Source organism: Streptomyces sp. NPDC006261, from assembly GCF_040613515.1.
Taxonomy (GTDB): domain Bacteria; phylum Actinomycetota; class Actinomycetes; order Streptomycetales; family Streptomycetaceae; genus Streptomyces.
Genome location: NZ_JBEXSI010000011.1, coordinates 111,433 through 158,557 on the forward strand (window position 1 = coordinate 111,433; position 47,125 = coordinate 158,557).

The following is a 47,125-nucleotide window of genomic DNA, read 5'->3' on the forward strand; positions in this document are numbered from 1 at the left end:
GCGCTTCCCGGCCGTCGCGGCGACCCTCCCGGCCGAGGAGAAGGCCCGGGTCTGGCCGGGCCTGGTGGAGCTGTTCCCGCGCTATGCGCAGTACCAGGCGGGCACCGGGCGCGACATCCCGGTGGTCCGGCTGACGCGGAACTGACCCGGGCCCGGCCGCCCGGGCGGCGTGATACTGATCGCCCCAGCCTTGCCGATTCTCTGTCGATGTTCCGAGAGGAGCCGTTCATGACCACGGCGAAAGACCTGTTCATCATCACCATGCATCCGAGGCCGGAGCGTTCCGTGGGGCAGGGCGACCTGTCGCTCGCCCTCGCGGGAGCCGAGCTGATCGATCTGATCGACGCGGGGACCGTCACCGTGGACGACGACCGCATCGTGCCGGGCGAGCCGTCGGCGGCGGAGGACCGGCTCCTCGGCGAGGCCGCGGCCCTGCTCACCCGGCAGCCGCCCCACGAGCTGATCGAGGACTGGCTGTGGCGGCGGGGCCGGGACCTCTCGGCCGCTTACCAGGCCGCGCTGGAGGAGGACGGTGAACTGACCCGGAAGCGGAGCGGCAGGCTGCCCTTCGGCCCGGAGCGCGTGGAACCGGCCGACACGCCCGCCCGGCGCGGGGCGGCCGAGCGCCGGGAGGCGAGGGAACCCGTCCTGGCCGCACTCGCGTCGGCGGTGGGCGTCGAGGGCGACCGGCCCGAGAGCGCCGAGGACGCCGAGGGCGAGCCGGGCCTCGGCGGCGAGGCGGTGACGGCCGTGGTGACCGCCGTCCACGACGCGGTGATGGAGCTGGAAGCCGTACGTCAGCGGCGGACGATCGAGAACTCGGCCTTCGCCAATCTCTGGCGCGGCCCCTGAGGCGGAGGAGCACACGGCCCCCGGAGCGGAGGAGCACCGCGGCCCCCGGGCCGCATCGGAGGAGAGCACCCCCTGCCGTGAGTGGGGAGTTCTGCCTAGACTCCGCGATCATGACCATGAAAACGGTTCAGGCCGACCCGTCCGCCCTCGGCGGCCCCGCTCTCTTCGACACCATGTCCACCATGCGCGCCATGCGCCGCCTCAAGCCGGACGCCGTGCCGGACGAGACGGTCGACCAGCTCATACAGGCCGCCGTCTGGGGGCCCAGCGGCGGCAACATGCAGTGTTACGAGTACGTCGTGGTGACCGACCGCGAGGTGATGGCCCGGCTCGCGCCGCTGTGGAAGCGGTGCGTGGACTCCTACCTCGCGACGACCGGGAAGTACGCGCCGGAGGGCATGGACGAGGCGGCGTACGGGCGGATGGTGGCGGCGATCGAGTACCAGCGCGACCACTTCGCCGACACTCCCGCGCTGATCGTGCCGTGCTACCGCTTCCCGGCGCCACGGCTGGACGAGGAGGGGCTGACCGCCTCCGCGCAGGCGCTCGGCCCGGAGGCGAGTGAGCGGATGATGGCCTCTCAGACGCGGTTCCAGGCGCTGGCGGAGGGTTCCTGCGTCTACCCCGGCGTCCAGAACCTGCTGCTCGCGGCACGGGGGCTCGGGCTCGCGGCGAACATCACCATCTGGCACCTGTTCCTGGAGCAGGAGTGGAAGCAGGAGCTCGGCATTCCGGAGGACATGGCGACGTTCGCCGCCGTTCCGGTGGGGTGGCCGCAGGGCAACTTCGGACCGGTCCGGCGCCGCCCGGTGGCGGACGTCATCCACCGGAACCGCTGGTAGCGCGGGCGGGGCCGTTCGGCCCATCGCGTCCCCTGTCGGGTGACGCACCCGTCACCCGACAGGCCCTAATTTCCCGTCAACTCCCTTACGTTGCGGGCCGGTTGCATGACACGCCGCAACACGGCCGTCATTGTCATGCCCTTCTCACCTCGCTAGCCTGGGTGCGCTCGCAGCCCCTCGGTCCCTCACTCCGGGCCGGGGGCTTCTCTCTTCTCCTCCCGCGGATTTCCCCACAGATTCCCCACAGAGCAGGAGCACCCATGCCCAGAAGCCCCGTCGCCGCCCGCACCCGGGCCGGCGCGTCCGTCCTGGCGGCCCTCACCGTCACCGCGCTGGTCGCCACCGGCCAGCCGGCGACCGCCGCCCCCGCCCCGCCCGCCGAACCGCTGAACCGCGCCTTCGCCCGGGCGGCGCAGGAGTACGGCGTACCGCGCGATCTGCTGGCCGCCGTCGGCTACGGCGAGAGCCGCCTCGACGGCCACGCGGGCAAGCCCAGCCAGGCGAACGGCTACGGGGTGATGCACCTGGCGAGCAACCCCGACAACCGCTCGCTGGAGAAGGCCGCGGCGCTGACCGGCGAACCGGCCGACCGGCTGCGCCGGGACACCGCGGCGAACATCCTCGGCGGCGCCGCCGTCCTGCGCGACCACGCCGACCGCCTCGGCCTGGACCGTGCGGAGCGGCGCGACGTGAACGCCTGGTACCCGGCGGTCGCCCGGTACAGCGAGGCCGAGGGACCGGCGGCGGCCCTCTACGCGGACACGGTGTTCACGTTCCTCGCCCAGGGCCTGACGGCGACGGCCCCCGGCGGCGAGGAGGTGCGGGTGCCCTCCCGCCCGGTCGCCCCGGACAAGGACGAGGTCCCGGCGGCCGGGGTCTACGCGCAGAGCCCCGACTACCCCTCGGCGCTCTGGGTCCCCGCCTCCTCCCAGAACTACGCCACCGGCCGGACCGCGACCATCGACAAGGTGGTCGTCCACGTCACCCAGGGCTCGTACGCCGGTTCCATCAGCTGGTTCCAGAACCCGGCGTCCCAGGTCAGCGCCCACTACGTGATCCGCTCCTCGGACGGCGAGATCACCCAGACGGTCCGCGACTCCGACACGGCGTGGCACGCCCGCAGCGCCAACTCCTCGTCCATCGGTCTGGAGCACGAGGGATGGGTCGACAACCCGGCCTGGTTCACCGACGCGATGTACCGCTCGTCCGCCGCCCTGGCCTCGCACCTCGCCGCGCGGTACAGCATCCCGAAGAACCGGACGCACATCGTCGGGCACAGCGAGGTCCCCGGCAACGACCACACCGACCCCGGCGTCCACTGGGACTGGAACTACTACATGCAGCTGGTCGGGGGCGGCCCCGGCACCCCCGGTGACAGCCTGACCTTCCCCTCGTACGCGGTCCAGCAGTCGGGCTCCTCGGGCCCGCAGGTGAAGGCCGTCCAGCAACTGCTCAACGCCCAGGGATACGCGGCGGGCACCGCGGACGGCATCTTCGGCCCGACCACCAAGAGCGCCAGCCAGGCGTTCCAGCAGGCCCGCTCCCTCACCGCCGACGGCGCGGTCGGCCCGAAGACCTGGACGGCCCTGCTCTCCGCCGGCACCACCCCCGCCCTCGTCCGTGGCAGCTCCGGCGACGCGGTGAAGCGCCTCCAGCGCTCCCTGACGGCGGCGCTCGGCACCACGGTGGGCGCCGACGGCAGCTTCGGTCCGACGACGGAGACGGCGGTCCGCGACTACCAGTCCAGCCGCGGCCTGAGCGTCGACGGCAAGGTGGGCCCGGCCACGTGGGGAGCGCTGCAGGCGGGGCGCTGAGCGGAGGCGTGCACCCCGGGCCCCGCGCCCGGGGCCGCTGGACGAGGGCAGGTCCCGGTACCGTCATTCCTGTGGGCCAGCACGCGATGGCCCGGGACAAGCTGCGCTTCGCCTGTGTCCCCTGCCGTGCCAGCTGCGAGCGGCACTCCGCAGGGGACCGGGAGCAGCCTGCCCGAACCGCGGCCGCGCCGAAGAAGGCATGCAGCTGATCTACCGGTAGATCCGGGTGATCTACCGGTAGAGGCGGGGCGTCCGCTGTGTTCGGAGCTGGCAGGAAGCCGCCGTGGCGGTTACCGCCCGGTGTGGACCAGGTGTCTCAGGCCACCGAGGTGAGCGGTTGTCCGCTGCTGTCGTGGTGGATGGGGGTGTGGGCCCCGGTGAGCGGTGTGCCGCTGCCGCCGCGCCGGACCGCGACGACCTCGGCGGCGATGGACAGGGCCGTCTCCTCCGGCGTACGGGCGCCGAGGTCGAGGCCGATCGGCGAGTGCAGCCGGGCCAGTTCGCGGTCGGTGAGGCCGACCTCGCGCAGCCGCTCGTTGCGGTCCAGGTGGGTGCGGCGCGAGCCCATCGCGCCGACGTAGGCGACCGGGAGGCGCAGGGCGGCCTCCAGCAGCGGGACGTCGAACTTGGCGTCGTGGGTGAGGACGCAGAGCACCGTACGGGCGTCGGTGGTGGTCCCCGCGAGGTAGCGGTGGGGCCAGTCGACGACGATCTCGTCGGCGTCGGGGAAGCGGGCGGCGGTGGCGAAGACGGGGCGGGCGTCGCAGACGGTGACCCGGTAGCCGAGGAACTTCCCGGCCCTCACCAGCGCGGCGGCGAAGTCGATCGCGCCGAACACGATCATGCGGGGCGGGGGCACGCTGGACTCGACCAGGAGCTGGATCGGCCGGCCGCAGCGGGAGCCCTCCGCGCCGATGGCGAGCGGCCCGGTGCGGCCCGCGTCCAGGAGGGCGCGGGTCTCGGCCGCGGCGGTCCGGTCCAGTGCCGGATGGCCGCCGAGCCCGCCCTCGTAACTCCCGTCGGGCCGGACCAGGAGCGGGAGTCCGAGCAGCTCCTCGGGGCCCTCCGTGACGCGGGCCAGGGCGGCCGCCGCCCCCTCGGCGGCAGCCGCGAGCGCCGCGGCGAACACCGGGCGGGCGGGATCGTCCGCCCGGACCGGTGTGACCAGGATGTCGATGACGCCGCCGCAGGTCAGGCCGACCGCGAAGGCGTCCTCGTCGCTGTAGCCGAAGCGCTCGCGGACGGACTTCCCGTCCTCGATGGCCTGTTGGCACAGTTCGTAGACCGCGCCCTCCACACATCCGCCGGAGACCGATCCGATCGCGGTGCCGTCGGCGTCGACGGCGAGTGCGGCTCCCGGCTGCCGGGGCGCGCTGCCGCCGACCGCCACCACGGTGGCGACGGCGAACTGGCGTCCCTGCGAGACCCACCGGTGCAGCTCTTCGGCGATGTCCAGCATGGCGTGTCTCCTCAAGGGGAAGTGGGGATGGGCGGCGCGCCTCAGTGGACGCCGAGCCAGCTCTCGATCGGGTTGAGGGCGAAGAAGACGATGAAGATCACCGTCAGCCCCCACATGAAGGCCCCGACCTCGCGGGCCCTGCCCTGGGCGAGCTTGATGGCGGAGTACGCGATGACACCCGCGGCGACACCGGTGGTGATGGTGTACGTGAAGGGCATCAGGACCACGGTCAGGAAGACCGGGATGGCGACGGAGCGGTCGCTCCAGTCCACGTGCCGGGCGTTCTGCATCATCATCGCGCCGATGACGACGAGGGCGGCGGAGGCCACCTCGGTCGGCACGATCGCGGTGAGCGGGGTGAAGAAGAGGCAGGCGGCGAAGAAGAGGCCGGTGACGGCGGAGGCCAGCCCGGTCCGGGCTCCCTCGCCGACTCCGGTGGCCGATTCCACGAAGACCGTCTGGCCGGAGCCCGAGGCGACACCGCCGATGACGCCGCCGGCGCCGTCGATGAACAGTGCCTTGGACAGGCCCGGCATGCGGCCCTTGTCGTCGGCGAGCTTGGCCTCGGTGCCGACGCCGATGATGGTGGCCATCGCGTCGAAGAAGCCGGCCAGCACCAGGGTGAAGACGATCATGCTGACGGTCATCACGCCGACGTCGCCCCAGCCGCCGAACTCGACGTTGCCGAAGAGCGAGAAGTCGGGCGTGGCGACCGCGCTGCCCTCCAGGGCGGGCGGGCCGCTGCTCCACGCCTTGGTGTCGATGTCGATGATCGCGTTGAGGACGATGGCGACCAGGGTGCCGACGATGATGCCGATCAGGATCGCGCCGGGGATGTTGCGCGCCTGGAGCATGAAGATGAGGAGCAGGGTCACGCAGAAGATCAGGACGGGCCAGCCGGAGAGTTCACCGGCCGGGCCGAGGGAGACGGGGGTGGCCTGGCCCTGGTGGACGAAGCCGGCCTTGTAGAGGCCGATGAGGGCGATGAAGAGCCCGATGCCCATGGTGATGCCGTGCTTGAGCGCGAGCGGGATCGCGTTCATGATCATCTCGCGGAGGCCGGTGACCACCAGGAGGCAGATCACCACACCGTAGATCACACACATGCCCATGGCCTGCGGCCAGGTCATGTTCGGCGCGACCTGTGAGGCGAGCACACCGGAGACGCTGAGTCCGGCGGCGAGCGCCAGGGGCACCTTGCCGACGAAGCCCATGAGCAGGGTCGTCGCCGCTGCCGCGAAGGCGGTCGCGGTGATCAGTCCCGGCTGGCTGAGGAGGTTCCCGTCGACGTCCTCCCCACCGAGGATCAGCGGGTTGAGCAGGAGGATGTACGCCATGGCCATGAAGGTCGTGACGCCGCCGCGCACCTCACGCGCGACCGTGGAGCCTCGTTCGGATATGTGGAAGTAACGGTCGAGCCATGATCTGCCGGCGGGGACGCGCGAGCCGGGGCCCGCGGCCTCCGCGCTGGTCTTCGGTTCCACTGACTGCTGGGTCATGATGCCTGACTCCCAAGGTTCACAGGGGCACCCGCTTGGAGATTCCTGAATGCGGGATTTGGGATGACTGCGTCGGCTGCACGACCCGGGGACGGCCGGGACGAACTGTTGAAGCAGATACGGATGTGCCGACGGCGCGGATGATCCGTGAGGCGCTGCCGTGCGCTGCTGTGCGCCTGCGTACGGCGAAGAACCGCGAGCGGTGCGGTGCTTGGTGTCTCCGGGCGGTGCGGGGTGCGGAAAAGTGTGACGTTCTCGGCTCAGCACACCGCCCGGAGAGTTCGGGGGGGACCGCTCAGGGGCTGCCGGATGACGACCGGTGGGAGGTCACCCGGCGGGCCTTCAGGTACCGGTTCTCAGGTACCCGTTCTCAGGTACCGGTGAGGTGCTCGGGGCGTACCGGGGTCCTGTTGAGCTCCAGTCCCGTCGCGTTCCGGATCGCCGCGAGGACGGCCGGGGTCGACGACAGGGTGGGTGCCTCGCCGATGCCGCGCAGCCCGTACGGGGCGTGCTCGTCGGCGAGTTCGAGCACGTCGACCGGGATGGTCGGCGTGTCGAGGATCGTGGGGAGCAGGTAGTCCGTGAAGGACGGGTTGCGCACCTTCGCGGTCTTCGGGTCGACGATGATCTCCTCCATCACGGCGACCCCCATGCCCTGGAGGGTGCCGCCCTGGATCTGGCCGAGGACGGAGAGCGGGTTGAGCGCCTTGCCGACGTCCTGGGCGCAGGCCAGTTCGATGACCTTGACCAGGCCGAGCTCGGTGTCGACCTCGACGACCGCGCGGTGCGCGGCGAAGGAGTACTGGACGTGGCCGTTTCCCTGTCCGGTGCGCAGGTCGAACGCCTCGGTGGGCCGGTGGCGCCACTCCAGCTCGATGTCGATCGCCTCGTCCTCCAGGACGTCGGCCACGTCGGCGAGGACTTCGCCGCCGTCGGTGACGACCTTGCCGCCCTCCAGGAGGAGCTCGGCGGTGGCCCAGGCCGGGTGGTACGTGCCGAACTTGGTGCGGCCGAGCTCCAGGACCTTCTCCCGTACGGCTTCGCAGGAGTTCTTGACCGCACCGCCGGTGACGTACGTCTGGCGGGAGGCCGAGGTGGATCCGGCGGAGCCGACGCGGGTGTCGGCGGGGTGGATGGTGACCTGGTTGACGCCGAGTTCGGTACGGGCGATCTGGGCGTGGACCGTGACGCCGCCCTGGCCGACCTCGGCCATCGCGGTGTGCACGGTGGCGACCGCCTCACCGTTGATGACCTCCATCCGCACGCGGGCGGTGGAGTAGTCGTCGAAGCCCTCGGAGAAGCCGACGTTCTTCAGGCCGACCGCGTAGCCGATGCCCCGGACGACGCCTTCGCCGTGGGTGGTGTTGGAGAGCCCGCCGGGCAGTGCCCGCACGTCGATGGAGGTGCCTTCGCTGCCCGCCGCCAGCCACTGCTGCTCGGGCGGCAGCGGCCGGGACTTGACGCGGCGCAGCAGCTCGGCGACCGGGGCCGGCGAGTCGCAGGGCTGTCCGGTGGGCAGCAGGGTGCCCTGTTCCATGGCGTTGAGCTGCCGGAACTCGACCGGGTCCATGCCCAGCTTCGCGGCGAGCTTGTCCATCTGCGCCTCGTAGGCGAAGCACGCCTGGACGGCGCCGAAGCCGCGCATCGCGCCGCAGGGCGGGTTGTTGGTGTAGAGCGCGACCGCCTCGATGTCGACGTCTTCGATGACGTACGGGCCGACCGAGAGCGAGGAGGCGTTGCCGACGACCGCCGGGGAGGCGGAGGCGTAGGCGCCGCCGTCCAGGACGATGCGGCACTTCATGTGCGTGAGCTTGCCGTCCTTGGTGGCGCCGTGCTCGTAGTGGAGCTTCGCCGGGTGCCGGTGGACGTGGCCGAAGAAGGACTCGAACCGGTTGTAGACGATCTTGACCGGCTTGCCGGTACGGAGCGCCAGCAGGCATGCGTGGATCTGCATCGAGATGTCCTCGCGGCCGCCGAAGGCCCCGCCGACGCCGGAGAGCGTCATCCGGACCTTGTCCTCGGGCAGGCCGAGGACGGGGGCGATCTGGCCGAGGTCCGAGTGCAGCCACTGGGTGGCGACGTACAGCTCGACGCCGCCGTCCTCGGACGGCACGGCGAGGCCGGACTCGGGGCCGAGGAAAGCCTGGTCCTGCATGCCGAAGGTGTAGTCGCCCGTGACGATGACGTCGGCGCGCTTGGCGGCCTCGTCGGCGTCGCCGCGGATGATCGGCTGGCGGTGCACGATGTTGGGGTGCGGGACGTGACCGATGTGGTGGTCGTCGCGGCCCTCGTGCACGAGCACGGCGTCGGGAGCGGTCGCGGAGGCCTCGTCGGTGATGACGGGCAGCTCGCGGTACTCGATCTTGATCTTGGCGGCGGCGCGGCGCGCGGTCTCCGGGTGGTCGGCGGCGACGATGGCGACCGGCTCACCGTGGTGGCGGACCTTGCCGTGGGCGAGAACCGGGGTGTCCTGGATCTCCAGGCCGTAGTTCTTCATCTCGGCGGGCAGGTCGTCGTAGGTCAGCACGGCGTAGACGCCGGACGTGGCCAGGGCCTCGGAGGTGTCGATGGAGACGATCTCGGCGTGCGCGACGGTGGAGCGCAGCGTCTGGCCCCACAGCATGTCCTCGTGCCACATGTCGGAGGAGTACGCGAACTCCCCGGTGACCTTCAGGGTGCCGTCGGGGCGGAGCGTGGACTCGCCGATGCCGCCCTTGGTGGGCGAACCCTGGGTGATCTTGGTGGGGGTTCCGGCCGGGACGGCCCGGGCGTTCGGAGGCGTCGGGGCGCTGGGCCGCGTCGTGGCTTCGGGGTGCGTCGTCATGACTGGACCGCCTCTTCCTGGCGGGCGGCCGCGAGGCGGACCGCGTCGAGGATCTTCTCGTAACCCGTGCAGCGGCACAGGTTGCCGGAGAGCGCCTCACGGATGTCCTGGTCGGACGGGGAGGGGGTATTCTCCAGCAGTTCGTCGGCGGCGACCAGCAGGCCGGGTGTGCAGAAGCCGCACTGGACGGCTCCGGCGTCGATGAACGCCTGCTGGATCGGGGAGAGCTCGGCGGCTTCGCCGGCCCGGCCGTCGGTGGGCTTGGACTGCCAGCGCTTGGCGGCGTCCAGGGTGGTGCCGCAGGCGCCGGAGGCGCAGCCGCCGCCGGGGTGGGCGTCCTCGCGGTGCTTGGCGTAGTCGGCCAGGCCCTCGACGGTGACGACCTCGCGGCCTTCGGCCTGGCCGGCGGCGACGAGGCACGAACAGACGGGGACGCCGTCGAGGCGGACCGTGCAGGAACCGCACTCGCCCTGCTCGCAGGCGTTCTTGGAACCGGGCAGCCCCATACGCTCCCGCAGCACGTAAAGAAGGGACTCGCCCTCCCACACGTCGTCGGCTTCCTGCGGACGGCCGTTGACCGTGAAATTGACTCGCATGGTTACGCAGCTCCTTCCAGCGTGCGGCCCGCGCCGCGGTACTGCTCCCAGGTCCAGCCGAGCGTGCGGCGGGCCATGATGCCGACCGCGTGCCTGCGGTACTTCGCCGTGCCCCGTACGTCGTCGATCGGGTTGCAGGCGCCCGAGGCGAGCGCGGCGAACTGCTTGGCGAGCGCGGGGGTGATGATCTTTCCGCTCTCCCAGAACCCGCCCTCTTCGAGTGCGGCGTTCAGGAAGGCCTCGGCCTCCTTGGCCCGGACGGGCGTCGGAGCGGCGGAGCCGATGCCGGTGCGCACGGTGCGGGTCTCGGGGTGCAGGGCGAGGCCGAAGGCGCAGACGGCGATGACCATCGCGTTGCGGGTCCCGACCTTGGAGTACTGCTGGGGCCCGTCGGCCTTCCTGATGTGCACGGCGCGGATCAGCTCGTCCGGCTCCAGGGCGTTGCGCTTGACGCCTGTGTAGAAAGCGTCGATAGGAATCAGCCGCGTTCCGCGTACGGATTCGGCCTCCACCTCGGCCCCTGCGGCGAGCAGCGCCGGGTGGGCGTCACCGGCGGGCGACGCGGTGCCCAGGTTGCCTCCGACACCGCCGCGGTTGCGGATCTGCGGGGAGGCGACGGTGTGCGAGGCCAGTGCCAGGCCCGGCAGTTCGGTACGCAGGTGATCCATGATGGCGCTGTACGGGACTGAGGCGCCGAGCCTTACGCTCTCCTGGCCCACCTCCCACTCGGACAGCTCATCGATGCGGTTCAGGTCCAGGAGGTACTCGGGCCGCCGGTGGTCGAAGTTGATCTCGACCATCACATCCGTGCCGCCCGCGATGGGCACAGCCGTGGGGTGCTCGGCCTTGGCGGCGAGCGCCTCCTCCCAGCTGGCGGGGCGAAGGAAGTCCATGAGTGGCTCTCTTCTTCTCAATCGGGTCGTTCGCTGGGGCTGGGGACGGCCGGCCCTCGACTGGCTCGTGTGGCTCGTTCATGTGGTGTTCATGTGGTGTGTGGCCCAGTACACAAGCCAGGACCCGGTGGGTGCAGTCACCGAAACACTGAAGGAGTTGGCTGGTCTCCGTCCTCGTCTTGTAGATTCGAACGAATGGCGGGCATCAGTAACCTCGCCGCAATTCACAGGTACCCGTTCACCCCTGTGGTCCCCCACCCCTTCCCGGCTTCACCCACCTGCTCCCATCCCTACGGAAAAGATCGGCGGCGACGAGATGCGGCTGCGCGCACTGCTGGAGACCGACGCGCTGGGCCTGCGGCTGCTCGGCGGCGAGGACGAGCTGGACCGCACGGTCCGGGGCGTCATGACGACCGACCTGCGTGACCCCAGCCGCTACCTCTCCGGCGGCGAGCTGGTGCTGACGGGGCTGGCCTGGCGCCGGGACGCGAGCGACTCCGAGCCGTTCGTCCGGATCCTGGCGGGCGCCGGGGTGGCCGGGCTCGCGGCGGGCGAGGCGGAGCTCGGTGACGTCCCCGCCGACCTGGTGGAGGCGTGCCTCCAGCACCGCCTGCCGCTCTTCGCCGTGAACGAGACCGTGGCGTTCGCGACGATCACCGAGCATGTCGTGCGCCAGGTCTCCGGTGAGCGGGCGGGAGACCTGGCGGCCGTGGTGGACCGGCACCGCCGGCTGATGACCTCGGGCCCGGCGGGCGGCGGCCCCGAGGTGGTCCTGGACCTCCTCACCTCCGACCTGGACCTGCGGGCCTGGGTCCTCTCCCCCACCGGCCGCCAGATCGCCGGGGCGGGCGCCCCGCTGCCCGGCCCGCTGGGAGCGGCCCTGGCCGGGCACCACCTGGCGGCGACCCGCACCGGCCGCCGGGGGCCGCACCGGGCGGCCATCGCCGGTACGACGTATTCGCTCTTCCCCATCCGCAGCGCCGGCCGGGGTGCGGTCCCGGCCGCCCGTGACGTCCGGGAGTCGGTGCTCTCCGACTGGCTGCTGGCCGTCGAGGCGGACGCCTCGGACTGGCCCGCCGCCCGGCTGGACCTGCTCCAGGGCGTCACCCAGCTGATCGCCGTCGAGCGCGACCGCCGTGACGCGGCCCGTACGGTACGCCGCCGACTCGCCCAGGAGGTCCTGGAGCTGGTCCAGGCGGGCGCTGCCCCGGCCGAGATCGCCGCCAGGCTCCGGGTCGCCGCCCCGGTCCTGCTGCCGGGCCTGGGGGTGGCCCCGCAGTGGCAGGTCGTGGTGGCCCGGGTCGACTGGACCGCCGCCGGCACGGCGGGACCGGCGGGCGTCCCGGGCGATGTCGCGGGCGGACCGGTCGCCCAGGCCCTGCTGGAGGAGATCCTCGTCGACCCGGCGGTCAGCGGCCCCGACTCCGCCGACCGCATCGCCGTCGCCCACACGGGCGAGGAGGCCATCGCCCTCGTACCGCTGCCGGCCGTGCCCGCACCCCTCCCCGGGACGGTAGGCGGCCCCAGCGACGACGCGGACGACGCGGCCGTGCCCGAGGGCGGTAAGGGACGGGAGACCGGTAAGGGGCCGCACACCGCGGAAGCCACCGCGGCGCAGGACCCCGCGCTGCACGCCGACGCGCTGCTCGCCGCCGTACGCGAACCGCTCTCGGCGGGGCTCGCCGACGACGGGCGGCTGACACTGGGTGTCAGCGCGGCCGTGCACTCGGCCGAAGGGCTGCGCGGCGCGCTGGAGGAGGCCCGGCACGCCCGCCGCGTGGCGGCGGCCCGTCCGGGGCGGGTCTGCGCGGCCGGCCACCACGAGCTGGCCTCGCACGTGCTGCTGCTGCCGTTCGTCCCCGACGACGTCCGCCGCGCCTTCACCGCCCGGCTGCTGGACCCACTGCGCGACTACGACCGGCGCCACCGCGCGGAGCTGATCGAGACGCTGGAGGCCTTCCTGGACTGCGACGGCTCCTGGACCCGCTGCGCGGCCCGGCTGCACCTCCACGTCAACACACTGCGCTACCGCGTCGGGCGGATCGAGCAGTTGACGGGCCGTGACCTTTCGCGTCTTGAGGACAAGCTCGACTTCTTCCTCGCCCTGCGGATGAGCTGACCCCCGGGCCCCGCCGGAGGGCGGGCCGCTCCCCCTGTTTGTGAATTCCTTCACCTGACATCGGTCGGACCCCTTGGCCCGGCGTGCCATTCCGTGCTGAGATTCGGCGGTACTCAACAGCACAATGGCGCGCTCGGGGAGGGCAATGTGGCGGATACCGCCATGTCTGGTTCCGGAACGACAGCAGATGACGATCCGCCGCTCCAGACAGCGGTATGGCGGCTGCGGTCCCGCGCCTGCTGGACGGACGCCGCCGCCCTGCTGGAGCCGCATGCGACGGGCGACCCGGCGGCGGCGCTCCAGCGCACCGCCCTGCTGACCGAGCGATGTCTCTACACCGGCGAGGGCTGGACCGACGCCGAGGACGCGCTGCGGAGCGCGGAGGCGCTGGCCCGCACCGACGACGAGCGCGGCGGGGCCGCATGCGAGCGGGGCCATCTCGCCTACGCCTCGACCCTGCTGGGCGTACGGGACCGGGCGGACGAGGCGAGCGTCGCGCTGAGCCGGGCGGCGGCGCTGCTGGCGCCGGCCGCCCCCGGACGGCCACTGCTGGACTTCCGGCGCGGGCTGATCGCCCAGTACATCGCGGACTCCCCGCAGTCGGCCCGCGCGGCGTACCGCAGGGCACACGCCGGGGCGGCCGCGCGCGGCGACGAGCTGCTGCTCTCCTTCACCTGGCGCCACCTCGCGTCCCTGGCGCTCCAGGAGGGTGAGCTGGCCGAGGCGCGGCACGGTTTCTCCGAGTCGCTCCGGATCCGCGAGGAGCTGGGCTACCTGGTGGGTACGGCCCCGGCGCTGATCTCCCTGGCGGAGGCCGAGCCCGAGGCGGAGGCGGCCCGGCTGCGTGCGGAGGCGGGGCGGCTGTTCCGGCTGCTCGGCGGGGTGCCGACGTGGCTGGCGCCGCACATCGGGGTCCCGGGGCCGCGGCCGGCAGCGGCCACCTGAGCACCGGTCGGCGCACGTGCGCCCGGCCGGCGGGGGCGGGGCGCACGCCCGCGCGGCCCGGTCAGCCGTCCGCGCCCGTGAAGTGCTCCCGTACCAGGGCCTGGACGACGGCCAGGTCCTGGGCGATCAGGGCGTCGAGCAGCGCGGTGTGCTCGGCGGCGTCCGCCAGCAGGTCGGCCCGGCGGCCGGCGGGGCCCGCGACCAGCGGCCACTGCGCGCGGCGGTGCAGCTCGTCGGCGATCGCGACCAGTTGCTCGTTGCCCGCCAGGGTGAGGACCGCGCGGTGGAAGATCCGGTCGCACTCGGCGTAGCTCGCCCGGTCGCCCACAGCGGCCGCCGTGACGGTCGCGTCGGCCAGCGGACGCAGCGCGCTCCACCGGTCCGCCGGAACGGTGCGGGCCAGCCGCAGCATCACCGGCACCTCGATCAGGGCCCGTACCTCGGCCAGCTCCGCCAGCTCGCGGGGCCCGCGTTCGCTGACCCGGAAGCCGCGGTTCGGCACCACCTCGACGGCGCCTTCGGTGGCCAGCTGCTGCATCGCCTCGCGCACCGGGGTCGCGGAGACCCCGAAGCGGGCGCCGAGCGCGGGGGCGGAGTAGACCTGGCCCGGGGTCAGCTCGCCGTCGACGAGGGCGGCGCGCAGGGCCTGAAGGATCTGGCCCCGGACGGAGTGACGGATCACACGCGGGGCGGGTGGCTCGCTGTGGGTGTGCTCGCCCCGGGCCCCGTCCATGTCCTGCGGACGGCCGACGCGCGTCTGTTCGGGCACCCGGCCGGTCGCCGGGGTACCCGCGGACACGCCGGGCGCGTACGGCGGCCGTACGCCCTCGCGCGCGCTGCGCTGCTCCACCCGGACCTCCTCGGCCTGCCGTGCGGGCCGGCTCGCGTGCGCCCGGCCCCCCGGTGCACGATAGAGGGAGGAGGCCGCAGTTCAAACATCGATCGCATCGGGTAAGGTTAGCCTTACCTGCAAACGATCCCGATTCGGTGGTCCCTGCATGACCCTCACTCCGCTGCTCGCCGGCGCCGCGACGTCCCCCGTGACCGCCGCGTACGCCCGCCTGACCGAGGTCTTCCCCGGACTGCGCGCCGATGTGCTCGACGACGGCGTGCCCGCCCCCCTGGGCGCCGGCTGGGTCGGCGCGGCCGAGCTGGCCGCCGGCGGACCGGCCGTGGACACCTTCCTGGCCTGGGACAACGCCCAGGTGCTGCGGGACTACGGGCAGCAGGCCCGCCCCGACGTGGTGGCCAGCTTCGGCCTCCACCGGTACGCCTGGCCCGCCTGCCTGCTGGTGACCGTGCCCTGGTTCCTGCACCGCCGGGTGCCGCGTATCCCCGTCGAGGACGTCGCCTTCCAACGGGCGCTGGGGCACTTCACCGTGCGGGTCCGCGAGTTCGCCTGCCTGCCGGACGACCCGGCCGCGTCCCTGCCCGGCGCCCGGGTGGTCCCGGACGAGGCAGCGCTGCGGGCCGAGGTGCTGGCCGCCCTCACCGAGCACCTGGAACCGGTGCTGACGGGGTTCGGACCGCGCATGCGGCGAGGAAAGCGGGCGCTGTGGGGGATGGCGACGGACGAGATCGTCGAAGGCCTCTGGTACATCGCTCACCTGCTCGGCGAGGAGCGCCGCGCGATGGCCGAGCTGGAGCTGCTGCTCCCCGGCACCACGAAGCCGTACGTCGGCACCGCGGGCTTCCGTGAGCTGACCGGACCCGAGGGGCAGTCACTGCCGACCCGGGACCGGGCGAGCTGCTGCCTCTTCTACACCCTGCGTCCCGAGGACACCTGTGTGACCTGCCCGCGCACCTGTGACGCGGACCGGGTACGGAAGCTCGCCACCGCTTCCTGATCCGCACCTCATCCACACCGCCCGTCCGGATGACGTGGAATCGAACACAACTCGGTGGAACCGAGCGGTGGTTCGGGAAGATTCCACCCATCGATAGCCTCTCCCACCCCCATGGCGTGCTCTTGTCCCGAAACCCGCGGAGCGGGACGGGAATTCCGTCACGATGGCGCACGAAACGCCCTACGTGACGCAAGGGACCGCGCATGAGACTGACCGACATATCGCTTGACTGGCTGCTTCCGGGCGCCGTGCTGCTCGTCGGGGTCATGGCGGCGGTGACGGTGGTCGCACGCGGCAAGCGTGCCGCCGGCAAGGCCGCGGCCGACGACAGCTGGGAACGCAGCGAGGAACGCCGCAGGCGCAAGGAGGCGCTGTACGCCACCGCCAGTTACGTCCTGCTGTTCTGCTGCGCGGCCGTCGCCGCCGCGCTCTCCTTCCACGGGCTCGTCGGCTTCGGCCGGCAGAACCTGAACCTCACCGGGGGCTGGGAGTACCTGGTCCCGTTCGGACTGGACGGCGCCGCGATGTTCTGTTCCGTGCTGGCCGTACGGGAGGCGAGCCACGGAGACGCGGCGCTCGGCTCCCGGCTGCTGGTGTGGACGTTCGCCGGGGCCGCCGCCTGGTTCAACTGGGTCCATGCCCCGCGGGGCGTGGACCACGCGGGTGCCCCGCACTTCTTCGCGGGGATGTCCCTCTCGGCCGCGGTGCTCTTCGACCGCGCCCTGAAGCAGACCCGCCGGGCCGCGCTGCGCGAACAGGGCCTGGTGCCCCGTCCGTTGCCGCAGATCCGCATCGTCCGCTGGCTGCGGGCCCCCCGGGAGACCTTCGGCGCCTGGTCGCTGATGCTCCTGGAGGGCGTCCGCACGCTGGACGAGGCGGTGGACGAGGTGCGGGAGGACCGCAGGGAGCGGGAACAGGACCGGCTGCGCCGGCGCGATCAGGAGAAGCTGGACCGGGCCCGCATCAAAGCCCTGAACCGGCAGAACCGGGCCTGGGGCCGCGGCGGCCGGTTGGGCCACCAGGTGGACGTCCCGGCCCTCGCCCCGGCTTCGGGGGGCGCGGCGCCGCCCGTCGCGGAGCCTGCCATAGCAGAGCCGGGTCAGCTGCCTCTGCGACCCCGGCCATCCCTGCAAGCCGTCGGCCCGAAGCAGCCGGCGGACGGTTCGAGCTCGAAGAGCCTTGGCCCTTCGAACCCGGGAAGTGACGCACGGCCGGTCGACCTCACCACTGAGGACGACACCCAGACACTCCCCCGGCTCGACTCGCTGGAACAGAAACTGAAGGATCTGGAGCAGCAGTTCGGCTGAGCGCGCGGGTTCATGACCCGCACGCACCGCGGTGAGAGACCTCGACAGGCGTCCGAGGGCAGCTGTTCAGACCCTCTCACCGCGCAGCTCGAACCAGACCACCTTGCCCAGGGCCCGCGCCTCGACTCCCCAGGCGTCGGCCAGACTTTGCACCAGGATCAGCCCCCGGCCGTGCGTACCGTCGTCGGCGTTCGGTACGTACGGCGCGGGCAGGTCCGCCTCGAAGTCCTGGACCTCCACCCGCAGCGCCGCGGGCGTCGCCGTCGCGGTGACCACGGCCCCGTGCCGGGTGTGGATCAGCGCGTTGGTCACCAGCTCGCTCAGCAGCAGCTCCGCCGCCTCCACCTGCTCGGGGCCTGAGCGCTGTCGCAGGAACTCCCGCAGCTCGCGCCGGACTTCCCCCACCGCCGACCTTTCCGTATGACCGACCCTGCGGCGCATCCGGGCCGGCTGCTGCGCCGTCACGCCCGGTCTCCGCCCCTGAGGACCGCGCCCCTCGCCGGCCTGAGCCCTCTTCTGACGCTTCACCATTTCCCCCGCCCGCACAGCGATCGGACCTCCCCTGTCCCGGCCATCCGTCGAACGGCCTCACGGGATGCATGCCCCTGTACGCACACGGTCACGCTTGTCGGTCCGGCAAGAAGGGCACAGGCAGAGGCAGCGGGGGGCGCACGGGGAGACTTCTCCCCCTGTACGCCTTCAGAGGCGCTCGGGGCAGCGCCGGGGGCGCACCAGGAGCGGGGAGCCCGTCAAGGACGGGGCACGTTACGGAGGTTGGAGCGGGCCATCTGCAGCATCCGGCCCACGCCGCCGTCCAGCACGACCTTGCTCGCCGAGAGCGCGAAGCCGGTGACCATGTCGGCCTTGATCTTCGGCGGGATGGAGAGCGCGTTGGGGTCGGTCACCACGTCGACGAGCGCGGGTCCCTTGTGCTTGAAGGCGTCCTTCAGCGCGCTCTGCAGCTGCTTGGGCTTCTCGACCCGCACCCCGTACGCCCCGCAGGCGCGGGCCACGGCGGCGAAGTCCGGGTTCTTGTTGGTGGTGCCGTAGGCCGGCATCCCGCCGACCATCATCTCCAGCTCCACCATGCCCAGCGAGGAGTTGTTGAACAGCACCACCTTCACCGGCAGATCGTACTGGACGAGGGTGAGGAAGTCGCCCATCAGCATGGAGAATCCGCCGTCGCCCGACATCGCCACGACCTGCCGGTTCCGGTCGACGAACTGGGCGCCAATCGCCTGCGGGAGCGCGTTGGCCATCGAACCGTGGGAGAAGGAACCGATCACCCGCCGCTTGCCGTTGGGCGTCAGATAGCGAGCGGCCCATACGTTGTTCATCCCGGTGTCGACGGTGAACACCGCGTCTTCGTCCGCCATCTCGTCGAGGACGGAGGCGACGTACTCGGGATGGATCGGGGTGTGCTTCTCGACCTTGCGGGTGTACGCCTTGACGACACCCTCCAGCGCGTCGGCGTGCTTCTTCAGCATCCGGTCGAGGAACTTGCGGTCGCTCTTGGGCTGCACCCGGGGCGTCAGACAGCGCAGCGTCTCGCGCACATCGCCCCACACCGCGAGGTCCAGCTTGGAGCGCCGGCCCAGGTGTTCGGGGCGGACGTCGACCTGGACGATCTTCACATCGTCCGGAAGGAACGCGTTGTACGGGAAGTCCGTGCCGAGCAGGATCAGCAGGTCGCACTCATTGGTCGCCTCGTACGCGGCGCCGTAGCCGAGCAGCCCGCTCATGCCGACGTCATACGGATTGTCGTACTGGATGAACTCCTTGCCGCGCAGTGCGTGCCCGACCGGGGACTTCACCTTCTCGGCGAACTCCATCACCTCGGCGTGCGCGCCCGCGGTGCCGCTGCCGCAGAACAACGTCACCCGTTCGGCCTCGTCCACCATCCGGCAGAACGTGTCGATCTCGTCGTCCCCCGGGCGCACGGTGGGCCGTGAGGTGACCAGGGCGTGCTCGGCGGTCTTCTCGGGGGCGGGCTTGGAGGCGATGTCGCCCGGCATCGTCACGACACTGACGCCGCCCTGGCCGATGGCGTGCTGGATGGCGCTCTGGAGGAGGCGTGGCATCTGCTCCGGGTTGGAGATCATCTCGTTGTAGTGGCTGCACTCCTGGAAGAGCAGCTCCGGATGGGTCTCCTGGAAGTAGCCGAGCCCGATCTCGCTGGAGGGGATGTGCGAGGCGAGGGCGAGGACCGGTGCCATGGAGCGGTGCGCGTCGTACAGGCCGTTGATGAGGTGCAGGTTGCCCGGCCCGCAGGAGCCGGCGCAGGCCGCCAGGTTCCCGGTGGTCTGCGCCTCGGCTCCGGCCGCGAAGGCGGCGCTCTCCTCGTGCCGGACATGGATCCAGTCGATGGCAGAGTTGCGCCGAATGGCGTCCACGACGGGGTTCAGGCTGTCGCCGACGACGCCGTACAGGCGCTTGACGCCCGCCCTGGCGAGGATGTCGACGAACTGCTCCGCTACGTTCTGCTTGGCCATGGGTGCGCGCCCTTCCCTTGCCCCGTGCTCCGTGCACTGTCGGTTGTCCGGACTCCGGAGGCCGAAACATCGGCCGGATGTACGGCCTGCGGAGTCCATCAACCCATGGCGTGCGCGGTTACGCCTCCCAGACGGCCGCGCACGTGCGGTCGTCGGCGTACCCCTTGATCCGGAGCTGCGTGTCGGCGAGGAAGGCGGGCAGTCCGGGCGGCCCCGGCGGACCCCAGCGCTCGGCGAGCTCGTCGGGAAGCTCCGGTTCGCCGCGCATCGGCTCGGCGAACCCGTTGCTGCAGAGCAGCAGCGTGTCGCCCGGGCGGGCCACGGAGGCCCGGAAGCGGAAGAGTTCGGCGGGCGGCGGGGCGGGGCCGTCGCTGTACGGGGACGGGGGCGTGGTGATCTGGAGGTCCATGGTCAGCCGGTCTCCGTCCGGCCCCTCCTCGCTCACGCCTCCACCGGATGAGGAGTGCTCCTGCGCAATCGCGGGTTCCAGGTCCTGCCAGAGCCCGTCGCGGAGCCGGAACAGGCCGCCGCTGCCGACGCCGAAGAAGACCCGGGTACGGCAGTCGGGGTCGGCGGAGAGCAGCAGGCAGCGCAGGCTGGTCGTGTACTCCCCCGGTTCCAGGCCGAGTTCGGCGGCCCGCGCCCGGAGCTTGCCGTATGTCCGGTCGGTGAGCCGGTGCAGCCCCGACTTCAGGTCGGCCCGGCGCCCCGCCCTTATGTCCTGGGAGAGCCGGGCGTGACTGCGGGCCACCGCGCCGCCGATCCAGCGGCAGGCGTCGGCCGCCGCGAGATGCGCCCCCTCGCCGGCCCGTACGCCCCCGGCCACGGCGACGAGCACGAGGGCGCTCTCCGCCGCCCCGAACCGGGCGGTGAGCAGCGCGTCGCGCCGGGGCTCACCGCGGAACCGGGCGGAGTCGCCGCGGACGGAGGCGGCCCGCAGGGTGTACGTGCCGTACCGGGCGCCGTCCAGCACGGTGTCGGGGACCAGGGCCTCCAGGTTCTCCGAGGTGGCGCCGGGCAGGGCGGCGGGCTCGGCGTCGTAGGTGGGCGGTCGGTCTCCCAGGTGGTCGACGAGGGGCCGGGCCCCGCCTCCGCCATCGGCCGGGGCGTCGCTCGCGGCCCAGTCCGGGGGAAGTCCGTGCAGGGCGCTGGGGTCGGGCACGGTGGCGGGTCCGGCTGCGGGCGGGGCGGGCGGCGGCTCGGGCGCGGGCGGCTTCGGCACGGCGAAGGTGCGGGGGCCGGGCGGGCCGGTGGGCGCTTCCCAGGGAGGGGGGAGGGCGTTACGGGGGCCGGGGACGGCGGTGGGAGCGGGGAGCGGGGACTGCGCCCGCGCGGGGCGGGGTGCCTCGTACGACGTCAGCTCCGGCTCCTCGTCCGGCGCCTGCTCCCGGGGCGGGTCCCAGGCCGTGCGGGGGTCCTGTCTCGGCTCCGGCTGCCGCCCCTCCGCCTGTCGTGCCTGCGGCTTCGGCTCCGCCGGCAGCTCCTCCGCGGGCTGGGTGTCCGGCGCGGGTCTCCGCCCGGGATCGGGAGCGCGATCCGGCCAGGCGTGCGCGTCCCCGGCCGTCTCCGGGCCGGCCTCCCGCTGGTGGCCCACCGCCCGGCTCACCGTGTCCGACACGGAGTCGAAGCGGTCGTCGAGGCTGTCGGGCGCACTGCTCGGACCGGTGTCCGGCGCGGTCTCGTCGTACAGCTTCCGCCACCAGTCGTCCTCATGGGCGGCGGGCTTCTCCCCCTGCTGACTCATGCCCTTATTGTCCACCGCGAAGGCCGCGCGAAAACGGGACATCAGGAAAAAGTGGCTCGTACATGAGGTCCGCCGGGCAGCCCCACCCCCCCACGGGAAGGACGCCCGGCGGACCGGTCGGTGTGATCATCGGATGCGCAGGTTGTCGGTGCCGCAGTGGCGCAAGACTGGCAGAGGGGCCAGGGAGACAGGGGATGATGTGCGCGGCGGCTTTATGCCGTGGCCCTTTTCCGCCACGGCCGGCCGGCCGGAACGGGCGCTGCGACGCGCGATCACCACACCCGGGGAGGGTCGGGAGATGCTGGGGGCACTAGGTCTCGACGAGAGGCAGGAAGCCGCGTACCGCGCGCTGGTGGGGGCGGGGGCGGCGGAGCTCTCCGATCTCGCGCACCGGCTGTCCCTCCCGGAGGCGGACGCCGAGCGGGTGCTGCGGCGGCTGGAGCAGCAGGGTCTGGCCGCACAGTCCTCGGCCCGCCCGGGCCGCTGGGTGGCGGCCCCGCCGGGCGTGGCGCTGGGCGCCCTGCTCATCCAGCAGCGCCACGAGCTGGAGCAGGCGGAGCTGGCGTCGGCGCTGCTGGCCGCGGAGTACCGGGCGGAGGCGAGCGAGCCCGAGGTACACGATCTGGTGGAGGTGGTGACCGGGTCGGCGGCGGTCGCCCAGCGCTTCCACCAGTTGCAGCTGGGGGCTGCGTCCGAGGTGTGCGCCCTGGTGACCGGCAAGCCGGTCGCGGTGACCGGCGTGGAGAACGGGTCCGAGGAGCGGGCGGCCTCGCGCGGGGTGGCCTACCGGGTGGTCGTCGAGCGCGAGGTGCTGTCGCTGCCGTCGGGGATCCTGGAGCTGTCGGCCGCGCTGAGCCGGGACGAGCAGTGCCGCGTGGTCGACCGGGTGCCGACGAAGCTGGTGATCGCCGACGGGACCACGGCGATGGTGCCGCTGACCTCGCACGGCGCCGAACCCGCCGCCCTGGTCGTGCACGCCAGCGGGCTGCTGGAGTCGCTGATGGGTCTCTTCGAGGCGGTGTGGCGGGAAGCCATGCCGCTGCGGCTCGGTGAGGGCGGCTGCGGGGTGCGCGAGGACGGCGCAGGGCCCGATCCGACGGATCTGGAGATCCTGTCGCTGCTGCTGGCCGGGCTGACCGACGCCAGCGTGGCCAAGCAGTTGGAGCTGGGCCTGCGGACCGTGCAGCGCCGGGTCAAGGGGCTGATGGAGCTGACCGGGGTCTCCACCCGGCTCCAGCTGGGCTGGCATGCGTACGAGCGGGGCTGGGTCGCCCGTTCCGCTCCGACCGGGCCGCCGTCGGCGCAGGTCGCGGGTGTGCGCTGACGCGCGAAGCCGTGCGCTCTCCGGCAGGCTGGTCGGATGGGTGTGTGGCAGCTCGTCGGCGTGGGCCTGGTCATGCTGCTGGGCCTGGTCGGGGTCCTGGTGCCGGGCGTGCCCGGCCAGGCGATCGTCTGGGCGGCGGTGTCGTGGTGGGCGCTGACGGACATGACCCCGACGGCCTGGGGCGTCCTGATCGGCGCAACGGCCCTCATGCTGGTGAACCAGGCCCTGAAGCCGCTGCTGCCGCCGCGCCGCCCGGGTGAGTCGGGCGCGCCCCGCCGGACGGTCATGATCGCCGGGGTCGCCGGGATCGTGGGGTTCTTCGTGGTGCCCGTGGTCGGCGGCATCGCCGGGTTCGTGGGCGCGATCTACGGGACGGAGCGGCTGCGGCTGGGCAGTCGTGGCGCGGGCTGGACATCGGCGCGCTCGGTGATGCGGGCGACGGGCTACGCGGTGCTGGTGGAGCTGTTCGCCTGCCTGCTGGTGGCCGGGGCCTGGCTGGGCGTGCTGCTCCGGGGCTGACGGACGGCCGCCTCCAGATGCCGTACGGCGTACGAACGCCACGGCCGCCACCGCTCGGCCCCCGGTGTCCCGTACGGGTCCACATCCGGATCCCCGAGCGCCCGCATCCGGATCAGCGCGGCGGATCGCCGGTCCACTCCGGGCAGCGAGCCGAGCGCCCGTGCCGCCTCCTCCCGGTCGGCCCCCGCGTCCAGCCGCAGCTCCCCGCCGGCGAGCGCGGCGGCCAGACCGCGCAGAGCGGGTTCCGGGACGGCCCCGGCCAGGACACCCGGCTCGGGAAACACATGCGTGAGCGCGCCGCACGGCACGTCCAGCACCTTCCCGTACCGCTCGACCAGCTCCGCGGCCCGCTCCCGCCCCACCAGCGCCCGTACGGCCTCCTCCTCCGGGTCCGCCGCTCCCGGCGAGCGCAGTCCGGGACGAGCGGCGACCAGCGGGGCGAGCCGCGGGTCGGCGGCCAGGGCCTCGTCGACGGCGTACGGGTCGGCGTCCAGGTCGAACAGTCGCCGCAGCCGCTGTACGGCGGTGGTCAGGTCGCGCAGGTCGGTGAGGTGGATCCGGGCCTCCAGCCACGGTCCGGGCGAGGCCTCGTCGACGGCAGCGATCCCGGTCCCGTACGGCAGCCGCAGGGTACGCCGGTAGGTGCGGCGCCCCGGCGGTCCGGCCATCTCCTCGGCCCGGGCCACGGCCCGCTCCCCCAGCAGGTCGAACAGGGCGCCGGTGGCGTACGGGCCCCGATGGGCGAGCCGCAACGGGACCCCGGCCCGCAGCCCCGCGCCCCGGCCCCCGCCGAGCCCCGTCCCGGCCTCCGCGCGCAGGGCGCTGGGGGTGCGGGCGTAGATCCGGCGGATGGTGTCGTTGAACTGGCGGACACTGGCGAACCCGGCCGCGAAGGCGATCTCGGTGACCGGCAGGCCGGTGGTCTGGAGGAGCACCCGGGCGGTGTGGGAGCGCTGGGCGCGGGCGAGCGCGACGGGTCCGGCGCCGAGCTCGGCGTTGAGCTGGCGCTGGACCTGCCGGGCGCTGTAGCCCAGCCGCCCGGCGAGGCCGGGGACGCCTTCGCGGTCCACCACGCCGTCGCCGATCAGCCGCATGGCCCGGCCGACGACATCGGCGCGTACGTTCCACTCGGCGGAGCCGGGCACGGCGTCGGGGCGGCAGCGCCGACAGGCCCGGAAGCCGCCCGCCTGGGCGGCGGCTGCGGTCGGGTAGAAGCGCACGTTGGCGCGCCGGGGGGTGACGGCGGGGCAGCTCGGCCGGCAGTAGATGCCGGTGGTCACGACGGCGAAGAAGAACGCGCCGTCGAACCGTGCGTCGCGGCTGCTCACCGCCTCGTACCTGGTCCGTTCGTCCATCACACCGTCCAGTGTGCGGCAGCCGCCGCTGCCGCACTCGCGGTTTTCGGACGTCGAACGCAGGGCCTGTCGTCAAACTGCCGTCGTCGCCCGAAGGGCTGCCGGCAGACGGCGGTTGACGACAGGCCCTCGGGGCCCGCCCGTCGGGCTACCGCACCCTGCCGCCGCGCTTGGCCTGCATGGCCGCGCGTCCCTCGGCGCCCTTGCGTTTCCAGCCCTTCAGGATCTCCGAGCGCACCCGGGCGTCGGTCTTGGCGACGATCCGTTGGTTCTCGCGCAGCAGCTTGCGGTAGCTCTCCAGCCGCCGGTCGGGCAGGGTGCCGTCCTCCAGCGCGCCGAGGACCGCGCACCCGGGCTCGCTGCGGTGGCCGCAGTCGTGGAACCGGCACCGGGCCGCCAGCTCCTCGATCTCGGAGAAAAGCTCGCCGACCCCGGTCCCGGCGTCGAAGAGGCCCACCCCGCGCAGCCCGGGGGTGTCGATGAGGACGCCCCCCTGCGGCAGGACGAGGAGGTTGCGGGTGGTGGTGGTGTGGCGGCCCTTGCCGTCGACGCCCCGGGCGGCCTGCACCTCCATCTCGTCCCGGCCGAGCAGGGTGTTGGCGAGGGTGGACTTGCCGGCGCCGGAGATGCCGAGGAGCACGCTCGTACCGCCGGAGACGACGGCGCCGAGCACCTCCAGCCCCTCACCGGTGGTGGAGCTGACGGGCAACACCTGGACGCCTGGCGCGATGGCCTCGATGTCCTGGACGAGGTGGGACAGGGTGACCGCGTCGGGCACCAGATCGGCCTTGGTGAGCAGCACGATCGGCTCCGGCCAGTGCTCCCCGGGGCCGTGTCCGTCGCCCAGCAGCGCGGCACCGTCGGAGCTCGACAGGGCGAGCGCGAGGAAGCGCTCGATCCGCCCGAGTTCCAGCTCGACGGCGAGCGAGACGCAGATGACGATGTGGTCGATGTTGGTGGCGAGCACCTGCCCCTCGGACCGTTCCGAGGAGGTCGAGCGGACGAAGGCGGTACGGCGCGGCAGCAGCGTACGTACGAACCGCGGGTCGCCGTCCGCGTCGAGCGCCACCCAGTCACCGGTGCAGACGATCCGCATCGGGTCGCGCGGCACCACGAACGCGGTGTCGGCCCGGACCGGGCCGTCGGGGGTGATCACGTCGCACTGACCGCGGTCCACCCGCAGGACACGTCCCGGCACGAGACTCTGCTGGGCATAGGGGGAGAAGGAGGCCGCCCAGTCGTCGTCCCAGCCGTACGGAGCCAGCGGGTGCGAGGAGGACGGAACCGGAAGAAACGAGAAAGACAAGGGAAACCCTTCACAGGGTGGCCCCGGCACCGCGCGCTCGGCGCGGGAGATACGTGAAGTGGGTCAGCCGGTGGCCACGGGGGTGAGAACGATGCTCTTCTGGTCGTGGGCAGTGCCCATCGCAACGACAGTCATCAATGTCCTCACCTCCTGATCCTCGGTTTCTGATTCCCCGGGTTCTTACACGGCCGAGCTTAGCCTCGCCGCTCCCGGCGGCGTCAACAGGTTTTCCGGCGTCCGCACCGGAGTTGCACCGCGATCTCCCTCATCTCCTTGATCTCCCACGATCGGGTGATACGCATGCATACCGACCGTTCCGTGGCCGTTAGGGTGCCGGTCATGACCACACCTCAGACCTCTTCCGGCACCTTCACACCCGCCCAGTTGGGCACCCAGATCCTGATCGGCTGGAGCAGCCGCCAGCCCGACGCCGACCAGGACACCGCCTACCTCCTCGCCTACTCGCTGGGCGACGGGCAGGACGGACCGGAGGCCGGCCGGAACGCGCTGCGCATCGCGCTGGAGCGGGCGGGCCTCCAGATCGGCGGCCCGATCCAGGACGCGGCCGAGACCCCCGGCATCCAGGCGAAGCTCCTCGTACAGGCGGGCCAGGCAGTCCTGACGATGCCTCACCTGAAGGCGCAGTACCCCGCCCCCGCGGAGTGGCTCGCGGCCGCTCTGGGGCAGGGCCAGGTGTACGGCATGTTCGCCACGTCCCCGTGGCCGGAGGCCGTTCCGGGGCAGCCGGTCAGCGAGGACCGACTGCGGGCCTTCGCGGCGAACGAGGAGGTCGTCCGCGCCGCCGCCCACTGCCTGCTCCCGGTCCGCTCCCTCGGCTGACCCACCCACCCCGGACGCCGGACACGGCGACGCCCACCACCCCCCGTGGAGTGGTGGGCGTCGCCGTGTCCGCTGCCGCGACGGGCGCGGTGCCGTGACAACGAGGGCGGGCGGCCCCGGGAGTGACCCCTGGACCGCCCGCGCTCGGAACGTCAGGCTGTGCCGCGTCAGTTGTTGCCGACGCCGTTGCCCGAGAGGACCGGGATGTCGTCCAGGATGTGCGACAGCGGCTCGTCACCCTTGGCCTGGGTGGAGTTGTCGGTGCACTGCTGGTTCTGCGGGTTGGACAGGACGTTGATGTCCTGGACCGTGATCGGCACGATGCCCACGAGCGAACCGACGTTGACCTTGGCGGGCAGGCCGACGCAGAGCTTGTTCAGGGTGCCCTGGACGAGCTGGTTCTGCGGGCTCCAGTCGCCTTCGGTCTCGGCGTTGCCGATCTCCGACTCGGCACCGTTGCCGTTGACGGTGGTGGTGCCACCGTCGTTACCGATCGCCATGGCCGTGGGAGCCGCGACTGCGGACAGACCGAGCAGGGACACGGCCACTGCAGCGCCGGCCATCATCTTCTTCATCAACTTCACCTTTCGGAGCGTCCCGTTGTGGAACGTACTGATCAACTGCCGGAGGGCCCGATCGGTTGCGCAGTACCACTCAAATGGGTTCGTTCCAGCGCAAGGTCGACGCCACTGCCCGGTTCCCCCAAGCCTCAGCCGCCGGAGGCCTCGTCCGAGGTGCGTGCCGCCGGTACGAATCCCCCGCCGCGGCGGGGGGCGGGCTCCTGACGCGGTCCGGCCGACGGGTGGCCGCGTCCGGCCGCCTGCCAGTCGGCGACGAGCCGGTCGTAGATCGGTGTGCCGCCCGGCGCGGGCCACGGCTCTCTGCTCTGCGAGGTCTGACTGTCGTACGGATCCATGCAGAGGCCCTACCCGGCCCGACGCGGATCGTCAGCCGGTGCTACGGCATCCGGCCGAACCGGGTGCCCCGTCCGGAGACACCGTCGTGCGTCCGTCCGCAGGCGCCGGCACACGACGAAGGGCCAGCCCGTCCGGTCCGGCGAGAACGGTCGCCGTACGGATGGACTGGCCCCACGCGGGTCACGCGGTGCGGACCGGGGCTACCCGGTCTCAGTTGTTGCCGGCACCGTTGCCGGAGAGGATCGGGATGTCGTTCAGCAGGTGCGACAGGGCCTCGTCACCCTTGGCCTGGGTGGAGTTCTCGGTGCACTGCTGGTTCTGCGGCGAGGACAGGACGTTGATGTCCTGGACCGTGATCGGTACGATGCCCACGAGCGAGCCGAGGTTCGCCTTGGCCGGCAGGGCGATGCAGGGCTTGTTCAGCGAGCCCTGGATCAGCGCGAACTGCGGGCTCCAGTCACCGTGGGTCTCGGAGTTGCCGTAGGCCTGCGAGGCACCGTTGCCGTTGACCGTCGTGGTGCCGCCGTCGTTGGCGATGGCCATGGCGGACGGGGCGGCCGCGGCGGAGACGCCGACGACGGAGACGGCAACCGCTGCGGAGGCCATGATCTTCTTGAACATGAAAGAGCCCTTCTGGGGAGTGATAACGGGTCAGGGATGGAACCAGGGGGAACGGTCGTGCCACAGCGGTCAGCCGCCGAGGGGAACTCCGCCGAGCAGCGGAGCGGCGCCCTCGACCGCACCGGTCGCCTGGCCCGCCAGCTTGCCGACCGTGCCGTCCTCGGAGACCGTCCCGGCGGTCTCGGCGACCGTGCCCACCAGCGGGTTCACGACCTGCGGGGCACTGGCCATCACCTGGTTGAGGCCGCCGTCGAGGCTGAAGCTGGGGGCGGTGGGCGTAGTAACGGCGAAGGCGGGAGCGGCCGTTCCAAGGGCAGCCACGGAACCGACAACGAGTGCGGCGGTCTTCGCGTACTTCACTTTTCTGGTTCCCTTCTGCGCGGCGTCTGCTTCGGTCACGTCTCCGTGCCGCACACAAGCTTTCTTTACCTGTGACTTCTGCCGCTTTCCTCAGGGATAACGATCAGGCCGCGTACGGGAAACTGCGCCCGTGCGACTTTCTCCCGCCGGAGGGTGCGGAGCGTTTGCGGCGGGGCAGAACAAAGGCCCCGGGCGGCCGATGCCGTCCGGGGCCGACCGGTTCCGGGCGCAGGGCCTGGCCGGTCAGATGCTCACGCGTTGATGCAGGTGTTACCGAAGGCCGGGTTCAGCAGGCCGATCACGTTGACGGTGTTACCGCAGACGTTGACCGGGATGTGCACCGGCACCTGCACGATGTTGCCGGACAGCACGCCCGGGGAGCCCGCGGCGATGGCCTCGGCACCCGAGTCGGCCATGGCCGGCGCAGCGGCACCCATCGCCATGAGCGTTCCGGCGGCGACTGCGGCAACCTTGGTGTACTTCACTTTTTTGTCCCTTTCCTCGGCGGAGCCATGTGCGGTCACGACTGTCGTGACCGCCCGAGCCGGATACTGATCGCTCGCGACTCCGGCGCTGTCCTACGTAACGATGAACGCCCGGGATCGAAACTGTTCGACGGGAAGATTCCCGGATATCCGCCCGGATGCCGCAATGCCCGTCGGGCGTACGGCGGGGAATGCGGCTGGAAACAGGTGGAGAAACGTTGCCGCGTGCCCGGGAGAGTGACGAGCCCGAGCCGCTCGGTGGAGGAACGCCGAGGGCCCGGGCCCGAGTGGGACGGCTGCGGATCAGCCGTTGCCGACACCGTTGCCGGAGAGGATCGGGATGTCCTCCAGGATGTGCGACAGGGCCTCGTCACCCTTGGCCTGGGTGGAGTTCTCGGTGCACTGCTGGTTCTGCGGCGAGGACAGGACGTTGATGTCCTGGACCGTGATCGGCACGACGCCCACGAGCGAACCGAGGTTCGCCTTGGCCGGCAGGGCGATGCAGGGCTTGTTCAGCGAGCCCTGGATCAGCGCGAACTGCGGGCTCCAGTCACCGTGGGTCTCGGAGTTGCCGTACGACTGCGAAGCGCCGTTGCCGTTGACCGTCGTGGTGCCGCCGTCGTTGGCGATCGCCATGGCCTGCGTCGAGCCGAGCCCGAGGATGGAGGCAGCGACAGCGCCCGTAGCCAGAACCTTCTTGATCACGATTAACCCTTCTCGTACCGGTCGCCCCGTAGCGGAGCGCTCTGATCAACTCGGCGGCGGGTGTTTGGTTCCGTGCATTCACCCGAATGCCGCGCACGGGGGCGCACAGCCCGGAAGTGCGGCCGGCCCGCGCCTGCGCTCGCGCCTTTGACACCGCCTCTGTTCGCACGGGCATCTGTTCGTGAAGAGGTTGCGGACGCGGCATCCTGCGTGTTCGCCCGAACGGGTCGACCTGCGCGGACCACCCACTCGCCGCGCACCCGTCGCCGCACAGCCCCCGCGAAGGTCAACACCGCTCGCCGACGGGAAAGTTGGGGCTGAATCGTTTCCCTTCAACGGCGGCCGGGTCAGGGGACGGTTCGCTCGATCCATCCGTTCGGGTGATTACACAATTTGCACGCCGCCCCGAGTTTCCCGCCCGGCCTTCGTTCGTTAGGGCAATCGTCCAGCGCGCATGTGTAACGACTTTTCACCATGGCTTCCCGCGGGATCCGGGGGCCCGTCACGACAGCGGCAGCACCTGACGGCTCCGCGCGCGAAGCACCCACGCGAATGTTTCGCGAATGTCCTAAGGAAGGGCAAGTAATGCGACAGACCTTGAATAAGAGCATGATCGTCATGGCGGCCGCGTCGGGCCTCCTGGCCGCGGCCGGCGGCTCCGCGCACGCCGACGCGTCGGCCGAGGGCGCCGCCGTCGGTTCGCCGGGAGTCGGTTCGGGCAATGCCGTGCAGGTGCCGGTGCACGTCCCGGTCAACGCGTGCGGCAACACCGTCAATGTGATCGCCCTGTTGAACCCCGCGTTCGGCAACTCCTGTGCGAACGTGAGCTCCAGCGGCCACGACGACGGTTACGGGAACGGTCAGGGCGGCAACGGCACGGGCGGTTCCAGTGCCGAGGGCGCGGCGGTCGGCTCCCCCGGGGTGCTCTCGGGCAACCTCGTCCAGGCCCCGGTCCACGTGCCGTTGAACGTGTGCGGCAACACCGTGAACGTGGTCGGTGCGCTCAACCCGGTCTTCGGCAACAAGTGCGCGAACGTGAGCGGCCCGAAGGACGACTACCCGCCGGTCGAGGAGCCGCCGACCGAGGAGCCCCCCACCGAGGAGCCCCCCACCGAGGAGCCCCCGGTCGACGAGCCCCCGACCGAGGAGCCCCCCACGGAGGAGCCCCCGGTCGACGAGCCCCCCACGGAGGAGCCCCCGGTGGACGAGCCCCCGGTGGACGAGCCCCCGGTGGACGAGCCTCCGGTCGACGAGCCCCCCACGGAGGAGCCCCCGGTCGACGAGCCCCCGACCCAGGAGCCCCCCGTCGACGAGCCGCCGGTGGATGAGCCCCCGGCCGAGCAGCCGCCCACGGACACCCCCGGATCGGACAACCCCGGGCCGAACACGCCGGGTACGCACACCCCCGGCTCCGAGACCCCGGGCCTGGCCGACACCGGTGCGGCCGGCCTCGGCCTGGCGGCCGGCGCGAGCGCCGCGCTGCTGCTGGGCGGGACGGTGCTGATGCGCCGCACCCGTGACGCGCGGGACTGATACGCACCCGCCGCGGAGACGAGGTCCGGCCGGACAGCGGGGACTGTCCGGCCGGACCTTCTCCACGCCCGGGAACGGGCGCGATCGGGCTATCTGGACGCGCGGACGGAGACGGCTCCGGCGGCGACGCGGGTCCGGCCGACCCGGGAGCCGGGCGGACGCTCGACGCGGGAGCCGGCCCGCCCGTCCTCCCCCGAGACGCCGTGCAACCGGGGCCTGCTGTGGCGGTCGTTGCACACGAGCGGCGGCGCGGGGGAGGCGCGGCACGAGGTGGGACGTCTGGTTCCGCGGAGTGCCGGCGGGGACGCGGCACTACCTGTGAGAGCAACCAGGGGCCGGTGTCAGCGGGTGACGCGTTCGAAGACGGCGGCGAGTGCCTGGCCGCCGCCGATGCACATCGTCTCCAGGCCGTAGCGGCCCTCGCGGCGGTGGAGTTCACGGGTGAGTGTGGCGAGGATGCGGGCTCCGGTCGCGCCGACCGGGTGCCCCAGCGAGATGCCTGATCCGTTGACGTTGATCCGCTGCTCGTGGTCGGTGGCGCCGAGGCCCAGCTCGCGTGTACAGGCGAGGACCTGGGCGGCGAACGCCTCGTTCAGCTCGATCAGGTCGAGATCGGCGAGGGTGAGGCCGGCCCGGCCCAGTGCCGTACGGGTGGCGGCGACGGGGGCGATGCCCATGGTGGCGGCGGGGACGCCCGCGCGGGCGCAGGAGACGAGGCGGACGAGCGGGGTGAGGCCGAGGCGCTCCGCCGTCTCCGCGCTGGTGACCAGGCAGGCGGCGGCCGCGTCGTTCTGGCCGCTGGCGTTGCCCGCCGTGACGGTGGCCTCCGGGTCGGACTTGGCCATCACCGGTCGCAGAGCGGCGAGTTGCTCGGCGGTGGTGTCGGGGCGTGGGTGTTCGTCGGCGGTGACGGCCGTCTCGCCCTTGCGGGTGCGTACGGTGACGGAAACGGTCTCCGCCGCGTACCGCCCCTCGGCCACGGCGTGGGCCGCCCGCTGCTGCGAGCGCAGGGCCAGGGCGTCCTGGTCGGCGCGGCTGATCCCGTACTCCCGGCGCAGGTTCTCGGCGGTTTCGATCATGCCGCCGGGGACCGGGTGGTGGATGCCTCCGGCGGTGACCCGGCCCCGGGCGAGGGAGTCGTGGAGCTGGAGGCCGGGACCCTTGATGCCCCAGCGTCCGTCGTGCGTGTAGTAGGGCGCGGCGCTCATGACGTCGACCCCGCCGGCGATCACGACCTCGCTGAACCCGGTCCTGATCTGCATGGCCGCGTCCAGGACCGCCTGGAGCCCGGAGCCGCAGCGGCGGTCGATCTGGGTGCCGGTGACGGTGGTGGGCAGCCCGGCGTCCAGGGCCGCGACCCGGCCGATGGCGGGGGCATCGCTGGACGGGTAGGCGTGGCCGAGAATCACCTCGTCGACCCGGTCGGGGTCGACGCCGGTGCGAGCGACGACCTCGGCGATGACGTGTGCGGCGAGCGAGGCCGGTGTCTGCTGCGCGAACGCTCCGCCGAAGCGGCCGATGGGGGTGCGCAGCGGTTCGCAGATGACGACTTCGAGCGGCACGGCGGGGCCTTTCCGGGGGCGGTGGTGGCGGTACGCGCGGGGGCGTGCGGTGGAGTGACCTTCGCATCCGGTCACTGAGTCGGTCCAATATCGAATGTGCGGCGGGTTGAGAGGCCGTGCGTCTCAATGGGGGTGACGCACGGGTGTCGGCAGGGCGTCCTCGGCCACGGCGAGCACCGCACGGAGGGCTGCGGAGGGGTTGTCGGCGCGCCAGGCCAGGGCGGCACGGAGGCGGATGGGAGGACCGGCGAGAGGGCGGTAGACCAGGCCGTTCTGCTGGATGTGCTGGACGGAGGTGACCGTGAGGGTGACGCCGACCCCGGCGGCGACCAGGGCGAGGATCGTGTACGAGTCGGGGGCCTCCTGGACGACGCGCGGGGTGAACCCGGCGCTCTCGCAGGCCTCGGTCATGGCGTCGCGGACGGTGGAGCCGGAGTTGGCGGGGAAGGAGACGAACGGTTCGCCGGCGAGTACGCCGAGCGGTACGGCCTCCCGCCGGGCGAGCGGGTGGTCGTAGGGCAGGGCGCAGACCAGCTCCTCCTCGTCGATCACCCGGTGGGCGACGCCGGGCCGGGTCACCGGCAGCCGCACGAAGCCGAGGTCGAGCGAGCCGTCCGCGACCCGGGACAGGGCGGTGTTGGCGTACGTCTGGCCGGTCATGACGAGTTCGAGCCCGGGGTGGGCGGCGCGCACGGCGCGGGTGAGCTGGGGCAGTGTCTCGTGGCTGGAGGCCCCGGCGAAGCCGATGGTGACCCGGCCGTACTCGCCGATCCCCGCCGATCTGGCGGCCCGGACGGCGGTGTCCAGGTCGTCGAGGACGGTCCGTACGGGTTCGAGGAAGGACTCCCCCGCGCTGGTGAGCCGGACGGAGCGGGTGTTGCGGTGGAAGAGCTGGACGCCGAGCTCCCTCTCCAGCTGGCGGATCTGCTGGCTCAGCGGTGGCTGGGCCATCTGGAGCCGCTTGGCGGCCCGGCCGAAGTGCAGCTCCTCGGCCACGGCGAGGAACGCGTTGAGGTGGCGTAGTTCCATGACGACACCCCCCTCGTCTCATTGATACCCCTGGCGTCTTGATACAACCTTAATTCGGTATTGGACAGCCATCAATGGGCGCTGACACCGTGGGGTCCGCGTAGACGGACGACGAGGAGAAGCGTGGACCGGACGGCCGGCAAGGTCATGTCGATGAGGGAGGCCGTGGCCGCCTTCGTCCACGACGGGGACACCGTGAGCCTCGAAGGGTTCACCCATCTCATCCCGACCGCCGCCGGGCACGAGATCATCCGGCAGGGCCGCCGGGATCTCACGGTCGTCCGGATGACGGCGGACATCGTGGTGGACCAGATGCTGGCCGCGGGGTGCGTGACGCGGCTGGTCTCCTCCTTCGTGGGGAACTCCTCCGCCGGTTCGCTCGGTGAGCTGCGGCGGCGTATCGAGCACGCCGACCCCGAGCCGCTGGCGTTCGAGGAGTACAGCCATTACGGGATGGTCTGCCGCTACCTCGCCGGTTCGCAGCGGCTGCCGTTCTACCCGCTGCGCTCGTACGCGGGCAGCGACCTGCCGTCGGTCAACCCCGGTATGCGCAGAGTCGCTTCGCCCTACCCGGCCGCCGACGGATCGGCCGAGCAGATCTACGTCGTGCCGCCCGTCAACCCGGACGTGACGATCATCCACGCGCAGCGCGCCGACCGCCGGGGCAACACCCAGATCTGGGGGCTCACCGGCATCCAGGCCGAGGCGGTGTACGCGGCCAGGAAGGCGGTCGTGGTGGTGGAGGAGCTGGTGGCGGACGAGGTGGTGCGCGCGGACCCGAACCGCACCCTCGTCCCCGCCCACGCGGTCGACGCGGTGGTCCTCTGTCCGCGCGGGGCGCACCCCTCGTTCGCGCAGGGCTACTACGACCGGGACAACTCCTTCTACCGGGCCTGGTCCGCGATCAGCAAGGACCCGGTGCGGCTGCGGAAGTGGCTGGAGGAGTGGGTGTACGGGACCGCCGACCACGCGGAGTACGTCGCGAGGCTCGGCGAGGAGTTCTGGGCCGGGCTCGCGGTCGGCGAGGCGCTGAGCGAGCCGGTGAACTACGGGAGGCGGCTGTGAACGAGGAGCAGGCGAAGGCCGCGCTGCCCGCCACCTCGTCCGAGCTGCTCTCCGTCGTCGCCGCGCGCGAACTGGCAGGCCGACGGACCGTGTTCGCGGGGATCGGGCTGCCGACGCTCGCCGCCGAGCTGGCGCGGCTGACGGTCGCGCCGGAGATCGAGGTGGTGTACGAGTCGGGGGTCTGCGGGGCTCATCCGTCCCATCTCCCGGAGACCATCGCGGACGCCGTACTGATCACGGGCGCCGAGGCCGTGCTGTCGATGTCCGCGCTGTTCGGCTGTGTGCTCCAGGGCGGCCACATCGACGTCGGCTTCCTGGGTGCCGCGCAGATCGACCGGTGGGGCAATCTCAACACCTCGGTGATCGGGGAGTGGGAGCGCCCGTCGGTGCGGCTGCCGGGCTCCGGGGGCGCGGTCGAGGTGATGGCCAACGCCCGGGAGGTCTTCGTCGTGATGCGCCGCCACACCCCGCGCTCCTTCGCCGGCGTCCTCGACTTCTGCACCACGCCCGGTCCGGACCGGGCGCTCGCGGACGGCATCCGCCCGCTCGGCACCGGCGTCACCCGGGTCATCACCGAGCTGGGCATCCTCGCCCGTGACGGCGTCGGCGACGAACTGCGGCTGGTCGCCGTGCATCCCGGGGTCACCGTCGAGCAGGTGCGGGCCGCGACCGGCTGGGACCTGAAGGTGGCCGACGCGGTCGCCCCGGTCGAGCCGCCCACGGATGCGGAGCTGCGGCTCCTGCGCGACGATGTCGACCCGGACCGCGTCTACCTCCGCTGACCCCCTCTTCATCACCGTCTCCGCCGGAAAGGCCTCAACTGCCATGCGTATCAGGATCGTCGGAGCCGGGGCCATGGGCCGGGGCATCGCCCAGTGGGCGGCGAGCGCGGGACACACCGTGGAGCTGGGCGACGTACGGGCCGAAGCGGTGACGGACGCCGTGGAGTTCATCGTCTCGATGCTGGACCGGGCGGTGGCCAAGGGCCGGATGTCCGCCGCCGACCGGGACGCGTCCATGGCGCGGCTGGTGCCGCTGGCCGACCCTTGGGCGGCCGGGCCGGACGTGGAGCTGGCCATCGAGGCCGTACGGGAGGACCTGGAGACCAAGGCCGAGGTGTTCGGGAAGCTGGAGCGTGCGCTGCCCTCCTCCGCCGTCTTCGCGACCAACACCTCCTCCCTGTCGGTGACCCGGATCGCGGCGACTCTCCAGGATCCCTCGCGCCTGGCCGGGCTGCACTTCTTCAACCCGGTGCCGCTGATGCGGATCGTGGAGGTGGTGCCGGGGGCGGCGACCCGCCCGGAGATCCCGGCCGCGCTGACCGGGCTGGTGGAGGGGTGCGGGCACCGGGCGGTGACCGTGGCCGACACCCCCGGTTTCCTGGTCAACCACGCGGGGCGCGGTCTGGTGACGGAGGCGCTCGCGCTGCTGGAGGAGTCGGTGGCGGGGCCCGCCGACATCGACCGGATCGCGCGGGACGTGCTGGGGCTGCGGATGGGCCCGTTCGAGCTGATGGACCTCACCGGGCTCGACGTCACGGCCGCGGTGATCGACTCGATCTGGCAGGGCTTCCGGTACGAGGACCGGCTGCGCCCGTCCTACCTCACCCCGAACCGGGTGGTGGCCGGGCTGCACGGCCGCAAGACGGGGCAGGGCTGGTACGCGTACGGCGAGGGCGCCGAGGGACCCGCGCCGGAGCCGGCGGTGACCGGGAACGGCGACCGGCCGGTGTTCCTGGCCGCGAGCGGGTCCGTGGAGATCGCGGCGTACGTGGACGCCCTCGCCGGCGCTCTGGAGGCGTCGGGGGTCCGGGTCGAGCGGGGCGACGGGCCTTCCGCCGAGGCGCTGGTGCTGGTGCCGGTCTGGGGCACCACGGTGTCCGGTGCCATCCGGGCGGGCGGGCTGCCGCCGGAGCGGACCATGGGCGTGGAGGTGCTGCCCCCGGCCGGGCGGCGGCGGGTCCTGGCGGTGACGGCCGTCACCGGTCCGGCGTCGGCCCGGGACGCCCGGGCGGTGCTGGCGCGGGCGGCGGCGCACGAGCCGCACGCCGTGACAGTGGTGCGGGACACGGCGGGCTCGGTCGCGCAGCGGCTGCTCTCGTCGATCGTCGCGGTGGGTGCCTCGATCGCCGAGCGGTCGCTCGCCACCCCGGCCGACATCGACCTGGCGGTGACGACCGGGCTCGGCTATCCGGCCGGGCCGCTGGCCTGGGGCGAGCGGATCGGGGCTCCCCGGCTGCTGGAGCTCCAGCGGGCGCTGCACGCGACGACGGGCGACCCCCGCCACCGGCCGACGCGGTGGGTGACCGAGCGGGCGGATCTGGGGCTCGCGCTGACCGGGGCGGGGACTTCGGTGGACGACTGCCTACGGTGAGGGGGCCGCTCGGCGTCCGAGGCGAGAGGGCCGCCCGGCGTCCGATTCGTACAAGACCGGCGGGGCGCCGTGCGCCTACGGTCGTTCCATGACTCCACGACTCGACGCGATCAGCATCATCACGGCCGACCTGGCGGCCTCGCTCGCCTTCTACCGCAGGCTCGGCCTCGACATTCCGGCCGGGGCGGAGTCCGCCCCGCATGTGGAGGTGGTCCTGCCGGGCGGGCAGCGGCTGCTGTGGGACACCGAGGACGTCATCCTCTCGTTCGACCCGAGCTGGGAGCGCCCGGCGGGCGGGGAGCGGCTGGGGCTGGCGTTCGTCTGCGACAGCCCGGCGGAGGTCGACGCCCTGTACGCGGAGTTGACCGGTGCCGGGTACGCGGGGCACCTGAAGCCGTGGGACGCGGAGTGGGGGCAGCGCTACGCGGTGGTGCTGGATCCGGACGGCTGCGGGGTCTCGCTGTTCGCCGCCGCCTCCGGCTCGCCCGCCGAGAAGTAGGCCCCGAGGGTCGTTCCGGCCAGGTCGCGCATCTCGCGGGCGAGGTGGGCCTGGTCGGTGCAGCCCGCCACCGAGGCCGCTTCGGCGTACGGGAGGCCGGTGCGGATGAGCTCCAGGGCGCGTTGGAGACGGAGGACCCGGGCCAGCGTCTTGGGGCCGTAGCCGAAGGCGGCCAGGGAGCGGCGGTGGAGCTGGCGGGCGCCGAGCCCGGCCTCCGCCGCCGCGGCGGCGACGGTTCTGCCGCGGCGCAGGCCCTCGGCGACGGCGACCGTCCGCGAGTCCGGGGGCCCGGTGTCGGCGATCCGGTCCAGGGCGAACCGTTCCAGGGCCGCTGCGGGGTCGGGGGCCCCGTCGATCCGGTCGGTGATCCGGCGTACGGCTGCCGCAGGCCAGAGGTCGGCGAGGTCGGCCCGCTGGTCGCGCAGCAGTGAGGCCGGTACGCCGAGGAGTACGGGGGCGGTGCCGGGGGCGAACCGGATCGCGGCGCAGGAGACCCTGTTCCGCGGTTCCACCTCGAAGGCGTGGGTGTCCGGCCCGGCGACGACGATGCGGCCGCCGGTCCAGATCAGGTCCATGCAGCCGTCGGGCAGCACGGACCGCGCCTCCAGCAGCGGGCGGGCAGGCGCGTCCCAGGTCCAGACGACGGCACCGGGCAGCCTGGAGGGGCGTTCCCGGTACCGCTGCTGTTCCCGCTCCTGGGGCATGTCTCCACGCTAGCGCGGAGGCTCAGGAGGACGACGGTCCGAATTGTCCCGGGGCTGCCCGGGCTCCTGTGCCTTGGCCTCTTTCGGCTCCTTGGGCCCCTTCGGCTCCTTCTCCCAGGTCGGGTGGAGCCGCGACTTGACGTCGTCGGGCGGCAGGAAGCGGGACCAGCGCTCGGGAAACTCCGAGGGCATGTACGCCTGGCCGTCGTCCTCGTCCTCCTCGTCGTCCCCGCTGCCCCAGACGGACGGGCGGGTCCGGGCGACGAACTCGGCGGCCTGCGCGGCCCGGACGCGTTCGGTGGCCTCGCGGGCGGAGGCGGTGGCGAGGGAGGGCCACACCCGGTCGATGGCCGCGTTGACCGCGGCGCCGACCAGGACGGCGAAAGCGGAGATACCGATCCAGAGCAGGACGGCGATGGGCGCCGCCAGGGAACCGTAGATCGTGGGGCCTTCGACCGTGTTCGTGAGGTAGATCCGGAGCAGAAAGCTGCCGACCACCCACATCGCGAGCGCCACGAGCGCTCCGGGGACGTCCTCGATCCAGGGCGACCGGACGGGGACGGACACGTGGTAGAGCGTCGTGAGGAACGCGATCGTCAGCAGTATCACCAGCGGCCAGTAGAGGACGGCGATGACCTCGGTGCCCCAGGGCACGAACTCGACGACACGGTCGGGGCCGACGACGAGCAGCGGCAGCACCACCGCGCCCAGCAGCAGCGCGACGACGTACAGCAGGAAGGCGAGCAGGCGGGTCTTGACGATGCCGCGGTGGCCGTCGAGGCCGTACATGACGGTGATGGTGTCGATGAAGACGTTCACCGCTCGGGAACCGGACCACAGGGCGATGGCGAAGCCGATGGAGATGATGTCGGGGCGGGCGCCGGTGGTGACGTCGGCCAGCAGCGGTTTGGCGAAGTCGTTGACCCCGCGCTCGGAGAGCACGGTCTGCGAGGCCGAGAGGATGTTGCGCTCGATGGAGGCGACCGTCGTGGTGGTCGTCCACTCGTCGACGTAGCCGAGCAGTCCGATCATGCCGAGCAGCAGCGGCGGCAGGGAGAGCAGGGTGAAGAAGGCCGCCTCGGCCGCCAGCCCGAGGATCCGGTACTCGATGCACGAGTTGACGGTGTCCTTGAGCAACTGCCATGCCATCCGCCGCTTGGAGACGTTGCGGTAGAGGACTCGGGCCCGGTGGAGTCGGCCCGATGGCCGCTCGGGTGTTTCATTTGCTGCCTGCACCTCCTTACCGTATCGGCATGGCAGCCACCACCCACACAGTGACCAATCAGGTTCCGCCGCTGGTCGGCTATGACGTCTTCGCCGCGGACCGGGCCCTGTCCGAGGCCGTCGAGCGGCACATCGAGCCGGGCGTCCTGCCCGAAGCGCGGGAAGAACTGGGGACGCTCGGGCAGTCCGCCGGATCGGCGCAGGCCCAGAGGTGGGGTGAGCAGGCGAACGAGCATCCGCCCGTTCTGCGCACCCATGACCGGTATGGGAACCGGATCGACGAAGTGGAGTTCCACCCGTCCTGGCACCAGCTCCTGGGCCATGCGGTCGGCGCCGGACTGACCGACGCCTGGAGCCGGCCGGCCGGTCATGTCCGGCGTGCGGCCGGGTTCCTGGTCTGGACGCAGGCGGAGGCGGGGCACGGCTGCCCGCTCTCGATGACGCACGCCGCGGTGCCCGCGCTGCGGACCGACCCGGCGCTGGCCGCCGAGTGGGAGCCGCGGCTGACCTCGTACGTGTACGAGCAGGGGTTGCGGCCCGCCCAGGAGAAGGCCGGCGTGCTCTTCGGGATGGGCATGACGGAGAAGCAGGGCGGCACCGACGTACGGTCCAACACGACCCGGGCGGAGCCCGTCTCCGGAGAGGGCGAGTATCTGCTCACGGGGCACAAGTGGTTCTGTTCGGCGCCGATGTCGGACGGATTCCTGGTGCTGGCCCAGGCGCCGGGCGGGCTGACGTGCTTCCTGGTTCCGCGCGTCCTGCCGGACGGCACGCGCAACGTGTTCGCGATCCAGCGGCTGAAGGACAAGCTGGGCAACAGGTCCAACGCCTCCAGCGAGGTCGAGTTCGACGGGACCTGGGCCCGCCGGGTCGGCGATGAGGGGCGCGGGGTGCGCACCATCATCGAGATGGTGGCGGCCACCCGGCTGGACTGCGTGGTGGGTTCGGCGGCGCTGATGCGGCAGGCGGTGGCGCAGGCGATCCACCACAGCACCTACCGCGGCGCGTTCGGCGGGCCGCTGATCGACAAGCCGCTGATGCGCAACGTGCTGGCCGATCTGGCGCTGGAGTCGGAGGCGGCGACCGTCCTGGCGATGCGGCTGGCGTCGGCGTACGACACGGACACCGAGGAGGAGCGGGCCTTCCTGCGGCTCGCGGTGCCCGCGGCGAAGTACTGGGTCACCAAGCGCTGCACGCCGGTCGTGGGCGAGGCGCTGGAGTGCCTGGGCGGCAACGGGTACGTGGAGGAGTCGGGAATGCCCCGGCTGCTCCGTGAGGCGCCGCTCAACTCGATCTGGGAGGGCTCGGGCAACGTACAGGCGCTGGACGCGCTGCGGGCGCTCCAGCGGGAGCCGCAGGCGCTGGACGCGTTCCTGCGGGAGGTCGGGAAGGCGCGCGGGGCCGATCACCGGCTGGACGCGGCCATCAAGGACCTGCTGACCGAGCTCGCGGACCTGGAGGGGATCGAGGCACGGGCCCGGCGGGTGGTGGAGCGGATGGCGCTGGTGCTCCAGGGTTCGCTGCTGGTGCGGTGGGCGCCGCCGGAGGTCGTGGACGCGTTCTGCGCCTCGCGCCTGGGCGGGGACTGGGGCACGGCGTTCGGGACGCTGCCGCACAGCCTGGACCTGGCCTCGGTGGTGGCGCGGGCCCGGCCGGTCGCCGAGTAGGCGGAGGGCGGAGGGGAAGCTACGGAGGGTGGTGCTGCGCCGACACGGCACCACCCTCCATGCTTGAACCGTGCCGCTCGCCGGGCACGGGCCCGGCGAGCGGCACGCTGCCACTCTCGTACGTTCCGGTGGGGCATCGCCAGAGTTGCAAAGGGTTGCAACCATTGTGTGGACTGCGCGGTGGGTACGTCCGGGCAGCGGCGGGACGGGGCGGAGCGTTCCGGGGGATCGAGGGGAGACCATGAGTCGGACGAGTTCTGCCGCAGTGGTGCGGGTGATCGGCCAGGAGGCGGACCGCGCGACCCGGCTGCTCCACCGGGCCAGGGAGGCCCGGCTGGCGGGCGAGCGGCCCTCCGTCGCCCCACGCGCGGAGATCGACGCCTCCTGGGACCGGGTGGTGCGCAGCGGCATCGACCCCGAGCAGTCGCCGGAGAGCGAGCTGCTGCAGGCCGAGGAGATCGAGCACCGGCGGCACAGCACGGCCCTCGGCGAGGTGATGCCGCTGCTGCGGGCGGGGCTCGCGTCCATCGCCGACGCGGCGCAGCAGATCATGGTGGTCACCGACGTGGAGGGCCGGGTGCTGTGGCGGCAGGGCGACTCCGGGGTGCTCCACCGGGCGCACGACATCTGCCTGGAGGAGGGGGCCGCCTGGGCGGAGGCGGCGACGGGGACGAACGCGATCGGTACGGCGCTGGCCGCCCGCGCACCCATCCAGGTCCACTCGGCCGAGCACTTCATCCGGGCCCTGCACAACTGGACCTGCGCGGCGGCCCCGGTGCGCGATCCGCGGGACGGGCGGCTGGTGGGGATCGTCGACATCAGCGGCCCCGCCTCCACCTTCCATCCGGCGACACTGGCCCTGGTGGACTCGGTGGCGCGGCTCGCCGAGGGCGAGATCCGTACCCGTCACCTGGTGGCGATCGAGCGGCTGCGTGCGGTGGCGGCGCCGATCCTGTGCCGGATCGGAGGGCGTGCGCTGGCGGTGGACACGCACGGGTGGCTGGCGGCGGTGACGGGGATGCCGCCGGTGGACCGGCTGCCGCTGCCGAAGTCGCTGGTGGCGGGGAGGGTGTGGCTGCCCTCGCTCGGCATGTGCCGGGTGGAGCCCCTGCCGGGCGGCTGGCTGGTGCAGGTGTCGGACAGTACGGCGGAGGGTGCGCCGCGCCGGGCGGTGCTCGACCTGAGCCGGCCGCGGGCGCTCGCCGTGCACCTGGTGGGCCCGCTGGGCACCTCGACGCAGCGGCTCTCGCCGCGCCACGCGGAGCTGCTGTACGCGCTGGCGGTGCACCGGGAGGGGCGTACGGCCTCCGAGCTGGCGCAGGACATCTTCGGGGACGCGACCAGGACGGTGACGGTACGGGCCGAGATCTCGCGGCTCCGGCGCCATCTGGCGGAGGTGCTGGCGCACCGCCCGTACCGCTTCGGGGACGGGGTGCAGGTGGAGGTGGTCCACCCGGAGCACCCGGCCGACCTCCTGCCGCACTCGAAGGCGCCGGTGGTGACGGGGGCGCGGCGGGGGGGCGGCACCGGCCTGACCGGGGGCTAGGCGCGGTCCGGTGGGCGGGCCAGGTAGGAGAGGGCCCGGTGGAGGGCCCGGTGTGCTCCGGCCGACGGCGGCATGGTTTTCTGGCCGCCATGAGCAGCCCCGCGCAGCCCCCCGCACCGATCAGCGACCCGACCACGCAGGCGACCACCGAAGTCACCATCTGGTCGCTGGAGCAGACCTCGCCCGCCGACCTGCGGCCGGCCGCCGTGCCGGAGGGCGATCTGCGCATCGTCCGGTCCGAGGTGGTGCTGCCGGAGTTCAGCCGGTTCCTCTACTCCGCCGTGGGCGGCGACATCCGCTGGACCGACCGGCTGGGGATGACGTACGACGAGTGGCGGGAGCTGCTCGACCGGCCCGGGGCGGAGACCTGGGTGGCGTACGTGAACGGGACGCCGGCCGGGTACGTCCAGCTGGACGCGCAGGACGACGGAGTGGTCGAGATCATGTACTTCGGGCTGATCCCGGCCTTCCGGGGGCGGCGGATCGGCGGACACCTCCTGTCGTACGGGGTGGCGCGCGCCTGGGACCTGGCGGAGCGGTGGCCCGAGCGGCCGCCGACGGAGCGGGTGTGGCTGCACACGTGCTCGAAGGACGGCCCGTACGCGATGGACAACTATCTGCGCCGGGGCTTCCGGCTCTTCGACACGAAGACCGAGGTGGAACCGGACGTGGCGACCCCGGGACCGTGGCCGGGAGCGTACGGCGCCTGATCTTCCTCCCGATACCCCGATCCTCCAGCCGCCGGGGCCTTCATCGGCCCCGCCGTGGGGCAATTTGTCCCCATTACCACGGACCTATCGCGTGATCGGCGCCACAGCGTCTCGTTCTTCGAGACCAAGTCGTCCACATCGTGGATCGTGGTGGACTGCCCCGAGATCCGCGTGACACGCTTCCGTCATGTCTGGAACTGGAATTGCCTTGGTGAGTCGACGCCACGTCGACCTCTGCCGCATGTCCAGCGCCATCTGTCCGGCGGGCTGAGAGTCCCAGCACCGCCGCACCCTCCTCACCTCTGCCCGAACCCAGCGCACCGCCGCGCCTCAGCGCGAGTGTGCCGTTCAGAGCCGCCCACCTGCAGTCCCGAAGGACGTACTGTCATGGCCGCTACCCCGGAACAGCCTGCGACCACCACGCCCCGCCGCAAGGCCGGACGCCACCGTGGCGAGGGTCAGTGGGCCGCGGGCCACCACACCCCCCTCAACGGGAACGAGCAGTTCAAGAAGGACGACGACGGTCTCAACGTACGGACACGTATTGAGACGATCTACTCCAAGCGCGGCTTCGACTCCATCGACCCCAACGACCTGCGTGGACGCATGCGCTGGTGGGGGCTGTACACCCAGCGCAAGCCCGGCATCGACGGCGGCAAGACCGCCGTGCTGGAGCCGGAGGAGCTGGACGACGAGTTCTTCATGCTGCGCGTCCGCATCGACGGCGGCCGGCTGACCACGCAGCAGCTGCGGGTGATCGGGGAGATCTCCCAGGAGTTCGCGCGCGGGACCGCCGACCTCACCGACCGGCAGAACGTGCAGTACCACTGGATCCGGATCGAGGACGTGCCGGAGATCTGGCGGCGTCTCGAAGAGGTGGGCCTCTCCACCACCGAGGCCTGCGGTGACACGCCCCGCGTGATCCTCGGCTCCCCCGTCGCGGGCATCGCCGAGAACGAGATCATCGACGGCACCCCCGCGATCGACGAGATCCAGCGCCGCTACATCGGTAATCCCGACTTCTCCAACCTGCCCCGCAAGTTCAAGTCCGCCGTCTCCGGCTCGCCGCAGCTGGACGTGGCGCACGAGATCAACGACATCGCCTTCGTCGGCGTGAACCACCCGGAGCACGGCCCCGGCTTCGACCTCTGGGTCGGCGGCGGCCTCTCCACCAACCCCAAGCTCGGGGTCCGGCTCGGCGCCTGGGTGCCGCTGGACGAGGTGGCCGACGTGTACGGCGGGGTCATCGGGATCTTCCGTGACTACGGCTACCGGCGGCTGCGCACCCGCGCCCGCCTGAAGTTCCTGGTCGCGGACTGGGGCGCGGAGAAGTTCCGCCAGGTCCTGGAGGACGACTACCTCCAGCGCAAGCTGATCGACGGCCCCGCGCCCGAGCAGCCCGCCCAAACCTGGCGCGACCACCTCGGGGTGCACCGCCAGAAGGACGGCCGCTTCTACGTCGGCTTCGCCGCGCGGGTGGGCCGGGTCGACGGCACCACGCTCACCAAGATCGCCGACCTGGCGGACCAGCACGGCTCCGGCCGGGTGCGGACCACCGCCGAGCAGAAGATGATCGTGCTGGACGTGACCGAGGAGCAGGTCGATTCCCTGGTCGCCGGCCTGGAGGCGCTGGACCTGCGGGTCACGCCCTCCCCGTTCCGGCGCGGCACGATGGCCTGCACCGGCATCGAGTTCTGCAAGCTGGCGATCGTCGAGACGAAGGCGCGCGGTGCCTCACTCATCGACGAACTGGAGCGCCGCATTCCGGAGTTCGACCACCCGATCACCATCAACATCAACGGCTGCCCGAACGCCTGCGCCCGCATCCAGGTCGCCGACATCGGCCTCAAGGGCCAGTTGATGCTGGACGAGAACGGCGAGCAGGTCGAGGGCTACCAGGTACACCTGGGCGGCGCGCTCGGACTGGAGGCCGGGTTCGGCCGCAAGGTCCGTGGCCTGAAGGTCACGTCGGCCGAACTGCCGGACTACGTCGAGCGGGTGCTCGGCCGGTTCCAGGAGGAGCGCGAGGACGGCGAGCGCTTCGCGAGCTGGGCGGCGCGCGCCAGTGCGGAGTCGCTGTCATGAGCGAGCGTGCCGCCCCGTTCTACTGCCCGTACTGCGGCGACGAGGACCTGCGCCCCAACGAGAGTGGCCACGGCGCCTGGGAATGTGCCTCCTGCAACCGTGCGTTCCAGCTGAAGTTCCTGGGTCTGCTGACCCGGGGCGTCCAGCGCAACGACAGTGAAGGGGGCCGGATATGACGGACATCCTGCTGAGCGGCGAGCTGACGGACCGCGATCTCCAGGAGCTGGCCGAGCGGGCGGGCCGGGAGCTGGAGGACGCCTCCGCCACCGAGATCCTGAAGTGGGCGACCGACACCTTCGGGACGCGCTTCTGCGTCACTTCTTCCATGGAGGACGCGGTGGTGGCGCACCTGGCGTCGCGGGTGATGCCGGGCGTGGACGTGGTCTTCCTGGACACCGGCTACCACTTCCCCGAGACCATCGGGACGCGGGACGCGGTGGACGCGGTGATGGACGTCAACGTCATCACGATCACCCCCCGGCAGACGGTGGCCGCGCAGGACGCGGAGCACGGTGAGAAGCTGCACGACCGCGACCCCGACCTGTGCTGCGCGTTGCGCAAGGTCAAGCCGTTGGAGGACGGCCTGACCGCCTACGCCGCGTGGGCCACGGGGCTGCGCCGCGACGAGTCCCCCACCCGGGCGAACACTCCGGTGGTGGGCTGGGACGCCAAGCGCCGCAAGGTCAAGGTCTCCCCCATCGCCCGCTGGACCCAGGACGACGTGGACGCCTACGTCGCCGAGCACGGGGTGCTCACCAACCCGCTGCTGATGGACGGTTACGCCTCCGTCGGCTGCGCGCCCTGCACCCGCCGGGTGCTGGAGGGCGAGGACGCACGGGCCGGCCGCTGGGCCGGCCAGGGCAAGACCGAATGCGGGCTGCACGGCTGATGACGACTGATCAGGAGAGTTCGATGAGCGTGACGGAGGCGGGAGCCACGATCTGGCTGACCGGTCTGCCGAGCGCGGGCAAGACCACCGTCGCGTACGAGCTGGCGGGCCGGCTGCGGACCGAGGGCCACAGGGTGGAGGTGCTCGACGGCGACGAGATCCGGGAGTTCCTCTCCGCGGGGCTCGGCTTCTCCCGCGAGGACCGGCACACCAACGTGGCCCGGATCGGCTTCGTCGCCGAACTCCTCGCCGCCAACGGCGTGAAGGTGCTGGTCCCCGTCATCGCCCCGTTCGCCGACAGCCGCGAGGCGGTCCGCAAGCGGCACGCGAACAGCGCTACCCCCTACCTGGAGGTGCACGTCGCGACGCCCGTCGAGGTGTGTTCCGTACGGGATGTGAAGGGACTGTACGCCAAGCAGGCGGCCGGCGAGATCAGCGGTCTCACCGGGGTCGACGACCCCTACGAGGCACCCGAATCTCCCGACCTGCGCGTCGAGTCGCACCAGCAGACCGTGCAGGAGTCCGCAGCGGCGCTCCACGCGCTGCTCACCGAGAGGGGCCTGGCGTGAGCACC

The 47,125-nt window shown here is 72.3% G+C and carries 45 protein-coding genes (1 of these 45 cut by a window edge); 24 read left to right on the forward strand and 21 right to left on the reverse strand.

Annotated elements, in window-relative coordinates; all coding sequences use genetic code 11:
- The 4 genes from ABZ154_RS09610 to ABZ154_RS09625 form a co-directional block, all read left to right on the forward strand.
- A protein-coding gene (locus tag ABZ154_RS09610; RefSeq protein ID WP_356830681.1) for a nitroreductase family deazaflavin-dependent oxidoreductase crosses the window boundary here: on the forward strand, nucleotides 1-145 show its final stretch. It extends 302 nt beyond the left edge of the window; only the last 145 of its 447 coding nucleotides appear in the window; the start codon falls outside the window, past its left edge; its stop codon occupies nucleotides 143-145.
- An 83-nt stretch (nucleotides 146-228) separates the two neighbouring features.
- Entirely contained in the window at nucleotides 229-852 is a 624-nt protein-coding gene (locus tag ABZ154_RS09615) for a GPP34 family phosphoprotein (protein WP_356830683.1), read from the forward strand.
- 110 nt (nucleotides 853-962) lie between these two features.
- Nucleotides 963-1,694, forward strand: a complete 732-nt coding sequence (locus ABZ154_RS09620; RefSeq protein WP_356830685.1) for a nitroreductase family protein — start codon at nucleotides 963-965, stop codon at nucleotides 1,692-1,694.
- A 260-nt stretch (nucleotides 1,695-1,954) separates the two neighbouring features.
- The gene (locus tag ABZ154_RS09625; protein ID WP_356830687.1) at nucleotides 1,955-3,508 is read left to right on the forward strand and encodes a peptidoglycan-binding protein; all 1,554 of its coding nucleotides are present in this window, start codon (nucleotides 1,955-1,957) and stop codon (nucleotides 3,506-3,508) included.
- A gap of 316 nt (nucleotides 3,509-3,824) precedes the next feature.
- Here the strand turns inward: ABZ154_RS09625 and ABZ154_RS09630 are convergent, their stop codons facing one another.
- From ABZ154_RS09630 to ABZ154_RS09650, 5 genes are all read right to left on the reverse strand, one after another.
- Nucleotides 3,825-4,967, reverse strand: coding sequence for an XdhC/CoxI family protein (locus ABZ154_RS09630; protein ID WP_356830689.1), 1,143 nt, complete (start codon nucleotides 4,965-4,967; stop codon nucleotides 3,825-3,827).
- 41 nt (nucleotides 4,968-5,008) lie between these two features.
- Nucleotides 5,009-6,466 (reverse strand): NCS2 family permease, encoded by a 1,458-nt coding sequence (locus tag ABZ154_RS09635; protein ID WP_356830690.1) that lies wholly within the window; start codon nucleotides 6,464-6,466, stop codon nucleotides 5,009-5,011.
- A gap of 370 nt (nucleotides 6,467-6,836) precedes the next feature.
- The gene (locus tag ABZ154_RS09640) at nucleotides 6,837-9,290 is read right to left on the reverse strand and encodes a molybdopterin cofactor-binding domain-containing protein (RefSeq protein ID WP_356830692.1); all 2,454 of its coding nucleotides are present in this window, start codon (nucleotides 9,288-9,290) and stop codon (nucleotides 6,837-6,839) included.
- The gene (locus ABZ154_RS09645; protein ID WP_356830694.1) at nucleotides 9,287-9,886 is read right to left on the reverse strand and encodes a (2Fe-2S)-binding protein; all 600 of its coding nucleotides are present in this window, start codon (nucleotides 9,884-9,886) and stop codon (nucleotides 9,287-9,289) included. Before ABZ154_RS09645 ends, ABZ154_RS09640 begins: the two co-directional genes overlap by 4 nt.
- Before the next feature lie 2 nt (nucleotides 9,887-9,888).
- Nucleotides 9,889-10,779, reverse strand: a complete 891-nt coding sequence (locus ABZ154_RS09650) for a xanthine dehydrogenase family protein subunit M (RefSeq protein ID WP_356830696.1) — start codon at nucleotides 10,777-10,779, stop codon at nucleotides 9,889-9,891.
- A 316-nt stretch (nucleotides 10,780-11,095) separates the two neighbouring features.
- Between ABZ154_RS09650 and ABZ154_RS09655 the strand changes: the two genes are divergently transcribed.
- Together ABZ154_RS09655 and ABZ154_RS09660 are read left to right on the forward strand one after the other, a co-directional pair.
- Nucleotides 11,096-12,898: a PucR family transcriptional regulator ligand-binding domain-containing protein gene (locus ABZ154_RS09655; protein WP_356830697.1), complete on the forward strand. Its 1,803-nt coding sequence runs from the start codon at nucleotides 11,096-11,098 to the stop codon at nucleotides 12,896-12,898.
- Nucleotides 12,899-13,060: 162 nt separating this feature from the next.
- On the forward strand, nucleotides 13,061-13,843 hold the full coding sequence (locus ABZ154_RS09660) for a hypothetical protein (protein ID WP_356830699.1): 783 nt from the start codon (nucleotides 13,061-13,063) through the stop codon (nucleotides 13,841-13,843).
- A 61-nt stretch (nucleotides 13,844-13,904) separates the two neighbouring features.
- Here the strand turns inward: ABZ154_RS09660 and ABZ154_RS09665 are convergent, their stop codons facing one another.
- Nucleotides 13,905-14,693, reverse strand: a complete 789-nt coding sequence (locus ABZ154_RS09665; RefSeq protein ID WP_356830701.1) for a GntR family transcriptional regulator — start codon at nucleotides 14,691-14,693, stop codon at nucleotides 13,905-13,907.
- A gap of 148 nt (nucleotides 14,694-14,841) precedes the next feature.
- On the opposite strand from ABZ154_RS09665, the gene ABZ154_RS09670 reads away from it, so the two are divergent.
- On the forward strand, nucleotides 14,842-15,690 hold the full coding sequence (locus ABZ154_RS09670; protein WP_356830703.1) for a (2Fe-2S)-binding protein: 849 nt from the start codon (nucleotides 14,842-14,844) through the stop codon (nucleotides 15,688-15,690).
- A 203-nt stretch (nucleotides 15,691-15,893) separates the two neighbouring features.
- Entirely contained in the window at nucleotides 15,894-16,997 is a 1,104-nt protein-coding gene (locus ABZ154_RS09675; RefSeq protein WP_356830705.1) for a DUF2637 domain-containing protein, read from the forward strand.
- Nucleotides 16,998-17,063: 66 nt separating this feature from the next.
- Here the strand turns inward: ABZ154_RS09675 and ABZ154_RS09680 are convergent, their stop codons facing one another.
- The 3 genes from ABZ154_RS09680 to ABZ154_RS09690 form a co-directional block, all read right to left on the reverse strand.
- A complete protein-coding gene (locus ABZ154_RS09680; protein ID WP_356830765.1) occupies nucleotides 17,064-17,438 on the reverse strand; it encodes an ATP-binding protein in 375 nt (124 codons plus the stop codon).
- A 308-nt stretch (nucleotides 17,439-17,746) separates the two neighbouring features.
- The gene (locus ABZ154_RS09685) at nucleotides 17,747-19,489 is read right to left on the reverse strand and encodes a pyruvate dehydrogenase (RefSeq protein ID WP_356830707.1); all 1,743 of its coding nucleotides are present in this window, start codon (nucleotides 19,487-19,489) and stop codon (nucleotides 17,747-17,749) included.
- Nucleotides 19,490-19,607: 118 nt separating this feature from the next.
- Nucleotides 19,608-21,233: a protein phosphatase 2C domain-containing protein gene (locus ABZ154_RS09690; RefSeq protein ID WP_356830709.1), complete on the reverse strand. Its 1,626-nt coding sequence runs from the start codon at nucleotides 21,231-21,233 to the stop codon at nucleotides 19,608-19,610.
- A 298-nt stretch (nucleotides 21,234-21,531) separates the two neighbouring features.
- Between ABZ154_RS09690 and ABZ154_RS09695 the strand changes: the two genes are divergently transcribed.
- Complete coding sequence (locus ABZ154_RS09695; protein ID WP_356830711.1) at nucleotides 21,532-22,557, forward strand: helix-turn-helix domain-containing protein; 1,026 nt, start codon at nucleotides 21,532-21,534, stop codon at nucleotides 22,555-22,557.
- Between the two features lie 36 nt (nucleotides 22,558-22,593).
- A complete protein-coding gene (locus tag ABZ154_RS09700) occupies nucleotides 22,594-23,076 on the forward strand; it encodes a DUF456 domain-containing protein (protein WP_356830712.1) in 483 nt (160 codons plus the stop codon).
- Here the strand turns inward: ABZ154_RS09700 and ABZ154_RS09705 are convergent.
- Nucleotides 23,001-24,431: an AlkA N-terminal domain-containing protein gene (locus ABZ154_RS09705; protein WP_356830767.1), complete on the reverse strand. Its 1,431-nt coding sequence runs from the start codon at nucleotides 24,429-24,431 to the stop codon at nucleotides 23,001-23,003. The two genes, ABZ154_RS09700 and ABZ154_RS09705, sit on opposite strands and share 76 nt — an antisense overlap.
- Nucleotides 24,432-24,579: 148 nt before the next feature.
- The gene (rsgA, locus tag ABZ154_RS09710; protein WP_356830714.1) at nucleotides 24,580-25,737 is read right to left on the reverse strand and encodes a ribosome small subunit-dependent GTPase A; all 1,158 of its coding nucleotides are present in this window, start codon (nucleotides 25,735-25,737) and stop codon (nucleotides 24,580-24,582) included.
- A 339-nt stretch (nucleotides 25,738-26,076) separates the two neighbouring features.
- On the opposite strand from rsgA, the gene ABZ154_RS09715 reads away from it, so the two are divergent.
- Nucleotides 26,077-26,577 carry a DUF5949 family protein gene (locus ABZ154_RS09715; protein WP_356830716.1) on the forward strand — a complete coding sequence of 167 codons (501 nt, stop codon included), beginning with the start codon at nucleotides 26,077-26,079 and terminating at the stop codon, nucleotides 26,575-26,577.
- 167 nt (nucleotides 26,578-26,744) lie between these two features.
- Here ABZ154_RS09715 and ABZ154_RS09720 read toward each other — a convergent pair whose 3' ends face one another.
- The 6 genes from ABZ154_RS09720 to ABZ154_RS09745 form a co-directional block, all read right to left on the reverse strand.
- Nucleotides 26,745-27,152, reverse strand: coding sequence for a rodlin (locus tag ABZ154_RS09720; RefSeq protein WP_356830718.1), 408 nt, complete (start codon nucleotides 27,150-27,152; stop codon nucleotides 26,745-26,747).
- A gap of 134 nt (nucleotides 27,153-27,286) precedes the next feature.
- Nucleotides 27,287-27,493 carry a hypothetical protein gene (locus tag ABZ154_RS09725; protein WP_356830720.1) on the reverse strand — a complete coding sequence of 69 codons (207 nt, stop codon included), beginning with the start codon at nucleotides 27,491-27,493 and terminating at the stop codon, nucleotides 27,287-27,289.
- Nucleotides 27,494-27,704: 211 nt separating this feature from the next.
- On the reverse strand, nucleotides 27,705-28,115 hold the full coding sequence (locus tag ABZ154_RS09730; RefSeq protein ID WP_356830722.1) for a rodlin: 411 nt from the start codon (nucleotides 28,113-28,115) through the stop codon (nucleotides 27,705-27,707).
- A gap of 69 nt (nucleotides 28,116-28,184) precedes the next feature.
- Entirely contained in the window at nucleotides 28,185-28,475 is a 291-nt protein-coding gene (locus ABZ154_RS09735) for a hypothetical protein (protein WP_356830769.1), read from the reverse strand.
- A 251-nt stretch (nucleotides 28,476-28,726) separates the two neighbouring features.
- A complete protein-coding gene (locus ABZ154_RS09740; RefSeq protein WP_202482366.1) occupies nucleotides 28,727-28,918 on the reverse strand; it encodes a chaplin in 192 nt (63 codons plus the stop codon).
- A gap of 345 nt (nucleotides 28,919-29,263) precedes the next feature.
- Nucleotides 29,264-29,665, reverse strand: coding sequence for a rodlin (locus tag ABZ154_RS09745; protein ID WP_356830723.1), 402 nt, complete (start codon nucleotides 29,663-29,665; stop codon nucleotides 29,264-29,266).
- A gap of 585 nt (nucleotides 29,666-30,250) precedes the next feature.
- Between ABZ154_RS09745 and ABZ154_RS09750 the strand changes: the two genes are divergently transcribed.
- Nucleotides 30,251-31,198: a chaplin family protein gene (locus ABZ154_RS09750; protein WP_356830725.1), complete on the forward strand. Its 948-nt coding sequence runs from the start codon at nucleotides 30,251-30,253 to the stop codon at nucleotides 31,196-31,198.
- Nucleotides 31,199-31,539: 341 nt separating this feature from the next.
- Here ABZ154_RS09750 and ABZ154_RS09755 read toward each other — a convergent pair whose 3' ends face one another.
- Together ABZ154_RS09755 and ABZ154_RS09760 are read right to left on the reverse strand one after the other, a co-directional pair.
- Nucleotides 31,540-32,760, reverse strand: a complete 1,221-nt coding sequence (locus ABZ154_RS09755; RefSeq protein ID WP_356830727.1) for an acetyl-CoA C-acetyltransferase — start codon at nucleotides 32,758-32,760, stop codon at nucleotides 31,540-31,542.
- A gap of 123 nt (nucleotides 32,761-32,883) precedes the next feature.
- The gene (locus ABZ154_RS09760) at nucleotides 32,884-33,789 is read right to left on the reverse strand and encodes a LysR family transcriptional regulator (RefSeq protein ID WP_356830729.1); all 906 of its coding nucleotides are present in this window, start codon (nucleotides 33,787-33,789) and stop codon (nucleotides 32,884-32,886) included.
- Nucleotides 33,790-33,912: 123 nt separating this feature from the next.
- Between ABZ154_RS09760 and ABZ154_RS09765 the strand changes: the two genes are divergently transcribed.
- The 4 genes from ABZ154_RS09765 (at nucleotide 33,913) to ABZ154_RS09780 (ending at nucleotide 37,726) form a co-directional block, all read left to right on the forward strand.
- On the forward strand, nucleotides 33,913-34,854 hold the full coding sequence (locus ABZ154_RS09765) for a CoA-transferase (protein WP_356830731.1): 942 nt from the start codon (nucleotides 33,913-33,915) through the stop codon (nucleotides 34,852-34,854).
- Complete coding sequence (locus ABZ154_RS09770; RefSeq protein WP_356830733.1) at nucleotides 34,851-35,636, forward strand: CoA-transferase; 786 nt, start codon at nucleotides 34,851-34,853, stop codon at nucleotides 35,634-35,636. The genes ABZ154_RS09765 and ABZ154_RS09770 overlap by 4 nt, the downstream gene beginning before the upstream one ends.
- Before the next feature lie 43 nt (nucleotides 35,637-35,679).
- Nucleotides 35,680-37,227 (forward strand): 3-hydroxyacyl-CoA dehydrogenase, encoded by a 1,548-nt coding sequence (locus ABZ154_RS09775; RefSeq protein WP_356830735.1) that lies wholly within the window; start codon nucleotides 35,680-35,682, stop codon nucleotides 37,225-37,227.
- An 88-nt stretch (nucleotides 37,228-37,315) separates the two neighbouring features.
- Complete coding sequence (locus ABZ154_RS09780; protein ID WP_356830737.1) at nucleotides 37,316-37,726, forward strand: VOC family protein; 411 nt, start codon at nucleotides 37,316-37,318, stop codon at nucleotides 37,724-37,726.
- Here the strand turns inward: ABZ154_RS09780 and ABZ154_RS09785 are convergent.
- Nucleotides 37,648-38,430, reverse strand: a complete 783-nt coding sequence (locus tag ABZ154_RS09785; protein ID WP_356830739.1) for a DUF6597 domain-containing transcriptional factor — start codon at nucleotides 38,428-38,430, stop codon at nucleotides 37,648-37,650. The two genes, ABZ154_RS09780 and ABZ154_RS09785, sit on opposite strands and share 79 nt — an antisense overlap.
- 9 nt (nucleotides 38,431-38,439) lie before the next feature.
- Nucleotides 38,440-39,666 carry a YihY/virulence factor BrkB family protein gene (locus ABZ154_RS09790; RefSeq protein WP_356830741.1) on the reverse strand — a complete coding sequence of 409 codons (1,227 nt, stop codon included), beginning with the start codon at nucleotides 39,664-39,666 and terminating at the stop codon, nucleotides 38,440-38,442.
- A gap of 17 nt (nucleotides 39,667-39,683) precedes the next feature.
- On the opposite strand from ABZ154_RS09790, the gene ABZ154_RS09795 reads away from it, so the two are divergent.
- From ABZ154_RS09795 to cysC, 8 genes are all read left to right on the forward strand, one after another.
- Nucleotides 39,684-41,321 carry an acyl-CoA dehydrogenase family protein gene (locus ABZ154_RS09795; RefSeq protein ID WP_356830743.1) on the forward strand — a complete coding sequence of 546 codons (1,638 nt, stop codon included), beginning with the start codon at nucleotides 39,684-39,686 and terminating at the stop codon, nucleotides 41,319-41,321.
- A gap of 241 nt (nucleotides 41,322-41,562) precedes the next feature.
- Nucleotides 41,563-42,867: a GAF domain-containing protein gene (locus ABZ154_RS09800; protein WP_356830745.1), complete on the forward strand. Its 1,305-nt coding sequence runs from the start codon at nucleotides 41,563-41,565 to the stop codon at nucleotides 42,865-42,867.
- An 89-nt stretch (nucleotides 42,868-42,956) separates the two neighbouring features.
- Nucleotides 42,957-43,577, forward strand: a complete 621-nt coding sequence (locus ABZ154_RS09805; protein ID WP_356830747.1) for a GNAT family N-acetyltransferase — start codon at nucleotides 42,957-42,959, stop codon at nucleotides 43,575-43,577.
- A 187-nt stretch (nucleotides 43,578-43,764) separates the two neighbouring features.
- A complete protein-coding gene (locus ABZ154_RS09810) occupies nucleotides 43,765-43,848 on the forward strand; it encodes a putative leader peptide (protein WP_309544410.1) in 84 nt (27 codons plus the stop codon).
- A 116-nt stretch (nucleotides 43,849-43,964) separates the two neighbouring features.
- On the forward strand, nucleotides 43,965-45,662 hold the full coding sequence (locus tag ABZ154_RS09815) for a nitrite/sulfite reductase (RefSeq protein WP_356830749.1): 1,698 nt from the start codon (nucleotides 43,965-43,967) through the stop codon (nucleotides 45,660-45,662).
- Nucleotides 45,659-45,838 (forward strand): hypothetical protein, encoded by a 180-nt coding sequence (locus tag ABZ154_RS09820; protein ID WP_356830751.1) that lies wholly within the window; start codon nucleotides 45,659-45,661, stop codon nucleotides 45,836-45,838. Before ABZ154_RS09815 ends, ABZ154_RS09820 begins: the two co-directional genes overlap by 4 nt.
- Nucleotides 45,835-46,551 (forward strand): phosphoadenylyl-sulfate reductase, encoded by a 717-nt coding sequence (locus ABZ154_RS09825; protein WP_356830753.1) that lies wholly within the window; start codon nucleotides 45,835-45,837, stop codon nucleotides 46,549-46,551. Before ABZ154_RS09820 ends, ABZ154_RS09825 begins: the two co-directional genes overlap by 4 nt.
- The gene (gene cysC, locus ABZ154_RS09830; RefSeq protein ID WP_356830755.1) at nucleotides 46,551-47,120 is read left to right on the forward strand and encodes an adenylyl-sulfate kinase; all 570 of its coding nucleotides are present in this window, start codon (nucleotides 46,551-46,553) and stop codon (nucleotides 47,118-47,120) included. The genes ABZ154_RS09825 and cysC overlap by 1 nt, the downstream gene beginning before the upstream one ends.
- Nucleotides 47,121-47,125 lie beyond the last annotated feature (5 nt).

What these genes read in the sequence shown, in the direction of transcription:
- ABZ154_RS09615 (WP_356830683.1), top strand. Translation starts at nt 229, where the DNA reads ATGACCACGGCGAAAGACCTGTTCATCATCACCATGCATCCGAGGCCG.
- ABZ154_RS09620 (WP_356830685.1), top strand. Translation starts at nt 963, where the DNA reads ATGACCATGAAAACGGTTCAGGCCGACCCGTCCGCCCTCGGCGGCCCC.
- ABZ154_RS09625 (WP_356830687.1), top strand. Translation starts at nt 1,955, where the DNA reads ATGCCCAGAAGCCCCGTCGCCGCCCGCACCCGGGCCGGCGCGTCCGTC.
- ABZ154_RS09630 (WP_356830689.1), bottom strand. Translation starts at nt 4,967, where the DNA reads ATGCTGGACATCGCCGAAGAGCTGCACCGGTGGGTCTCGCAGGGACGC.
- ABZ154_RS09635 (WP_356830690.1), bottom strand. Translation starts at nt 6,466, where the DNA reads ATGACCCAGCAGTCAGTGGAACCGAAGACCAGCGCGGAGGCCGCGGGC.
- ABZ154_RS09640 (WP_356830692.1), bottom strand. Translation starts at nt 9,290, where the DNA reads ATGACGACGCACCCCGAAGCCACGACGCGGCCCAGCGCCCCGACGCCT.
- ABZ154_RS09645 (WP_356830694.1), bottom strand. Translation starts at nt 9,886, where the DNA reads ATGCGAGTCAATTTCACGGTCAACGGCCGTCCGCAGGAAGCCGACGAC.
- ABZ154_RS09650 (WP_356830696.1), bottom strand. Translation starts at nt 10,779, where the DNA reads ATGGACTTCCTTCGCCCCGCCAGCTGGGAGGAGGCGCTCGCCGCCAAG.
- ABZ154_RS09655 (WP_356830697.1), top strand. Translation starts at nt 11,096, where the DNA reads ATGCGGCTGCGCGCACTGCTGGAGACCGACGCGCTGGGCCTGCGGCTG.
- ABZ154_RS09660 (WP_356830699.1), top strand. Translation starts at nt 13,061, where the DNA reads ATGTCTGGTTCCGGAACGACAGCAGATGACGATCCGCCGCTCCAGACA.
- ABZ154_RS09670 (WP_356830703.1), top strand. Translation starts at nt 14,842, where the DNA reads ATGACCCTCACTCCGCTGCTCGCCGGCGCCGCGACGTCCCCCGTGACC.
- ABZ154_RS09675 (WP_356830705.1), top strand. Translation starts at nt 15,894, where the DNA reads ATGAGACTGACCGACATATCGCTTGACTGGCTGCTTCCGGGCGCCGTG.
- ABZ154_RS09680 (WP_356830765.1), bottom strand. Translation starts at nt 17,438, where the DNA reads ATGCGCCGCAGGGTCGGTCATACGGAAAGGTCGGCGGTGGGGGAAGTC.
- ABZ154_RS09685 (WP_356830707.1), bottom strand. Translation starts at nt 19,489, where the DNA reads ATGGCCAAGCAGAACGTAGCGGAGCAGTTCGTCGACATCCTCGCCAGG.
- ABZ154_RS09690 (WP_356830709.1), bottom strand. Translation starts at nt 21,233, where the DNA reads ATGAGTCAGCAGGGGGAGAAGCCCGCCGCCCATGAGGACGACTGGTGG.
- ABZ154_RS09695 (WP_356830711.1), top strand. Translation starts at nt 21,532, where the DNA reads ATGCTGGGGGCACTAGGTCTCGACGAGAGGCAGGAAGCCGCGTACCGC.
- ABZ154_RS09700 (WP_356830712.1), top strand. Translation starts at nt 22,594, where the DNA reads ATGGGTGTGTGGCAGCTCGTCGGCGTGGGCCTGGTCATGCTGCTGGGC.
- ABZ154_RS09705 (WP_356830767.1), bottom strand. Translation starts at nt 24,431, where the DNA reads ATGGACGAACGGACCAGGTACGAGGCGGTGAGCAGCCGCGACGCACGG.
- ABZ154_RS09715 (WP_356830716.1), top strand. Translation starts at nt 26,077, where the DNA reads ATGACCACACCTCAGACCTCTTCCGGCACCTTCACACCCGCCCAGTTG.
- ABZ154_RS09720 (WP_356830718.1), bottom strand. Translation starts at nt 27,152, where the DNA reads ATGAAGAAGATGATGGCCGGCGCTGCAGTGGCCGTGTCCCTGCTCGGT.
- ABZ154_RS09725 (WP_356830720.1), bottom strand. Translation starts at nt 27,493, where the DNA reads ATGGATCCGTACGACAGTCAGACCTCGCAGAGCAGAGAGCCGTGGCCC.
- ABZ154_RS09730 (WP_356830722.1), bottom strand. Translation starts at nt 28,115, where the DNA reads ATGTTCAAGAAGATCATGGCCTCCGCAGCGGTTGCCGTCTCCGTCGTC.
- ABZ154_RS09740 (WP_202482366.1), bottom strand. Translation starts at nt 28,918, where the DNA reads ATGGCGATGGGTGCCGCTGCGCCGGCCATGGCCGACTCGGGTGCCGAG.
- ABZ154_RS09750 (WP_356830725.1), top strand. Translation starts at nt 30,251, where the DNA reads ATGCGACAGACCTTGAATAAGAGCATGATCGTCATGGCGGCCGCGTCG.
- ABZ154_RS09760 (WP_356830729.1), bottom strand. Translation starts at nt 33,789, where the DNA reads ATGGAACTACGCCACCTCAACGCGTTCCTCGCCGTGGCCGAGGAGCTG.
- ABZ154_RS09775 (WP_356830735.1), top strand. Translation starts at nt 35,680, where the DNA reads ATGCGTATCAGGATCGTCGGAGCCGGGGCCATGGGCCGGGGCATCGCC.
- ABZ154_RS09780 (WP_356830737.1), top strand. Translation starts at nt 37,316, where the DNA reads ATGACTCCACGACTCGACGCGATCAGCATCATCACGGCCGACCTGGCG.
- ABZ154_RS09785 (WP_356830739.1), bottom strand. Translation starts at nt 38,430, where the DNA reads ATGCCCCAGGAGCGGGAACAGCAGCGGTACCGGGAACGCCCCTCCAGG.
- ABZ154_RS09795 (WP_356830743.1), top strand. Translation starts at nt 39,684, where the DNA reads ATGGCAGCCACCACCCACACAGTGACCAATCAGGTTCCGCCGCTGGTC.
- ABZ154_RS09800 (WP_356830745.1), top strand. Translation starts at nt 41,563, where the DNA reads ATGAGTCGGACGAGTTCTGCCGCAGTGGTGCGGGTGATCGGCCAGGAG.
- ABZ154_RS09805 (WP_356830747.1), top strand. Translation starts at nt 42,957, where the DNA reads ATGAGCAGCCCCGCGCAGCCCCCCGCACCGATCAGCGACCCGACCACG.
- ABZ154_RS09810 (WP_309544410.1), top strand. Translation starts at nt 43,765, where the DNA reads ATGTCTGGAACTGGAATTGCCTTGGTGAGTCGACGCCACGTCGACCTC.
- ABZ154_RS09815 (WP_356830749.1), top strand. Translation starts at nt 43,965, where the DNA reads ATGGCCGCTACCCCGGAACAGCCTGCGACCACCACGCCCCGCCGCAAG.
- ABZ154_RS09820 (WP_356830751.1), top strand. Translation starts at nt 45,659, where the DNA reads ATGAGCGAGCGTGCCGCCCCGTTCTACTGCCCGTACTGCGGCGACGAG.
- ABZ154_RS09825 (WP_356830753.1), top strand. Translation starts at nt 45,835, where the DNA reads ATGACGGACATCCTGCTGAGCGGCGAGCTGACGGACCGCGATCTCCAG.
- cysC (WP_356830755.1), top strand. Translation starts at nt 46,551, where the DNA reads ATGACGACTGATCAGGAGAGTTCGATGAGCGTGACGGAGGCGGGAGCC.